This window comes from Hymenobacter montanus, assembly GCF_014699115.1.
Classification (GTDB): Bacteria; Bacteroidota; Bacteroidia; order Cytophagales; family Hymenobacteraceae; genus Hymenobacter; species Hymenobacter montanus.
This window is the reverse complement of record NZ_JACXAD010000018.1, coordinates 1-57,671: the sequence shown is the minus strand read 5'-3', so window position 1 is coordinate 57,671 and position 57,671 is coordinate 1. Positions and strand designations below refer to the sequence as shown.

The following is a 57,671-nucleotide window of genomic DNA, read 5'->3' as shown; positions in this document are numbered from 1 at the left end:
CAGATTTTTAATTCTTCATTTTTAATTTTTAATTCCTAAAAAACGGTATACGGACTTGAGAACCGCTCTAGCAACTCCTCACGGTACACCTTTCGGAGGCTTACGCTGTTTACCTCCGACCTTTGCTTGACTTATGGACCCTACTACTTCCGCTACTAAAACCGGCCAGGTGTTCGACTGGGCCGTATTGCGCCGGCTGCTGGCCTACGTGCGCCCTTACCGGCGCGTGTTCATTGGCCTGATTGTGCTTACGGTGGCTACCGCCGTGCTCGGCACGCTACGACCATTTCTTATTCAGCGCATGGTCGATGTAAGCATCGAACAGGGCGACGTGAGGGGCCTCAATACCATGTTTCTGCTGCTGCTGGTGCTGCTGGTGGGGCACGCCGGCGTGAGCTATTTGCAGACGTACTACGGCGGCTGGCTGGGCCAATACATCGTCCGCGATATCCGCACTGACCTCTACCGCCACCTACTGGGCCTCAAGCTGAGCTTCTTCGACCGCACGCCCATCGGGGTGCTGGTCACGCGGAATATTTCCGATGTCGAAACCTTGTCCGATGTATTCAGCGAAGGCCTGGCCGCCATGGCGGGTGATATCCTGCAGCTGCTCTTTATCATGGCGTTCATGTTTTACATCGACTGGCGGCTGACGCTGGTGAGCTTGTCGGTGATTCCGCCCCTGCTCTTCTCCACGTACGTGTTTAAGGAGAAGGTGAAAGCTTCGTTTCAAGACGTGCGCACCGCCGTGGCCAAGCTCAACTCCTTCGTGCAGGAGCACCTGACAGGGATGAACGTGGTTCAGATTTTCAACAACGAGGAGCGGGAGTTTCGCAAGTTCGAAGCCATCAACAAGGAACACACGGCGGCCAACATCCGCTCGGTGCTGTACTACAGCATTTATTTTCCGGTGGCCGAGGTGCTGGGGGCCATTGGGGTAGGTCTGCTGGTGTGGTACGCGGCCCAAGGGCAGATTGAAGGCACGATTTCCAAGGGGGCCCTGGTTGCGTTTATCATGTACAACGCGCTGTTTTTCCGCCCCATTCGCCAGATTGCCGACCGGTTTAACACCCTGCAGCTGGGCCTGGTAAGCACCGAGCGTCTGCTGAAGCTGCTTGACAACAGAGAGTTGGTAGCTACCACCGGCACCTACGCCCCCGCCGAGCTACGCGGCGACGTCGAGTTCAAGCACGTCAAATTTGCTTACAACGAGCCCGAGTGGGTGCTTAAGGATATCAGCTTCCACGTGCAGCCGGGCCAGACCATTGCCTTCGTGGGCGCTACTGGGGCGGGTAAAACCAGTATCATCAACTTGCTGAGCCGTTTCTACGACATCCAGGAAGGCAGCATCTGCATCGATGGCCGCGACCTGCGCGAGTACGACCTGAGCTTGCTGCGCCGCCAAATCGGTATCGTCCTGCAGGATGTGTTTCTCTTCGCCGGGTCCATCCGCGACAACATTACGCTCGGCAATAAAACCATCACCGACGACCAAATCTGGGCAGCGGCCGACCTCGTGGGCGCCCGGCGCTTCATCGAGCGCCTGCCGGGTGCTCTCAACTACCCCGTAATGGAACGGGGTGCCACCCTGTCGGTGGGCCAGCGCCAGCTTATCAGCTTCGTGCGGGCTATGGTGTACCAGCCCCGCGTTATCGTGCTCGACGAAGCCACCTCATCGGTCGACTCGGAAACCGAAGAGCTGATTCAGTCGGCTATTGAAAAGCTCATGCAAGGCCGCACCTCGCTCGTTATTGCCCACCGTCTGAGCACCATCCAGAAAGCCAACAAAATTATCGTTCTCGACCGGGGCGAAATCAAGGAAACCGGTACCCACGACGAGCTGCTGCGCATCGAAAACGGCTACTACGCCCAGCTTTATCGCATGCAGTACGTCACTGGTGAGCCCTCAGCCAGCGATGAGAAGCCGCTACCCATTGCCCAAGAGCAGCTGCCTGAAGCGTCCTAGCTTCCTACTTATTCTCCTCACCTTGATTGTTTGCCCTTAACAATCAGTTACCTACATGGTCCGTTACCTCTTCCTCGCTATTATCCTGCTCACCCTGGCCGCGGCGGGCACTTACGTATACCTCGGCGGTATGCGGGAGCCACGGGTGACGCTCGAAACCACGGCGGCTCCGGTTTATCTGGCCGGGCAGCCCTACCACGGCTCGGTGCGCAGCGAGGCCTTTGGGCAGTTGTTTCGCAAAGCCAAAGACGTGCAGACCCAGCAGCAGCTCCGTGGTGACTTGGCCAACCTCTACCTCAACGACTCCGAAGCCGCGCACGATACCATTACCGCCTTTATTGGCTTGGCCGTGGCCGACACTACCCAGTCCCTCCCCTCGGGCTTCCGCTATCGTTTGGTGCCGGCAGGCCAGCGCGTGGTAGTCGCCCGTCTCACTGACGTGAGCTACTTGCTGGCTCCCAATAAGCTTTATCCCGCCGCTTTGGCCGCCGTTAAAGCCAGAAAACTCACTCAGCGGGGCGACCTCTACCTGGAGCGGTTCGGTACCGACGGAGCCTCCGAGATGTGGCTAGGAGTGAAATAGCCTTACCTGCCCGAAACCGGGGTTACGAAAGGGGTAGGCAAATCAACTTGGGAACGTGATGCTGTTCCTAGTGCGGGTTATGCACTGAGAGCTTGCGCGTCGCCGAAAACCAGGTAAGAGGGTAAAGAAGCCAGCTCGGGCACTTGCTTCACTAGCGCAGATGCTTAATACGGCCAGGAAAAATGGTTGATTCAAAAACCGCCGCAGCTCCCTGCATAGTCCAGAACACGCGCTAGCGAAGAAGATCAGTCCGCAGCACTTCCCAACCATCTTCTCACTACTCTCAGGTTTAGGTTAGGAACTAGCCGCGTAGTGGCGACCGGTTGGTAGAAGGTAGCACAAAAAGGCAAAGTGGCTGATAGCCGCGTAGCGGTGACAGATTCATCTGGCGTCTATGCCGCACTGCAAGACTATTCTACCCGCAGGCTACTGCGCTGCCGACAACCTAGCACCTTTCGAATCTTTCTTCCGCTTGAGCTTGCAGGCAAGTTGATTCGCTCTAGTATTTATACTGATACCTATCAGGCTAACCTCAAGTATTAATACGTAATTACTATTCATTAAAACGGTTCCAGTAACTATAAAATAACCAGCTAAGTAGAGCTTATCAACAGTATGCTGCGCTTTTCCAGCTTTGAGGCCATTCTAACAGCCTTGAGAAAGTCGGCTAACCGTTAGAGGTCCTTTCCCACTAATCACTAAAGAGAATCCCTATGCTAGCTATGAATTTCCGGGGGCCGAAAAGGGTCCGCGCTAGTCAGAAACCCAAGCCCGAGATAGAGCATCCCGAGGATGCCATTGTGCGGGTCACCCGTTCCTGCATTTGCGGCTCGGACCTGCACCTATACAATGGCAACGTACCCGATACCCGCGTGGGCATGACCTTTGGCCACGAATTCACCGGCGTAGTAGAAGAAATTGGCTCGGCAGTAACCAAGCTGAAAGTGGGCGACCACGTGCTGGTCCCGTTTAATATTGCTTGCGGACGCTGCATCTTTTGCAAGCAGGGCCTTTTTGGTAACTGCCACGAATCGAACCCCCAAGCGACGGCCGTGGGGGGCATTTTTGGCTACTCCCACACCGCCGGCGGCCATAATGGAGGGCAGGCCGAATACGCCCGCGTGCCCTACGCCAACGTGGGGCCCACCGTGATCCCGCCCGGCATGGATCCCGACGACGCCGTGATGCTGACCGACGTGGTACCCACGGGCTACCAGGCAGCGGAAATGGCCGGCATTCAGCCCGGCGACACGGTGGTGGTTTTTGGGGCCGGCCCGGTGGGCATCATGGCCGCGCGGTGCGCTTGGCTGTTCGGCGCGGCTCGCGTCATCGTGATTGACCACGTTGAGTACCGGTTGGAGTTTGTGCGCAACTACGCCTCTTGCGAAGCCTACAATTTCCGGGAACTGGAAGACCCCGTGGTGTTTCTCAAGAAGACTACCGACTGGATAGGGGCCGACGTTTGCATCGACGCTGTGGGCGCCGAAGCTGCGGGCAACGCCTTACAAACCATTACCGGCCGGAAAATGCTCTTGCAAGCTGGCTCCGCCACGGCGCTGCACTGGGCCATTAACGCAGTCAGGAAAGGTGGGGTAGTTTCCATCGTAGGCGTGTACGGCCCTACCGACAACCTCGTGCCCATCGGCAACGTGGTAAACAAAGGCATTACCATCCGAGCCAACCAAGCTTCCGTTAAGCGGCTGCTGCCACGGCTGATCGACCACGTGCAAAATGGTGTGCTCAATCCTAAAGCACTGATTACGCACCGGCTGCCCCTGGAAGAAGTAGCCGATGGCTATCGGATCTTTTCCGCCAAGTTGGATAACTGTATTAAACCTGTTCTCATCCCCCCATCCGCCGGAATGTAAAGCCCCACGATTATGGAAACGACCACCACAGACCACAAAAAGATCAACGGCTGGGGCATTGATGCCGACCCCAAGAACGACCCCACGTACCCCATGAGGCAGCGCACTGCCGAAGACCATGCTGGGTACACTTGGGAGCGCCCCGTACAACAGCCCATCGACATTGAGGTGCTGCATTCCAACGAGCGGCCAAACATTCCGGCCGTTTTCGGTACCTCGGCTCCCCCCAGCGGGCTCAGCGGGATGATTCGCCGGTTCGCCTTCCGGTACAGCGAAAACAGCTATCTCCACTGGCTACCACTCCTTTTGGCCGATCGCGTCAACGTGGTAGAGGGAGTTCTGGATGACCTCGTACACGGCCACGTTCCCAATATCTTCGCCGAGAAAGGCTACCGGGCCCAGTGGAAATACGATAAGACCAGCCTGATTGTGAAGATGGCAACGGTGGTAGCCCTTGCGGGCGGCGCGGCAGTGCTGCTAAGCCGAGGCCGGGGCGGCAAGCGCCTGCCTTCGCGCACGGGCCGCTACCGCTAGCCACCCTTAGGCGTCGGGCAAGCAATGGGCACCTAACCAAAAAGCCCACTGGACTATTGTTCAGTGGGCTTTTTGGTTGGAAGCTTCCGGGGTCGGGGTGGCAGGATTCGAACCTACGGCCTCGTCGTCCCGAACGACGCGCGCTACCGGGCTGCGCTACACCCCGAAATCAGGCCGATGGGGCGACCTGTACTGTGTCCAATCCGCGGCCGAAAAAAGCCTCCGAACCCGGAAGTTCGGAGGCTTTTGAGAGCGGCTGCTCTACCGTCGGAGTGGCAGGATTCGAACCTACGACCTCCAGCACCCCATGCTGGCGCGATACCAGGCTACGCTACACCCCGATTGGCATTGGAGCGACAAAGGTAAGGGCTTTTTCGGATTTAGCGCAAGCTGACGTCAAATAAAGTTTTGGCGGCTGGCTCCGGCTCGGTCGTGCTGGCACGGCGCTTGTATCGCCTTAGGTAGTGGTTAGTTTCAAAATTTGCTAACTTTACACTTCAACAATTCTTAGCGCCACCATCTCGCATATCTATTATGAAAGAGTTATTCCTGCTATTGTTAGTCAGTTTTTCCCTCCCCGTAGTCGCTCAGGCACAAGATGCTATTTTGCCCAACGGCGTAGCCGCTCCCAAGCCCGCAGCCCCGGCTCCAGCCGCGCCTGCCCCCGGTGCCGCTCCCCTCATCGCGCCCGCTCCCGAGACCCCGGCTGCCAACCCTAATGCCATTAAAGTAAAGGCCGAGGTAGCCGCGGGCCGCCTCACCGTGAAAACCGATAACCCTGGCCCAACTCGCATAGAAGTAACCGACGTAGCTGGTCGCCCCGTGCTCACCTATACCATGATGAACGGCCAGACTCCCGCCTTGCTCAATGTAAAGCAACTCCCTGCCGGCTCCTACATCGTGCGCTGCTCGGCTTACGAGAAGAGTGGCATGCGCCGGGTGGTAATCGGCAAATAAGCCAAGTAGCGCCGCCCTACTTCATGGACCTCGTACCCCGAGCCTGCTATTTCAGCGGTTGCCAATTATCCTCTTTACTTGGTTCGGTGCTTGTCATCGTGCCATCGTTTGTGAGCTCAAGGGGCCACTATATATCCCGCGAAACTCCCCGTACCGAATAGCAGGGGCCAGCCACTGTCATAGCTATTGACTTCCCTCGGGCACGGCCTGTCGCAACGCTACAGGCAACAACGCGTGTTGACTTGCTTTATAGGCGATACGCAGATTGGCAGCCCGTATAAAATCAGCTTTTCGTTTGTGGAGAAAGCCGCCAGTTGGCTGGCCCCAGATAAAACCCTCCAATCAACCCAGTGAGTCGCTCTTACGCTTCTTCGGCTTGCAACTGTCGGTCGTACAGCGCCCGGTAGAGGCCGTCGGTATCAGCCATCAGGGCTTCGTGGGTGCCATGCTGGACAATTACACCGTCGTCGAGGACGAGGATTTCATCGGCCAGCTTCACCGAGCTCACCCGGTGCGAGATGATGAGGCTGGTGCGCTGGGCCATAATGCGCTGCAGACTGCCGAGAATGGCATTCTCAGTTTTGGTATCGACTGCGGAAAGGGAGTCGTCGAGAATCAGGATTTTGGGTTCCTTTACGAGGGCGCGGGCCATGCTCACGCGTTGCTTTTGCCCCCCGGAGAGCGTGATGCCCCGCTCGCCGACCTTGGTATCGAAACCTTCGGGAAAAGCCAGGATGTTTTCGTACACGTCGGCATCTTTGGCCGCCTGCAGCATTCGGGCCTCGTCGGGCTGGTCGAGGCCAAAGTTGATGTTGTTCCGAATAGTGTCCGAAAAGAGAAACACATCCTGCGGCACGTAGCCGATTTGGCCGCGCAGCGCCGTCAGGGCGTAGTCGCGAACGTCGATACCGTCTACCTTGATGGTGCCGGCCGACACGTCGTACAAGCGGCAGAGCAAGGCGGCTACCGTGCTTTTGCCGGAGCCAGTGTTGCCAATAACCGCCAGGGTTTGGCCGGGGAGCACCCGAAAGCTGACGTCTTTCAGCGCCTGGATCCCCGTGTCGGGGTAGGTGAAGGAAACGTGGTCGAACACAATGTCTCCCACCAGCTCGCGCTGCACGTTTTGGCGGGATATAATGTCAGTTTTCTGGTTGAGAAACTCGTTGATGCGGGCCTGGGAGGCCTCGGCCCGCTGCACCAGCGACGAGGTCCAGCCCAGGGCCGTTACCGGCCAGGTGAGCAGGTTCACGTAAATCAGGAACTCGGCAATGGTGCCCGTGGTGATGGTGCCCCGGATGACCTCCTGCCCGCCTACCCACACGGTGATGAGGGTGCTCAAGCCAATCAGAAACAGAATCAGCGGAAAGAACAGCGAGTTGACGAAGTTTAAGCTCAGTGATTTCTCCTTGTACTCGTTGCTGGCTTTCGTGAACTGGGCGTGCGAATCGGCTTCGCGCACGAACGATTTTAGCACCCGAATGCCCGAAAAAGCCTCCTGCACGAAGGTCGTCATGCCGGATAAGGCCTTCTGAATCTCGTCGGACTTGCGCTCAATCAAGTTATTGACGTAAAAGATGCTGACCGACAAGACGGGCAGCGGCAACAGCGTGTAGAGCGTCAGCTTCACGTTTACCAGCAGCATAAGCGGCACGATGAGCACGAACAGCAGCACCAGCTGCAGGAAATACATAATGGCCGGGCCGAGGTACATGCGCACGCGGCTCACGTCCTCGGAGATGCGCGACATTAAGTCGCCGGTGCTGTGGCGCCGGTAGAAGCTGAGGGGCAACGACTGGTAGTGCTGGTAAATCTGATTTTTCTGGTCGTTCTCGATGTGCCGCGACATTACAATCAGGGTCTGGCGCATGAAAAACAGGAAGATGCCGCGCAGCAGGGCCAGCCCGATAATAAGCAGCCCATACAGCAGCACGTTGCGGCCAAACAACTGGTACACACCGGCCTGAGCCTGCGTGCCGGCGTAGAGGTGATAGAGGTCGATGCCCTCATTCACCAGATCGAAGGCGTAGCGCACCAGTTGGGCGGGAAAGATGGCCAGCAACGTACTCAGGGCCACGAAAAGCACGCCCGCCAGGAAGTGCCATTTATAGCGGAAAATGAAGGGATTAACGGCGGATAGGGCGCGCACGGGCTGGATGAAAAAGAGGCCGGTATGGGAAAATAAGGGTACTTTTGCAGCTTGAATAGAGAATCTAAAACGTTATGCTTCGCGCTGCTTGGCATGACCTTTCAGCTTCTCCGTATAAGACCCAACAAAGTTACGCCGCTCTGTTCCCTACCCTCCTTTTTCAAATTCCCACCACCCTTATTTCATTCATCCCTATGATTGAAGCCCAAACCCTGGCTCCCGAGGCCATTTTTGGTCAGATTGCCGAACATCAGCACGAGCAGGTTGTGTTTTGCCACGACCACGAGACGGGCCTGAAGGCCATTATCGGCATCCACAATACGGTGCTGGGCCCCGCGCTGGGTGGCACCCGCATGTGGCACTACGCCAGCGACATGGAAGCCCTGAACGACGTGCTCCGACTGTCGCGCGGCATGACTTACAAGGCCGCCATCTCGGGCCTGAACCTGGGCGGGGGCAAGGCCGTCATCATTGGGGAGGCCAAGACGCTGAAGACCGAGGCGCTGCTCCGCAAGTTCGGCCGCTTCGTGAAGAACCTCAACGGCAAGTACATCACGGCCGAGGATGTGAATATGACCACCAAGGACATGGAGTACATCCGCATGGAAACCCAGCACGTGGCCGGCCTGCCTGAAAGCATGGGCGGCTCCGGCGACCCTTCCCCGGTAACGGCCTACGGTACCTACATGGGCATGAAAGCCGCCGCCAAAAGAGCCTTCGGCTCGGAGAGCCTGGCGGGCAAGCGCATTGGGGTGCAGGGCGTGGGCCACGTCGGCACTTACCTGCTCGAACACCTAAAGAAAGAAAGCGCCCAGCTCATCGTGACCGATTACTACGAGGACCGGGCGCTCGATGCCGCTAACCGCTTCGGGGCGCAGGCTGTGGGGCTGGAAGACATCTACGACCAGGACCTCGACATCTACTCGCCCTGCGCCCTGGGGGCCACGCTGAACGACGACACCATTCCGCGGCTGAAATGCCAGGTAGTGGCGGGCTGCGCCAACAACCAACTCAAAACCGAGAACATTCACGGTCCCGAGCTGGTACGACGCGGCATCGTGTACGCGCCTGACTTCCTCATCAACGCCGGTGGCCTCATCAACGTCTACTCCGAAGTAGTCGGCACCAGCCGCCAGGGAGCCCTAACCCAAACCGAAAAAATTTACGACTTCACCCTCCAGGTGCTGGCCAAAGCCGAAGAAGAAGGTACGCATCCGCAGGCCGCGGCCATCAAGCAAGCCAAGGAGCGGATTGCCAGCGTAGGCAAGGTGAAGTCGACCTACTAATTGTTACCCGGACGAAAAGAACGTCATGCCGAACACCGCGAAGTAGCTGGCCCGCTTGGCGGTACCCCCGGCCGGCGGAGCCAACGAGTAAGAGCACTCGCTGCTGCTTCGTTACACGCGGCATGACGTTCTTTTTTAGTTGGGCTGACAACCCACAACTCACAACTGATTCATAAAAATGCTGAACCGCCGCCTCCTTCGTATTAAAGTTATGCAGTCGCTCTACTCCTACCACCAAGCGGTAGGAGCTGATTTGCTGCTGGCGCAGGACCGTATCGCGGCTGCTTTTGAACCTGACCTAACCGCCAAAGAAGCGCCCGACCGCCGGCGGCTGGAAGGCCAGCGCAAGCTGGGTGAAGCCCAGCTGCGCGAGTGGTACCGCACCGGTACGGCGCCCGAAAAGACCGACGACCAGGCCGTGGACAAGGCACTGGCTGACGCCATCAGCTTCTTTGAGGCGCAGGTAAAAAAGGACGCTACCTTTTTCGGCGGGCAGCTGATGGTGGGAGCCGAGAGCATCCACGACCAATATCTGCACTTACTTAACCTGCCCGCCGCCCTGCTGGGCGTGATCGAGGAAGAGCAGAGCCGGGAGGAACGCCGCCGCCTCGGCCCGCGCGAAGACGCCCTGGACGCCAGCCGCCTGCATCAGAACGCGGCTATTACCAAGCTGATGGCCAACGAGCAGCTCCAGGACCTAACCATCCGGCGCAAGCTGGCCTGGGACGGAGCCGAAGAAACCGAAGCCCTGCGCGCCGCCTGGCAGGAAATGAAGGCCGACGAAGTCGTGCGTACCTACCTGACGGGCCAGCCCAGCGGGGCTGCCGAAGCCGACTACGACGCCGACCTGGAAATCCTGCGGCATCTGTACAAGGACTTCGTATTCAAAGGGGAAGCCCTACCACGCCAGCTTGAGGCCGACGATTTGAACTGGGAGGAAAACCGGCCCATCGTGCGCAACCTGGTGCTGAAGACGCTGAAGATGCTGCCCTTTGCCGCCGATGAGAAGCAGGAGCTGATGAACCTCTCGGCCAACTGGGCCGACGACCGCGAATTTGCCGAAACGCTCTATCGGCAGACGCTCCTCGAAGACGACAAGATGGAAAAGCTCATCGCCGGCTCGGTACAGAACTGGGACGTGGAGCGCGTGGCCCTGCTCGATAAAATCATCCTGAAGATGGCCCTCACCGAAATGCAGCTTTTTCGCGGTATTCCGGTCAAAGTGACTATCAACGAGTACATTGAAATCAGCAAGCTCTACAGCACCCCTAAGAGCAAGCAGTTTGTGAATGGCATTCTGGATAAGCTGGCGCAAGATTTGGCGGCTAGTGGCGACATTCGTAAATCGGGCCGCGGGTTATTGGATAACCAATAGCGCCCCTCGGGGTTACGGAGAAACCCGCCGCTGATAGTTCGATATTGAGTTGCCCCTGCCACCTTTGCATTAGCATCTGCGGCCGCGTTTTTTCGTACGTCTGCTTGAATCTTAATCATTCTACATTCCCTCCCTCAACTTCTATAACCATGGCCAGCAAAACCACCACCGGCATCTTGTGCTTCGCGGGCGGCGCCCTCACCGGCGCGGCCCTTGGCTTGCTCTATGCCCCCGAACCCGGCACCGAAACCCGCTCCTGGCTTAGTTACCAACTAGAAAAGTACCGCTCGGTGCTGGCCGACCTCACCGACAGCCTCGTGACCAGCCGCGAAGCCTCCGGCCAGTCTTCGGCCAAGAGCGAAGGCCAGCGCGTTATCTCCGACGCTAAGTCCAAAGCCGAGCAACTGCTCGGCGATGTTGACCAACTTATTAACCAAATCAATTCCCGCAAGGTGATTTAATCGGTGATGAGGCGATGAGGTAATGAGGCAGGGAGAAGCCCAGGCCCACGGCATTTGTTGTGGGCACTGCTCTCCTTCACCTTCCCGACCTCATCAGCCTACTATTATATTATCTCTTCATTACTTTCAAGTAGCATGCACGTAGTAACCCTTATTCCCGGCGACGGCATCGGCCCCGAGATTACCAAAGCCGTCACCGACATCTTTAGCGCGGCCCAGGTGCCGGTGCAATGGGACGAGCAGAATGCCGGTCAAACCACGTTCAACCAGTCGGGCGAGCTGATTCCGGCAGCCCTGCTCAAGTCGCTGGAAAAGAATAAGGTGGCATTGAAAGGCCCGATTACTACGCCGGTGGGCAAAGGTTTCCGCAGCATCAACGTGACGCTGCGTCAGAAGTACGACCTGTACCAGAACGTGCGGCCCAGCAAAACCACGCCGGGCGTCCACACCCGCTACGAAGGCATCGACTTGGTGCTGTTTCGGGAGAATACCGAGGGCCTGTACTCGGGCCTGGAAGTGTATGACGAACGCTTGGGCATTGCCGACTCCTTCAACCGGATCACGATGGACGGCTCGCGCAAAATCTGTCGCGCGGCCTTCGCCTTCGCCGCCAAGCACGGCCGTAAAAAGGTGACCCTGGCTCACAAAGCCAACATCTTAAAGATGGCCGGCACGCTCATGCTGAACGCCTGCAAAGAAGCCGCCACCGAGTTTCCGCAAATTGTGTTCGAGGATAAAATCATCGACAACATGTGCATGCAGCTCGTGAACAAGCCCGAGCAGTTCGACGTGGTGGTGACCACGAACCTGTTTGGCGATATCCTTTCGGACCTGTGCGCGGGCCTGGTGGGTGGCCTCGGGGTAGTGGCCGGCGCTAATATCGGCGACGAAATGGCCGTGTTCGAAGCCGTGCACGGGTCGGCTCCCGACATTGCCGGCCAGGGCAAGGCCAACCCCACGGCCCTGCTCCGCTCGGCTCTGATGCTGTTGCGTCACCTTGGCGAACACGCCAAGGCCAACCAAATCGAGCACGCCCTCGATGCCACTCTCCTGCGCCAGGAGGAATGCACCGGCGACCTCGGCGGCCAGGCCAGCACCAGCCAGTTTGCTCAACACATCATCGACAAGCTCTAGGAAGAAGGTCTACCGGAACCGGACGGCCAGCGCGTGTTGCCCGGGCCGGGCACGCTGTACGGCCGCCCAGCTCCGGTTATTCGATACACTTGTTATATGTTCGCTCAACGCCGGAATGCGCCGTTGCGCGCTTCCATCACTCCCATGAAATACCCGATTATCTTTGCCGCTGCCCTCCTGCTACTGGCCTGCAACCGCGATAAAACGGCCGAGGTAGGGACCGAGGGCATGAACGCCGCCGCCACTGCCGTAGCCGACGATACCAAGGCTAACCCCGTGGTGGATAACCCCAACGTGGTGAGCGAGAACGAGGCCCCGAACCCCAACGCGCCGGTCATGAAGTTCGCCGAGGCCGAATTCGACTTCGGCGACATTAAGCCCGACACTAAGGTGCGCCATACCTTCACATTCACCAACACGGGCAAATCGCCCCTGCTGATTGAAGATGCTACCGCCTCCTGTGGCTGCACCACGCCCAGCTGGACCAAAGCCCCCGTAGCGCCGGGCGCCCAGGGCAGCATCGAAGTGCAGTTCGATAGCCGCGGCAAGCGCGGTATCATCAGCAAGCAGGTAGCGGTACGGGCTAATACCCAACCCAGCATCACTACCATCCTCATCAAAGGCAACGTGCTCGATGCGGCCGGTAGCGCGGCTCCTTTGTAAGTCATTTATCTCAACTTCATGTTCCTGACCTTATTGTTGCAAGCTGCTGGTGGAGCAGACTTCACGCAATTGCTTTTTCCCGTAGCCATTGCCGTAGTAGTGTACTTCTTCATGATTCGCCCTCAGCAAAAGCGTTCGGCCGAGGCCAAGGCGTTCCGCCAGTCGCTGGCCAAGGGTGCCCGCATCGTAACGATTGGCGGATTGCATGGCCTGGTGGTTGACCTCACCGAGGAAACCGTGGTGGTGGAAGTAGACCGGGGCACCAAGTTGCGCTTCGACCGCTCCGCCATTGCCCGCGAAGTGGGCAGCAAAGCGAGTGCTGGCACCGACGGCATCACCCCGGCCTAGTCATGAATGGGCTGCTGAGCCGGGCGGGTGAGCTGCTGCGTTGGTTTGTGCGCCCTTTCGCCGGCAAAGAGCCCAGCTTCTACCGGGCCGTGACGGCGTGCTTGCTGGCGGCCGGTCTTTTCTGGCAGATGAATGCCCTGAATAAGACCTACACCACCCGTTTAAGTCTGCCCTTGGTGTGGCACTACGATTCGCTGCATTACGTGCCCCTGCGCCCTCTGCCCGAGGCTGTACCCGTTACGGTTACGGGACAGGGCTGGCGCCTACTACGAGCCAACCTGGGCTGGGGCATCCATCCCGCCGACTTACACCCCGTGCCCCTGCCCGGCACCCGCTACCTGCCCGCCAATGCCTGGCGGCGGGGCCTGCAGACGGCGCTGGAAGGTGTGCAGGTGAACGAATGGGCGGGCGACACCCTGCGGCTCACCTTTGACCGCTACGTTAGCCGTCAGCTAACACTGGTACCTGGTTCCGCGGGGCTTTTTTCGGTTCGCTTCCGGCCAGCAACGGTCACCTTCCAGGGCCCGGCCAGCGTGGTGAATAACCTGCCCGACCCCTACCCGGTGGCGTTGCCCCCGGACTTTGGGAACCGCCGCACCGGGGAAGTGGAAACGTCCCTGAAAACACCGCCGCGCGTGCGAGCTTCGGTGCGGAAAGTGCGCGTGCTCCCCGAACCCGACGCGGTGGACTTCCCGAAACCCCGACGCCCCTCACCTACTCGGTAGCCATCATATGTTACGCATTGGTATTACGGGCGGCATTGGGTCCGGCAAAAGCATCGCCAGCCGCCTATTCCACGCGCTGGGCGTGCCCACCTACGACGCCGATTCGCGGGCCCGCTGGCTGATGGAACATGATGAGAGCCTGCGGCAGCAGCTGAGCGCCACATTCGGCCCCGATATTTACGATGTCGCGGGGCGGCTGAATCGCCCCGCACTGGCTGCCACGGTCTTTCACAATCCGGAGCGACTGGCCCAGCTCAACGCCTTGGTTCACCCGTGCGTGGGAGTCGACTTCGAGCGCTGGGGGGCGGCGCAGGAGCAAGCAGGCCACCCCTACGTACTTAAGGAAGCCGCCTTGCTTTTCGAGGCTGGCGTCTACCGGCAGCTCGACGGCGTCATCACGGTGTTCGCTCCCCAGCCCGTGCGCGAAGCCCGCGTGCGGCGGCGCGACCCGCACCGCTCGGCCGCCGAGGTGCAAGCTATCATGGCCAAGCAACTCGACGAGGAAGCGAAAATGCAGCGGGCCGACTATGTGCTGATCAACGACGATGTGCGGCCGCTGCTGCCCCAGGTGTTAGCCCTGCACCAGGCATTCACCGCCGCTCGACCGACATAAAAAAGGCTGCTTCTCTCGAAACAGCCTCCTTCTGGTAGACCTTGAACGCTTAACTGCTACCGTACTATGGCTGCAACTATAGCTTACCGGAATAATCTTCTAAGGTGTCTATTACTTTAAGTAATTGGGGAACAGCCAGAGAATAATAAATTTTCGTGCCGATTTTGCTGGATTTCAGTACGCCACGGTCTTTAAGGGTGATAAGATGCTGCGAGGCAATAGCCTGGGGCAGGTCGAGAGCTTGGTAGATATCCGTCACAGACATTTGGCTGTCTTTGCCTTTGGTTTTGCCCAGCAAATCAACAATAGCCAACCGTTTCGGGTGGGAGAGAACCTTGAGCATAGCCGCGGCACGGTCCAACTGTTGCGCTTCTACACGCGAATGCAATGGTTTCATGAAATTTAATAAAAAGTTGAGAAAAATGGAAAAAATAGAGGTAGAATAAGCGCAATACAGTGTATCTGATTAGGTAGTTCCTAATTATGGCGCAAAATAGTATAAAAACGTCTAATTACAACTAAAATACTCAAGTATCTACGAGTTTTACCTCTAACCGGATTGCATTTTGGTCTTCAGTTGCTTTCCGAAGGGGGGCACCCACAATGGCGCTGCCACGGGTTCGAAGCAGCAGTAACGCTGCTACCCGGCGTTTATTTGATGACCAATAGTTCCGCCGTATCGCGGGCTACCCGGACTGGTTCTCGGATACTCTAAGGGCTCACCAGTACCTTTAGGGCCTTACTCTCATTGCAAAATCTTTTTTCCACTCATGCTTGATCTGTTAGCCAAATTTGAAAACAAACGCCCCGAAATTGTCTTCGAGTGGAAAGATTCAGAAACTGAAGCGGAAGGCTGGGTCGTAGTCAACTCCTTACGCGGCGGCGCGGCGGGGGGCGGCACGCGCATGCGTAAGGGGTTGGATAAGCGCGAAGTAGAAAGCCTGGCGAAAACCATGGAAGTGAAATTCACGGTATCGGGGCCCGCAATTGGGGGAGCGAAATCGGGCATCAACTTCGACCCGCAGGATCCACGCAAACGCGGCGTGCTGGAACGATGGTACCGGGCCGTTTTCCCTCTGCTGAAGAACTACTACGGCACGGGTGGCGACCTCAACGTAGATGAGATTCACGAGGTTATACCCATCACGGAGGAGTACGGCCTGTGGCATCCGCAGGAGGGCATTGTAAATGGCCACTACCACGCCACGGAACCCCAGAAAATTCAGAAGCTGGGACAGCTCCGCCAAGGGGTGGTGAAAGTAGTAGAAGACGCGGCCTTCTCCCCGAGCCTGGCTCGTAAATACACGGTGGCCGACCTTATTACCGGCTATGGAGTGGCCGAGGCCGTAAGCCACTACTACCGCCTCTGGGCCGGCACGGAAGTACGCGGGCAGCGCGCCATCATTCAGGGCTGGGGCAACGTAGGGGCGGCAGCGGCCTATTACCTGGCCGGGCAGGGGGTGCGCATCGTGGGCATCATCGACCGCGCCGGGGGCTTCCTAACCCCCGAAGGCTTTGGCTTGGAAGAGGTTCGGGCGCTGCTACTCGCCCGCCAAGGCAACTCCTTAACGGCCGACAACCTGCTCTCGTTCACGGAGGTGAACGAGCGAATCTGGTCTGTGGGCGCGGACATTTTCATTCCGGCGGCTTCGTCGCGACTGGTGACCCGGAGCCAAGTGGAACAATTGCTGGCGGGGGGCCTCAAGGTAATCAGCTGCGGCGCCAATGTGCCATTTGCTGACCCCGAGATATTCTTTGGTCCCACGGGTGAGTTCGCCGACCAACATACAGCGGTCATTCCCGATTTCATCGCGAACTGCGGCATGGCCCGCGTGTTTGCTTACCTTATGCAAACGGGCACCGAGATTACCGACCAAGCCATTTTTGCCGATACCTCGCGCATCATCGGAGCCGCGCTTGAGCGCACCCACCAGGAAAACCCGCAAGCCGTGGGCATCGCCCAGCGCTCGTTCGAAATGGCCTTACGGCAGCTCGTGTAATAGCGGAATTACCCTTGCAGTAGCGCCTCTTCCTGGCCCGTTTTCCCTCTGCGGGAAGAGAGCCTCCCGGCCCCCACCGCGGCAGTACGTAGGTGCGCCAAGCTCCCCTTCCATCGGACTCTGCGCCTAAAGCAGATGGGGGCCCGCTCCGTAGGCGTTGCGTAAGGTCCCCACGGCAACGGTCCCGGATATGCAGTAGGCAACCGGGCTAAGTCAGCCTTAGCCCGGTTGCCTACTGCATGGTAAACACTAGAATATCCCGAACAAAATGGCGGTTGTTTGGTAACAATTTGGTAACTTTGACGCCCTACTTTTGGTCGCCCCTTCACGGGGCGATTTTGTTTTAGAAGGAATTCCCATCGTACATATGTCTACTTTGAAAAAATCAAGAACCAGCCGAACCAAGATCGCGGATGAGCTGCTGAACGCCGGCAGCGGCAAAACCATCAAGCAGCCCAACATCAACGACGATAAGCTGACCTCCATTACCGAAATGCGCCAGCAAGCCGAAGGAGAGCCCGCCATGGCCCTTGAAGACGAGCAGCGCCTACGCAAGGCCTTGGTCGACAAGGACTGGAACGAAATAAAGATTGCCGATAGCTGGCAGATTTTTAAGGTGATGGCGGAGTTTGTGGAGGGCTTCGAGAAGATGTCCAGAATCGGACCCTGCGTCAGCATCTTTGGTTCGGCCCGCACCAAGCCGGATAACCCGTACTACCAGATGGCTGAGGAAATTGCCTCAAAGCTGGTACGCCACGGCTACGGCGTTATTACCGGCGGCGGCCCTGGCATTATGGAAGCGGGCAACAAAGGCGCCCGCGCCGAAGGCGGTAAGTCGGTGGGACTCAACATCGAATTGCCCTTCGAGCAGACTCATAACATCTACATCGACCAGGACAAGTGCATCAACTTCGACTATTTCTTCGTGCGGAAGGTGATGTTCGTGAAATACGCCCAGGCCTTCGTAGGCATGCCTGGCGGCTTCGGCACGCTGGATGAGCTGTTTGAAGCCATGACCCTAATTCAAACCAAAAAAATCAGCCGCTTTCCCATTGTGCTGGTGGGCTCCGCGTACTGGAATGGTTTGTTTGACTGGATTAAGAACGTGATGCTGGCCGAGGAACATAACATCTCACCCGAAGATCTAAACCTGGTGCAGATTGTGGACGACGCCAGTGAGGCGGTGAAAATCATTGACGACTTCTATCATAAATATTTGTTGTCGCCTAACTTCTAAATTGTTAGGGCTGATTTCAGGGTTGTTAACGAATTGAGAACCGCACTTTGGCAGTTCCTCCTTTTTAAAGGCTGCTTCTTACGAAGCAGCCTTTTGTTTGCCGAAGCTGGTTTTTACTTTACAGCGTGGTTGACTTTTGAAGGCTCGTTAGAACGTCCTGCTGAGCTGGTCGAAGCCCTATACCGTTGCGTTTGGCCTCGCTTAACAAAGCGGGAGAACTGCTTCGACCAGCGGACACCAGATAGAGCAGGACCAAAACCTAAATACCCGAACAGGCTCTTACAGCTTCATCAGCCATACTTTCGCTTATGACTTCGCCCACCACCACTGCCAGCATGGAGTATGACTACTTAATCGTAGGTGGAGGGGCAGCCGGCCTCAGCCTGGCGTATCACATTGCGCAAGAGCCGCGCCTGGCGGGCCAGAAGGTGCTTATGATCGAGCCCGAAGCCAAAGATCAGAATGACCGCACGTGGTCGTACTGGGCCGATGAGCCGATGGTATTTGACGGCATTGCCGCCCACGAGTGGCGGCAGCTAGCCTTTCGCACTCCTGGCTACGACAAGGTTATCGACCTGGGCAGTTATCGCTACCGCATGATTCGCGGGCTGGACTACTACCAGTTTGTGCGCCAGGCGCTGGCCGCCAGCCCTGGGTTTACCTTCGTGCGAGGTACGGTAGAAACCCTCGAAAACACACTGGCCGGCGTGCGGGCCCGTAGCAGCGCGGGCGTGTTTGCGGCCCGTTACGGGTTCGACGGCCGGCCGCCGGCTATTGAGCCTAATCTTGGTAAGCACCGTTATCTACTGCAGCATTTCGTGGGCTGGGAAGTGGAAACCGAAACCGATGCTTTCGACCCCACCGTGGTCGAGTTCATGGATTTCCGGGGGGAGCAGCACCAAGAGGCCCGGTTCATGTACGTATTGCCTTTTACGGCCCGCAAAGCCCTGGTTGAGTATACGCTATTTTCAACCAGGCCCTTGCCCAAAGCTGACTACGAGGTAGCAATTAGGCACTACCTAAGCACCACATTGGGCATAAAACACTACCATGTTGTGGCCGAGGAAGTGGGGGTTATTCCGATGACGGACCACCCGCTGCCCGTCCGCCAGGGAGCCCACATAATCAACATCGGCACGCGCGGTGGGCGCGCCAAACCCAGCACGGGCTATGCCTTCAAACGCATTCAGCAGCAGTCGGCGAGGCTGGTAACCGCATTGGCCAGCACCGGTCGCCCGCCCGCCGACCCGACGGGCGACAAGTGGCAGTTTCGCCTGTTTGATACCTTACTGCTGGACATCATGCAACGGCAGGGCGAAACCACGCGCGACATTTTCCGGGAGCTATTCGAGCGCAACCCGGTAGAACGTATTCTGCGCTTTCTGGACGAAACCACTTCCTGGGCCGATAACTTACGGGTGCTGAACTCGGTGACCCCGGGACCCTTTATGCGTTCCATTGCGCAAGTATTGCGCGGCAAGCCAGGGCGACGTCAGCTAGTGAAGAATGAGGACTGAAATGGATCAATGCGCTCGACGGTAAGTGTGCCCAAAGCAGGCCGACTCCCCCATTCGGTGAGTTCCTAGTACAACGAAGCTGGCGGGGGTAAGCACAAAAAAAGTTGCGGACCAGCACCCTGCCGGGGCCGCCCGCAACCATATACTCAATCTGAATAGACCGATTTGCTGAAGTACTGACGCAGCAGACTCTATTAGCCTCTAACAGATGCTAATTCGCCTACCTCAATAAGGTAACTTACTCAACCAAGCAGAGGATTAGTACTCATCCTCGTTGAACATAAAGTCCTCCTTGGTTGGGTAGTCGGGCCACACCTCCTCGATATTTTCGTAGGGCTGGCCGTCGTCTTCCAGGGCTTGCAGGTTCTCAACCACTTCCATGGGCGCACCCGAGCGGATAGAAAAGTCAATCAGTTCGTCTTTGGTGGCGGGCCAGGGAGCATCTTCCAGGTAGGAAGCAAGTTCGAGTGTCCAGTACATAATGAGGAGGATAAAAAAAGGTTGGCGAAGGTAAGGGTTTCCTTTCGGAACGCAAGCCCGCAATCGAGCTAAAACCGACAACGCAAAAGCTGAAGTAAAGTTAGCCGGCCAGTTGAGCCTGTTGGCTAAATAAGGCAATCAGGTCATTTTTCGTGCGAATCTTGCGTTCGAACGAACGAATTTTTGTTTGTAGCATTTGCCGGAAGGCATCATTGGCGGCACTAGGGCTGAGCTTGGCGAAGTTATCGCGCAACACCTCCAATTCCTGGTGGTCGTCTTTGAGCAGCTCGCGCAGCGTAGTGGCCCGGAAGCGGGCGCGCTCGGCCGCCGAGGAAGCGGCCGGCTCGCCGCCCAGGCGTTTACGCAGGTGGTATTCGAGCGCGCTGAGTTCAAATATTTTATCGCAAGCCACCATGAATCGCTGCCAAACGCGGTCCGACTCCTCGCCCCGCACCGTGCCCACCTGTTTCCACTCAGCCTGGAGGGCCTTGGCTTGATGAATGGCTTCCTGGGGAGCAATACTCATCAGGGCTTCGGCGCGCTCGGCGAGGGCGCGCTTCCGAGCCAGCAGCACGTCGGGCGGGGCCGGGGTGCCGGGGGCCCCGGCGGCTTGCTGGGCCGCAATATGGGCTTTCAGGCGCTCGAAGAAGTGGTTGTTGGCGGCCCGGAAGCGCGTCCACAACTCGGATGCCTGCTTTTTGGGCAAGGTGCCATTCACTTCGCGCCAAGCCTGCTGCAACTGCTTGAGCTGGCGCGAAGTAGTTTCGAACTGGTCGGAATTCTTCAGGTTCTCGGCTTGCTGAATGAGTTCGCGGTAGCGCGCCTGCACGCGCGAGTTCATGGCCTTTTTATCGGCCTGGAAGGCCTTGCGGCGGTTGAAAAAGGCCTGAATGGCCGTTTGAAAACGATCTTCCAGCTGCTCGGTCAAGGCTTTGTCGACGGGCCCGGTTTTCAGCCAGCCCTGGCGCAGGTCTTTCACCTTTTCGCTGGCCGATACCCACTCCACGCTTTGGCTGAGGGCCTCGGCTTCCTGAATAAAGCCGAGCTTCGTAGCCAGGTTTTTTTCGCGGTTCTGGGCCACGGTCACGGCAATGTCTTCCTCCGCTTCGGTAAGCAGGCGGTGCAGGTAGTCGAAGTCGCCGAGGCCCTCGTAGGTCAGCAGCTGCTCTTTGAGGTGCCGCGCCTTCATCAGAAAGGAACCCTTGTTTTCACTGGCGTCCATCCGATCCAGCAACGCGTCGACTTTGTCGTGCAGCGCTTCGAAGCGCAGCGCAAAGTAGCGCAGGGAGGCATCGTCCGATTCTTTGACCAGGCCTATCTGGCGGGCGGGCTGGCCTAGCACCGGGCGCAGCCATACACCGCCGGCTTCCACGTAGCCATAGTACTTGGCTTCGGCCAGCAAGGGGTCAGTTGGTTCCATACAATAGTTAAGCTCGTGGGTAGGCGTATAGATTAGTAGGTAGCGACTGGAAAGAGGATATGGAAAGAGCTACAAGTTTACGGTAAAAAGGTGATGAAAGGGCGAGGAGTGGTGCGCTCTTTCCGTGATGAGGCGGCGGGGAATGGGGTGCGGCGGTATTCGAGGGCCGAGCCAGCGGGGCAACGGAGATAATAAGGTGTGGTTTGCCAAGGTGCCCTTACCGTTCTTTGCGCCCCGACTTCCTTCGTCGACCAGGCAATTACTGCCCGGTAGGAGATAAGTTGGTAGGCTTCGTTTCTCTTCTACTAGCATCCTTTCATTACCTCATCACCCCAAGCCCCATGAGCGACCAGACCATCATCTTCAGCATGGCCGGCGTGAGTAAAATTTACCCACCCCAAAAGCAAGTTCTCAAGAATATTTACCTCTCGTTTTTTTATGGCGCTAAGATTGGCGTGCTCGGGCTCAACGGCTCGGGTAAGTCGAGCTTGCTGAAAATTATTGCCGGGGTCGATAAGCAGTTTCAAGGAGAAGTGGTGTTTTCGCCCGGCTATTCGGTAGGCTATCTGGAGCAGGAGCCCCAGCTTGACCCCGGCAAAACCGTGCGGGAAGTAGTGGAAGAAGGCGTGGCCGAAACCGTGGCCTTGCTGAAAGAGTTTGATGAAATTAACGAGGCCTTCGGAGCGGAAGATGCCGATTTCGACAAGCTGCTGGACCGCCAGGGCCAAGTGCAGGAACGCCTCGACCAACTTGATGCCTGGAACCTCGACAGCAAGCTGGAGCGCGCCATGGACGCCCTGCGCACGCCCCCGCAGGAAGCTATTATTGGGAACCTGTCGGGCGGCGAGAAGCGCCGCGTGGCCCTGTGCCGCCTGCTCCTGCAAGAGCCCGACGTGCTGCTGCTCGACGAGCCCACCAACCACCTCGACGCGGAGAGCGTGCTGTGGCTGGAGCAGCACTTGCAGCAATACAAGGGCACCGTCATCGCCGTAACCCACGACCGGTACTTCCTCGACAACGTGGCGGGCTGGATTTTGGAGTTGGACCGCGGCTCGGGCATTCCGTGGAAGGGCAACTACAGCTCCTGGCTCGAGCAGAAAACTGCCCGCCTGGCGCAGGAAGAGAACACCGAAAGCAAGCGCATGAAAACCTTGCAGCGCGAGCTGGACTGGGTTCGCATGTCGCCTAAAGCCCGGCAGTCGAAAGGCAAAGCCCGCCTGGCCAACTACGACAAGCTGGCCAGCGAGGAAGCCAAGGAAAAAGAGCAGAAGCTGGAGCTGTTCATCCCCGACGGCCCGCGCCTGGGCTCGCAAGTGATTGAGGCGGCCGGCATCACGAAAGCCTTCGGCGACAAGCTGCTGTTCGAAAACCTGAGCTTCGCCCTACCCCAGGGGGGCATTGTGGGCATCATCGGGCCCAACGGCGCCGGCAAGACCACGCTCTTCCGCCTCATCACCAACCAGCTACAGCCCGACGCGGGCACCTTTGAAGTGGGCCCCACGGTGCAAACGGCCTACATCGACCAGCAGCACGACACCCTGGACCCCGGCAAGTCGGTGTTCGACACCATCACGGGCGGCACCGAAACCATGCTGCTGGCGGGCCGGCCGGTAAACTCCCGGGCTTACGTGAGCAAGTTTAACTTCGGCGGCGGCGACCAGGAGAAGAAAGTAGCCATGCTGAGCGGCGGGGAGAAAAACCGCGTTCACCTGGCCATGACGCTCAAGCAGGGCGCTAACCTGCTACTGCTCGATGAGCCCACCAACGACCTCGACGTCAACGCCATCCGTGCCCTGGAAGACGCGCTGGAAAACTTCGCTGGGTGTGCCGTTATCATCAGCCACGACCGGTGGTTCCTCGACCGGCTGGCCACCCACATCCTGGCCTTTGAGGGCGACTCGGAAGTGGTGTGGTTCGAGGGCAACTTTACCGATTACGAGGAAGCCAAGCGCAAGCGCCTCGGCGACGTGGAGCCGAAGCGCGTACGGTATAAGAAGCTGGGGTAGCGATTAGGGCTTAGGGGAGAACAAGCCTTACTCAATCAGACGTATAGCCCTCTACTTAGAGCATGCGTTCCATACGTGCAAAATGGCGAACAAACAACGACTATTTCTCCCGGAGCAAGATGACCAGGGCTTAATAGAGCGGTTCTCAAGTCTGTGTACCGTTTTTTAGGAATTAAAAATTGACCAGCTGATTTTTAATTCTTTATTTCTAATTCCTTCCTATGCGAAAACTGCTCTAATCAGCTTTATTTTAACATCATAGAGTTAACAGGCAGGTGCTGGCTCGATGGTTGACAGCTCACTCATTGGTCCTATATCCAAACGCAAAAAAGCCACCGTTCGGTTCGAGAGGTGGCTTTTTTATGCTTGCTTATATATCCTCGCCGTTAATTCCGCCGGCTTCCACCCATAAAGATGCTGACGTAGTAGAGCAAGGTAGCCAGCGAGCTGATGGCTGCGACCACATACGTCATAGCGGCCCACCACAGTGCATCCTTCGCCATGGCATGCTCTTGGGTAGTTACCACCCCGCGCTTGTCCATCCAGGCCAGGGCTCGGTTGGAAGCATCGAACTCTACCGGCAGGGTAACAAAAGAGAACAGGGTAGTCAGCGAGAATAAGACAATGCCTACGCCGAGCGGAATCACACTACGGTTGATCATCACCACGCCCGCGAGCAGTATCCACGGCATCCAGGTAGAGACCGCACTCAGGGCCGGCACCATCGCCGAACGGAACTGCAGCATGGAGTAGGCGGTAGCGTGCTGCACGGCATGGCCACACTCGTGGGCGGCGATGGCGGCAGCGGCGGCACTGCGCTCGGCATACACCCCTTCGCTCAGGTTAACGGTTTTATCAGTGGGGTTGTAATGATCGGTCAGGCTCCCCTCCGTGCTGATGATGCGCACATTGGTGATGCCGTGGTCAGCCAGCATCAACTCGGCAACCTGGGCGCCCGTCAGGTTGGCTTTTAGGCCTACTTGAGAATATTCTTTGAACTTGCTGCGTAGTCGCCACTGAATGACGAAGCTGGCGAGCATGAGCAGAATGAGAATGGGATACATGACTGTGTGAAGGAAACTATGGGTTATTACTTTTTAGCTACTGGCTGGCTTCCGGTACTTAATTGACAGTGGCTACTCGAACGAGCACCCAGCGGCTAGAAACCAGAGACGCTCTTTATACGCTCAACGATGCGCGAAGTACTGTAGCCTGGTACCAAAGGCACCGTTAGTACCTGCCCACCCCGATTTAACACTAATTCGTGGCCTACAATTCCGTCAATTGCGTAATCGTCGCCCTTGACCAATACGTCGGGCTGTACCAGTTCGATGAGCGCTAATGGAGTTGGTTCTCCGAACAGCACTACCGCATCCACAAAGGCCAGCGAAGCCAGGATGCGGGCCCGGGCCGCCTCATCCTGGATGGGCCGACCAGGCTTAAGGCAGCTCACCGAGGCGTCGGTGTTAAGGCCCACCACCAAGGCGTCGCCCAGGTGGCGGGCGTGCTCCAAGTAATCGACATGGCCGAGGTGTAACAAGTCGAAACAGCCGTTGGTAAAAACCACTTTGCGGCCCTGCGCGCGCCAGTCCGCCAGCGTGACGGGCAGTTGCTGCCGGGTCATGATTTTATCTTTGGTCCACATAAGCAATAACTGGATTGGTGAGAGATGCGACATATGATGCCGACAGGAAGCAGCTAAGCAAACCGGCAGGAGACTAATGTCTGACTGATGACTGCTACAAGCAAAATACCAGCACTCTCCTCAGCTTGCACACTTGATGCTTCCTATCCGTATCGTTGATAGTCAGTATCAGGCCGTTTCTGTCGTCTTCCGCCCAATTACCAGATAGTGCCGGCCCAGCAAAGCGCTGAATGGAAACATTTGCCGGCGAAGAGATCCCGGGATACTGCTTTTGGTCCGGCGCAGGGATAGCCACTGAAAAGGGTACAGGATAATGGCCAACGGGGCAAACAGCCAGTCTTCTGCGTAGAAAGAAGTGTAGATGACTTTGGTGATTTCTACGCCGTTCCGGTTCATCTGCCGACATACTTCCTGCAGGGAAACCTGCTGCGAAATGGCTTCGTCGGTTTCGGGCAAGAGCTTGAAACGTCGGACCCGCCCGGTAAACAGAAACGACAGCCGGTCGCGCACGGTAAAAATATTGTCGTTGGTGATCACTAGGGTGCCGCCGATTTTGAGCTGCCGACAACAGTGCTGGATAAATGACTGGGTATTGCCGAACATCATAATCCCGCTGATCGAAGTTACCAAGTCAAAATTGCCGCCGAAGTCGAACGGCTGGGTTGCATCAGCCGCCAAGAACTGCACCCCTCCGGGCGGCGTTCCCGTTGCGAGATCGCTGCCTACCAACGAGGCTCGCGGAAAAAGCTGGTTTAACAGACCCAGCCATTCAAAGGCACCGCATGGCATGTCCAGCACCCGCAAGGGCTCAGAGCGGTCGTATGCCGACAGCAGGTAAGCCAGCAGGGCCTTGTTGACGTTTTTCTGGGTGTTTGCGCGGGGGATATCCAGCGAATCGAGGCCCGCAGGATAGCTCGGTAGACTTTGTTTCATACGTGCTTGAAGCCGGTCCGCAGGAGAATGATCCTACTGAACCCAAAGGAACCATATCGAAAAGCAATGTGCGTCGGTCTAGGTGTGATAACCGTAGTAGGATGGTTATCATACCCACAAGGTAGTTCTGCGGACAATGCGCCAGCCAGCAGGTGCGTAAGAACGGCAACGGCGAGCCAAATACCCGTGCGAAACGTGCAGAAGCGCGCCGACCAAAGTGACCGGCCCCCGCGGGTCTGGCTTGCTGCCCACCGGTAGAAGAGGATTGTTCGATTTCGATCACCTGCCGTATTGGGCCCCCCGGCTTCGCTCTCGCAGGCATACACTAGTCTTCGGTGCGCTCTAAATCGAAATTACTGATTCACTCACTGGTCAGGGGTTCGTCTACCAGTGCTTCGGCTTCGCTCAGGACGCTGCCTTTATCGGCGGCGGCTACGGCCACAAAGCTGATGCCGCCCATTAGCACCACCAGCAATGTTTGGGCCCCGTGCACAACCAGGGCGTAGGCAATACCCGCCTCCTTGCTCACGCCATACACCAGCAGCACGCCCTGCACCAGTACGTGAAACGGCCCGATGCCGCCCGCCACCGGGGCCGCCATACCAAATGCCCCAAAGGTGAGTACGGCCAAGCCCGCCCGCATATCAAGGTTGTACGTGTCGCGAAAGCAGAAGAATGCCAGGTAATCCATCAGGTAGTATACGGCCCAGGTAAATACGGTATGAAGCAGAAATACCCCTTTTCGCTCCATCTTCAGCACGCTGAAGGCTCCGGCCAGCAGCCCCTTTACGAAGAGAACTCCCTTGTTGAAAAAGGTATTTTGCCGCAGCCGCTCCAGGTTGCGAAACAGCGCGTACCCCGCCGTGAGCAGCAGCACCCCGCCAATGACGGCGGCAATGAGCAGCGGCGTTCGATTGCGGGCCACGGTATCGTAGCGTCCGCCCAGCACATTTTGGGTCACAAAATCCCAGAACGTGTTAAAATCCAGCAGCAGCACCGTGCTCAACAGGCTCAGCAGCACCAACACGTCGATGACCCGCTCGGTAACCACTGTACCCAGCCCCACCTGGACCGGCACGCCACTCGTGCGCCGCAACACCGAGCAACGGATGACCTCACCCATGCGGGGCAGCACCAGGTTGGCGAGGTAGCCCACCATCATGGCGTGGTACACTGGCCAATACGCGGCCGGGGTTTGCGAGGCATTGAGTTGCATCTGCCAGCGGTAGGCGCGGCTGAAGTAACCCAGTACCGACAGCGTAAGCGTTATAGCCAGCCAAAAATAATTGGCCGTAGCAATGTAGTGCCCAATGCTCGCCAGGTCCTGCCCGCGTACCGCGTACCACATCAGCGCCGCCGAAACGGTCAGCAACAGGGCGTATTTTACAATGGTGAAGAATCTCTTCAAGGCAATTGAAACAAAAAGGCTAGCCGTAAGAAGCGGCAAAGGTAACCCGCGCTCCCACCTTGGCGGGTCAGTCTTCTACCACCACGTTGTCGATTAGCCGCACGCCGCCCAGATGGGCCGCCAGGCAGAGCACCACGGCCCGGCCCGGCATGTACTCGCTCAGGGGCTGCAGGGTTTGCGCGTCGGCCACCTCTACGTACTCGAGCGTGATGAGCGGGTCGGGGCGCAAGGACTCCTCGGCCGCGGCGCGTACCTGGGCGGGGGCAACGCCCTGCCGCACTTGCCCGGCGGCGGCGGCCAGCACCTGGTGCAGGCGCGGCGCGGCCGCCCGGGCCGCGGGATCGAGCCGGCGATTACGGGAGGACATGGCAAGCCCATCGGCTTCGCGGATGGTGGGGCAGGCTACAATCTCCAGGTCGAATGATAAGTCGGCGGCCAACTGGCGAATTATAGCGACTTGCTGCCAATCTTTCTGGCCGAAATAAGCGTGATGAGGTCGCGCCAGATGGAAAAGTTTGCTCACCACGGTGGCCACGCCGTTGAAATGGCCGGGCCGGTGGGCCCCTTCCATCACGCGTTCCAAGGCCCCAAAGTCGAAGCGCAGCACGGTTGGCTGAGGGTACATTTCTTCTACCGAGGGCACGAAAAGGGCGGTGCACCCTGCCGGCCCCAGCATGGCCGCATCCGCGTCGGGCACGCGGGGGTAGAGACGAAAATCCTCGGCATTGTTGAACTGCGTGGGGTTGACGAAGATGCTCACTATCACCTCATCACACGCGGCTCGGGCGGCTTGCACCAGTTGCAGGTGCCCATCGTGCAAGGCTCCCATGGTCGGGACCAAGCCCACTCGTTTGCCAATTTGGCGGGCCTGTTCGGTGTACGCTTGCAACCTGGCGGCGGTCGGTAGTATCTGCATAATAAGAGGAAGGCAATCGGAATGGCCCTTGAAGTACTATTTTGTTGATTTTCCGCTCAAAATTGTTTAATTTTGTGCACCCATACCATGGCCTTGTTCCTTTCTCTTCAATAATTCCCTATGTCGAAGCTACGAATCCTCTACGCGGCCACCGAAATTGACCCGTTTTTGCAGACCACGAAGGTGGCGGAAATGCTGCGTCGGCTACCCGCCAGCATGCAGGAAATGGGCTACGAAATTCGCATCTTCGTACCCCGTTTTGGCATCATCAACGAGCGCAAGAACCGATTACACGAAGTGGTACGCCTATCGGGCATCAACATTGCCGTAGGGGACGACGAGAAGCCCTTGGTTATCAAGGTGGCTTCTATTCCGACGGCCAAGCTGCAAGTCTATTTTATTGATAACGAGGATTATTTCCACCGCAAGTCGGCCCTGGTCGACAAAAACGACAAATTCTACCCCGACAACGACGAGCGGGCCATCTTTTTCTGCAAAGGGGTCCTCGAGACGGTAAAGAAGCTCGGCTGGTCGCCCAACATCGTACATTGCTCCGACTGGATGACCGGACTGATTCCGCTGTACCTGAAAACGACTTACAAGAAAGACCCGGTGTTCAAGGATGCCAAGTCGGTATTCTCGATTTACAACAACGAGTTTGCCGACAAGTTTGAAGGCAACATCCTCGAAAAAGCTAAAATGCTGGACATCGACGACCAAATGCTGGCGTCGTTGAAGTCGGCCGATTTCAGTGGGTTCATCAAAATGGGCATGGAATATGCCGACACCGTCGTGCGGTCCGATGAGGACTTCAGCGACAACATGAACGGAATGTTCACCGAGTACGCCCTGCACAACCGGCTCAGCCAGGTAGCCACCGACGAAAACCTGCACTCCTCTTACCTAGCGCTTTACAATGAATTGGCTAACTAGCCGTTGTGCCCCCCTGCTGGCCCTGACCACCCTGGCCCTGACAAGCTGCGACAAAGGCACCGACCTGAACGTGGACCTGCCCGATACCACGGCCATCAGCACTGAATACCGGGACTTACCGTTGGATGTCGCTACCGTGCGCCTGACTCCGGTGCAAACCCTGAAAGCGGACTACTTCCTCATTGGCCGCCTGGCCGACAACGTAGCGGGCACCACCGAAGCCCGCGCCTATTTTAACGTCATAACCAACGCCGCGGCTGACTCGCTTCCTTCCAAGTTCACCCAGCCCGTGCTGGACTCGGTGGTTCTGGTACTGGGGTTCGACAAGGTGTACGGCAGCGCTACGACGCCGGCGCAGTTCAACGTATTCAAGCTGCGGGCCCCGCTCGATGAGCGGCAGACGTACAACGCCAGCTCGCAGGTAGACGTTGACGAGCCCCTGGGTCAAAACGTAACCAGCCGCCTCAACCGCACCCAACCAGCAACCACGACGACGCCGGCCGTGCCCGACCAGACGGTGCGCCTGCTGCTGCAGCGCCGCGCTTTTCCGCCCGTCGGGGACCAGCCGGCCATTCCGGCCATTCCCCTGCAGTTTGCTACTGATTTGTTTGACCAGCTTTCACGGCCCGGCTTCGGTCAGGCCCAGCTCGATGGCCTGCTAAAAGGCCTGGCTATTGCTCCCAGCGCCAGTCATAGCAGCAGCATCGTGAGTTTTACCCGGGCGGCCCCCCAGCGCATGGTCGTGTATTTTCACGGCAATGACCTGAAGCAACGCACTTACTCTATCTTCTTCGGTGCCGTATACAGCGGGGGGCTGGGCTTGCCCGCGGCCCGCGACCCTCGCTACTTTACCCGGATTACCAATGCCTTGCCTCCAGCACTAGCAGCGCTAGCCAACCAATCTGGTGCGGTATCGGCTAGTGCGCTAGGGGGTACCAGCTATGCGCAGGAAGGCACCGGCTTGGGCACACGGGTAACGTTTACGGGTCTTACGGAACTGATAAATGCCTCTGGACTAACCATTAACCGGGCAGAATTACGCATACCGGTGAAGCCGTTCAGTAATGCGCTGTTTCCCAACCCGGCCGCGCTATACGCGGTGGAAGTTGGGGCCAGCAACAACGTTTTGCAGCGGATCATAAATTTTGCTTCGTACGACCGGGTGGTGCAGGCCGATGGCTATCCGGTGCTAGGGCCACTGCCAACGGTTGGCGAGCGTCCCGCCACTGGTACCTTAGTTGATGCTTCCACCACCCAGCCTTACTACAGCATTCCCATCACCAACTATCTGCAGGCTTACCTAACTGGGGCACTCGATGGCAACCCCGCTGCGCTGGTGCTGACGCCCAATATTCGCTCCTCTTCCGCGTTGTCGCTAAACCGGGCGGCCCTCGACGCCAACCGCATCAGCTTGCGGGTGTACTACTCTAAACGCTAAGCCGTAGCGAAAGGCCCAATGAGTAACGAAGCGGCCAATATTTCTGATTTTTATTTTTTATCTAACTCCTTCTGCCATGTGTGGTATTGTTGCGTATCTGGGCCATCGCGAAGCCTGCCCTATCATTCTTAAAGGCTTGCACCGGCTGGAATACCGTGGCTACGACTCCGCTGGAGTCGCGTTGCTCAACGATGAGCTAAACGTTTACAAAAAAAAGGGGAAGGTTAGTGAGCTAGAAGCCTTTATCTCGGCCAAAAACACCAGCGCCCACGTGGGCATGGGCCACACCCGCTGGGCCACCCACGGCGAGCCCAACGACGAGAACGCCCACCCTCACTACTCTACTTCGGAGCGGATTGCCATCATTCACAATGGCATTATTGAAAACTACGCGGCCCTGAAACAGCACTTGCAGAAGCAAGGCCACTCCTTCCATTCCGATACGGATACGGAGGTGTTCGTCAATCTGATTGAAGAGATTCAGAAGCAGAATGCTTGCTCGCTGGAGGAGGCAGTACGCTTGGCCCTGCACGAAGTAGTAGGCGCTTATGCCATCGTCGTGCTGAGCAAGGACGCGCCTAACCAAATCATCGCGGCCCGCAAGGGCTCACCCATGGTTATCGGTATTGGGGAAGGTGAGTTCTTTATCGCCTCCGACGCCACGCCCATCATCGAATACACCAACGAGGTGGTGTACGTGAACGACTACGAGATTGTGGTTATCCGCGATGGGCAGCTCGAAATCCGCACTAAGGAGGACGTCAGCCAGACGCCGTACATCCAGCGGCTCGAAATGGAGCTGGACAGCATCGAAAAAGGTGGCTATGAGCACTTCATGCTGAAGGAGATTTTTGAGCAGCCGCGCTCCATCTTAGATTCGATGCGCGGCCGCCTGGAACTGGAAGCGAGCCACTTGAACATGGGCGGTATCCGGGCCTACGAGCAAAAGTTCGTGAATGCCCAGCGGATCATCATCGTGGCCTGCGGCACCTCCTGGCACGCCGGCCTGGTGGCCGAGTACCTGATTGAGGACCTGGCCCGCATTCCGGTGGAGGTAGAGTACGCCTCGGAATTCCGCTACCGCAACCCCATTATCACGGAGCGCGACATTGTAATCGCTATCTCCCAGAGTGGCGAAACGGCCGACACCCTGGCCGCCATTGAATTAGCCAAGGGCAAGGGCGCCACTATTTTCGGGGTGTGCAACGTGGTGGGCAGCAGCATTGCCCGGGCCACCGACGCCGGCGCCTACACCCACGCCGGCCCCGAAATTGGCGTGGCTTCCACCAAGGCTTTCACCGCGCAGGTAACCGTGCTGACCCTGCTGGCCATGATTATGGGCCAGAAACGCGGCACCATCACCGACACCAAACTGCGGGAACTGATGGTAGAGCTGGATACGATTCCGGCCAAAGTAGAAAAGGCCCTGGAGCTCGACACCGAGATTCAGGCCATAGCCGAAATCTTTAAGGATGCCAGCAACTTCCTGTACCTGGGCCGGGGCTATAACTTCCCCGTGGCCCTGGAGGGCGCGCTGAAACTCAAGGAAATCAGCTATATCCACGCCGAGGGGTATCCCGCTGCGGAGATGAAGCACGGCCCCATTGCCCTGATTGATGAGAACATGCCCGTGGTCGTTATTGCCACCCGCGACAGCTCTTACGAGAAGGTGGTGAGCAACATTCAGGAAGTGAAGGCCCGCAAAGGCCGCATCATCGCCGTGGTGAGCGAAGGCGATACGGTAATCCCAGCCATGGCGGAGTTTGTGATTGAAGTACCCCACACCAGCGAGGTGCTCATGCCGCTGGTTTCGGTGGTTCCGCTGCAATTGCTCTCGTACCACATCGCCGTAATGCGCGGCTGCAACGTGGACCAGCCCCGTAACCTGGCTAAATCGGTAACGGTGGAATAAGGATTAAATAGGCAATAGATTCAGGGGCAGGGTCAGCGGCAACGCGGCCCTGCCTCGCTATTTCAGGGCGCCAAGGAGCTTAGCTCAATTGGCAACCGTGTAATGTAACATGCACAAAAGCGGGGCGGAGGCTCACGGAGAGCCCATCCTTCCCTCTGCCGCTATTGGCAGTGGCTGCAACGCGATTGGGCCGGTTTACCGCAATTGGTTCAGCGCGGATGTGGGCCGATTCGATGGCACCGAGCCCGCGCCAAGTACCCTCACCAAGAAACCGTGCTAAGCGCTGAACAACTTTGGTCGGAGTCAATTCTACTGCTGGCAGGGGTTGGCCTGGCCCCATTGGTAATCACACCGCGAACGGCTGGCCGCGCAAGGCCTGGCGCTTGAGTAAGGGGCAGATTTTGTAGCGCTCGTCGTGGGTGTCGTTCCACAGAGCCTCGAGCACCGTGTACACGCGCTCGACCCCAAGGGCATTCGCCCAGACGAAGGGACCATGGGGGTAATTGGTGCCCAGCTTCATACCAAGGTCGACATCCTGTAGGCTGGCGGTGCCCTCCTGCACGGTGTAGCAGGCCTCGTTGATAATCTGGCAGATGACGCGGGGAGTAACTAAACCAACCCGGTTTTCCACCACCCGGTAGGCCGTGCCGAGCGCAGTGCAAACGTCGGCCAGCCGCTGACGGTCGACTTCCTGCTGGAGGCTGACTTCAAGCAGGGCGCGGTTGAGCAGGGTCGGCAGGCCGCAGAAACCGAAGAATGAGGTAGCCGGAGCGGCGGTTTCTATTTCATCCCCAAGGCTTTCCGGCAGCGCAGCGCAGGAAGCCTCTACGAAAACAGGCCGGCCTAAAGATGCGAATAGCCCCAATGCCTGAGTGGCTTTGCAGCAAAAGACCACATCGGCCGCTTGAGCCGCCGCTTGCATCTGCAGGAGCTGCTGGGCCGGCGTAACCGCGCTAGTAAAGTCCGTAGTGAAGAATGAGTACTGGTGTGTCAGCCCAAATTTCTGGCGGAGCTCGGCTTCGACGTGTTCGCCATCAATGACCAGAATATGCATGGTTTCGGTTGTTACTTTGGTGCCAAAGATACCCTAACCTTGCGTGCTTATGCCCCACCAGATTATCCTCACCGACCAGGCCCCCGCTCCCATCGGGCCTTACTCCCAGGCGGTAAAAGCCGGCAATACCCTGTACGTATCGGGGCAGATCCCGCTGGATGCCAGCGGCCAGTTAATCGCGGGCGACGTGGCCGCCCAAACCCATCAGGTGCTGCGGAACCTGACGGCCGTACTAGCCGCCGCCGGCCTCGCCTTAACCGATGTGGTGAAGTGCAGTATTTTTGTCAAAGACCTCGGCAATTTCGCGACCATTAACCAAGTGTACGGCTCTTACTTTGACGACACGACGGCGCCGGCCCGCGAAACGGTGGAAGTAAGCCGCTTGCCGCGCGACGTGGAAGTAGAAATATCCTGCATCGCCGTAGGTGCGCACTAACGCCTGCCCGCCTTAGCGGATGCCGGGCACTGTTCGCAATCAGCGGGCGTTACGAAAGGCCGCAAGCCGAAGCGGGCGCCACATTTCCTTCCCTCCCCCATGAAAGAACTTGGACTAGGCTTGCTCATTATTGGGCTCATTTCGCTGGTGCTGCCGCTCATCAATCCCAACGTGCACTACGTTTTTCTCAGTTGGATAAACAAATGGGGCCCCAGCGTTGCCTGGGGCATCCGGGGCGGGATTACGCTGCTGGGCCTGGTGCTCTGGTTGGGCTTTAAGAACCGCGACTAGCGCCTGCCGGCCAATCGCGCGTTCCTATTGCCGGCGGGCTGGGGCCGGCGGCGCCCTGCTTTTGTGATGAGCTGGTCTTGTGCGACTTCCCGAAGTGGGCGGGCCGGGGCAGGTGCGCGGGGCCGGCTCCAGAACCAAGCTCGGCCTAAACCAATTGCTGACCGAGGGCGTAGTCTGGGCAGGGCCTTCTGGATGCACCAGTGGGCCTGTTCACCCACCTGACCCCCGACTACCCGATGGAAAGCAAACCCACCACCCTGCCTCCCCAGCAGCAGAGCCAGCAGCCCGGCCTGGAGGAAGAGATGACCCCGCAACCGGAATACATCCGCCCTAACTACCGGGGCAGCGGCAAGCTGCAAGACAAAGTGGCCCTCATTACGGGCGGCGACTCCGGCATCGGCCGCGCCATCGCCGTGCACTTCGCGCGCGAGGGCGCCGACGTGGCCTTCACCTACCAGCCCGAGGAAGAGGAAGACGCCTACGCCACCCGCCAGCTGGTAGAAGCCGAAGGCCGCCGCTGTCTGACGATGGCGGGCGACCTGCGCGAGGCTGACTTCTGCGAGCAGATTGTGGAGCAGACGGTACAGGAGCTGGGCGGGCTCAACATCCTGGTCAGCAACGCGGCTGAGCAATTCGTCAGCACCGACGTAGCTGAGCTGCCCAATGAGCAGTTTGAGGACACCTTTCAGGTTAACTTCTTTGCCATGGTGCGGGTCGTGAAGGTAGCCCTGAAACACCTGCGGGAAGGCGACTCCATATATTGCCACGTCTTCCATCAACGCCTATCGGGGCAACCAACAGCTAGTAGATTATACCGCGACCAAAGGTGCCATTACGGCGTACATCCGCTCTATCGCGCAACAGCTGGCCGAGAAGAAAATCCGGGCCAACACGGTGGCCCCCGGACCCATCTGGACTCCGCTGATTCCGGCCAGCTTCCCGGCCGAGAAAGTAGCCAGCTTCGGTAAGGACACTACCATGAAGCGGCCCGGACAGCCCTCGGAGGTCGCGCCGGCTTTTGTATTCCTGGCTTCGGAAGATGCTTCCTACATCACTGGTCAAGCCATCCATCCCAACGGCGGCGAAGTCCTGAATACCTGATCATGAGTTGCAGACAAGCCAGCGGGCACCGGCCGGTTTGTCTGCAACCGATTGGGCTGGTCTTGGTTTACGCCCGGCCCACTCCCCTGCGCACCTTGACCCTCCGCTGACTCCTTGGCGAGGAGAAAATGCCGCACTGCCTACATTTCTGCGGTAAGTAGGCAGTGCGGTGGCACAAGCCTTTGCCTGACGTACCCATTCCATCGAGCGCCGCTTGGCGCGGGCGTGGCGCTTCTGACTACCTTTGCGGCGCGTTCCGAGCCCCGGGACGCGCTTTTTTATTGCCATGACTGAGAGAGAAGTTCGGGTGCGCTTCGCACCATCGCCCACTGGGCCGCTGCACATTGGGGGCGTCCGCACGGCACTTTACAACTATTTGCTGGCCCGTAAGCTCGGCGGCAAAATGCTGCTCCGCATCGAGGACACCGACCAGAACCGCTTCGTGCCTGGCGCCGAGGAGTACATCCTGGAAGCCCTGGCCTGGTGCGGCATTGTGATTGACGAAGGCGTGGGCGTGGGCGGCCCCCACGCGCCCTACAAGCAGAGCGAGCGCAAGCCCATGTACAAGCAGTACGCCGACCAGCTACTAGCCGATGGCCACGCCTACTACGCCTTCGACACCCCGGAGGAGCTGGACGCCATGCGCGCCCGCCTGCAAGCGGCCAAGGTGCCCAACCCGCAATACAACAGCATCACCCGCACGCAGATGCGCAACTCCCTCACTCTGCCCGAGGACGAGGTCAAGGGTTTGCTCGACAGCGGCATGCCGTACGTTATCCGCCTGAAAGTACCCCGCAAGGAGGAGGTCCGGTTTCAGGATCTGATTCGGGGCTGGGTGGTGGTGCACTCCTCGGCCATCGACGACAAGGTGCTGATGAAATCGGACGGTATGCCGACTTACCACCTGGCCAATATCGTGGACGACCACCTGATGGAAATCTCCCACGTCATTCGCGGTGAGGAGTGGCTGCCCTCCGCTCCGCTGCACGTGCTGCTGTACCGCTACCTGGGCTGGGAAAAGACCATGCCGCAGTTCGCGCACTTGCCGCTGCTGCTCAAGCCCGACGGCACGGGCAAGCTCAGCAAACGCGATGGCGACCGGCTGGGATTCCCCGTATTCCCGTTGGAGTGGCGGGGAATCGACGCCGAAACCGGCGAGCCTACCCTGAGCCGCGGCTACCGCGAAGACGGCTACCTGCCCGAGGCCCTGGTGAATTTCCTGGCTTTCCTGGGCTGGAACCCCGGCTCGCAGCAGGAGATTTTCTCGATGGATGAGCTCATTCAGGCTTTTAGCATTGAGCGGGTGAGCAAGTCGCCGGCCAAGTTCGACCAAAACAAGGTGAAGTGGTTCAACGAGCATTACCTGCGCGCCAAGCCCAACGCCGAGTTGGCGCCCTACTTGCTTAAGGCTCTGGAAGAGCAGAATATTCTCTGTTCCCCGGCCAGAGCTGAGCAAATTGTGAGCGTGATGAAGGAACGGGTGAGCTTCCCCCAGGATTTCTGGCAGGAGGCCCAGTACTTCTTTCAAGCCCCGGGCAGCTACGATGAGGCGGTGGTCAGCAAGAAGTGGAACCCGCAGGTGAGCGCCGCCCTCGCGGCCTACGCTGATGCTTTGCCCGGGACTTCCGAAATGACCGCCGAAGACCTCAAAGCGCGCTTCAGCCAGACAATGGAAGCCCAAGGCCTGAAGACCGGCCAAGTGCTGCAGTTGCTCCGCGTGGCCGTCACCGGCCGGGCGGCCGGGCCTGACTTGTTCGAAACGCTTGCCATTCTCGGCCCGACTGAGGTGGCGGCGCGCCTCCGCGTGGCCATCACTACGCTCGGCTAAGCACCAACCTCGTGGCAAAAGCCCCCTCGACCTTTCGGTCAAGGGGGCTTTTTTTGCCGCGCCGCGCCAGAAGATTTATTCCTGACTACCAGAGGTAAACCGAACCCATACTGCAGCCAGCGGGCAAACACCTGTTCGCTGACGTCCTCCGCGTTTCCAGCATAAGAACTATTTGGTAGTCAATCGACCTAAAGAAAATCTTAGCAATTTGACTTAATTTAAGTTCGATTCTTTCGTCACATTCGTATATTTGCCTTAGCTAGTCACAAATTTTATCCTACAGCCCACACTATAGCACAGTAGGGATACCCTTCTCTCATATCAATCATCCCGCACGATACTATTTGCTGGGCCTACTAGCAACCGAATCGAATTTACGCATTTTATCAACGCATATTCACATGACTTTCAGAACGATATTATATAACCATGCGTTAGACTTATACCATTGCAAGCAGTAGCTTCCCGTGGTTTCCTGGCCTGAAAACGACTCCTGAAGAGTTGCGGATCGAGTGCCGGTGCCTTATTTCTATCTCAGGCTTTCTACAATAAATCCCAATCAACCCCATCTACCATGAATAAACTTTTTACAGTACTTTTTGTACTAATCATGGCTATGCCATTCGTTGGCGTCGGACAAAACTGCTCCAACCAAATTACGGTCTCCTATTACGACGCGAATGGGACGCTGACAAGTCAATCGATCAACAATGGGCAGAGCGGTACGAGTGTCTCAATTTGTCCGACGGCGGGCGCGGTCTACTCGTTCGATGCTTCCTCCACCTCTGATGGCACGCTGACCTGGGCCCGGGTAATCACCAAGTCGGCGGTTAATCCAGCTCAGGACGTGGTGCAGGTACTCGCTACCGGCGTATTTGTCGCCCCCCAGACCCTGCGGTTGAACACCTCGTTTTCCACGGCCACCCAATTCCGGGTGTCGTCCGACCCCAATAAGTGCGGTGGGAACAAAATTGGTTACGCTTACCTAACCTTCACGCCAGCTCTTACCTTAACCTCCAACGCCCCCGTAACGGGTGTGTGCAGCGGCGGCGCGGTTACCCTTACCGCCAGTGGTTCCTCGTCCTACACCTGGTCGGCCAACGGAACACTTATTCCGAACCAGACCAGCGCCACCCTCACGGTGAGCCCGACCGTAACGACCACCTATACCGTTAGCGGGACAACCTCCTGCGGCACCAGCTCGCAGCAAATTACGGTCCTGGTGAAAGACGTCACTATCTCGCCCAGTGCTCCCGTTATTTGCGCCGGGCAAACCACCCGCCTCACCGCCAGCTATGGCGGTTCCAGTGCAACCTACATTTGGTCTATAAAAGGCCAAGCCTCACCGCTGTCTGCATCGGCCTCAGTTGACGTGTCCCCGACGACGACGACGACGTACCAGGTCGTGGCCAACACCGCGGACTGCGCCACCATCATCAAGGAGGTCACCGTCACGGTGGGTGCCCCCACCGTTAGCGTCACGCCCGGCACGGCCACGATCTGCGCCGGGAGCTCTACCACGCTCAGGGCCATTTCCAACAACCCGAACGCGACCTTCTCCTGGTCCCCCGCCACCGGCCTGAGCGCCACTTCAGGCGCCACCGTCACGGCCAGCCCCACCGTGAATACTACCTACACCGTCACCGCTACTACGCCTTGTGGCACGGTTTCCGCCTCGGTCCCCGTCACGGTGACCACCACCGCCACCTTCGCAGTCGATCCCACGGCCAGCACCACGTGCTCGGGCAGCTCGGCTACCTTCACCGCCAGCTCCAACATTTCGAATGCGACCTACGCCTGGTACCGGACGGCAAACCTGGGCACCATCATCTCCACGGCCCCGACCTTAACCGTGGCCCCCACCACGACCACCTCGTACCGGGTGATTACCACCACCTCCTGCGGGAATAATAGCCGGGATGTGACCGTCACGGTTAATCCGCTGCCCACCATCAACGTCACCCCCTCGTCCGCCACCATCAAACGAGGCGAATCGGTGATCCTGACGGCGAGCGGAGCATCCACCTACACCTGGTCACCCTCGACCGGGCTGAACACCACTTCAGGGGCCACGGTAGTTGCTTCGCCCACCACTACGACTACTTATTTCGTTATCGGCGCCACCTCAACGACGCCCGCCTGCTCCAACAGCACCCAGGTCACCATCACCGTGACCCAGCCCCTGCCCGTGCAACTGCTCGCCTTCGCCGCCCGCCGCACCGGCTCCAAGGCCCTGCTCACCTGGACCACCGCCAGCGAACTCAACAGCGCCTTCTTCGCCGTCGAACGCTCCAAGAACGGCGTCGACTTCGCCCCCCTGGCACAAGTGCCCGCCGCCGGCACCTCGGCCCAGACCATCGCCTACGCCTTCACCGACCTCGCCCCCCTGAAGGAACTGGCCTACTACCGCCTGCGGCAGGTCGACCGGGATGGCACCAGCACCTACTCGCCCCTGGCCGCGCTCGCCGCCCCGCCCGCGGCCGACTGGCTGCTGGCCACCGACGCGCCCCAGCAGTTCCTCATTCAGGCCCCGCTGGATGCGGCCAGCCGCCTGACCGTGCTCGACCTGCTCGGCCGGCCCCTGTTCAGCCAGGCCCTGAGCCCGGAGCAGCCCCAGGTCACGCTGCCCAACCTGCCCACCGGCGTCTATCTGTTCCGCCTGACCACCCAGCACGCGCGCCTGACCGTGCGCCAGGCCCTCTCCGCCGCGTACTAGGCCTCACTGGCCCAGAGAAGCTCGCTCCAAAGAGAAGCCCGCTCAAAACCGACCGGCCCGAGCTCCGGGAGCATTGGCGCGCAAAAAAGAGGCTGACGCATAGTCAGCCTCTTTTTTTGCCCCTACCGACTAGCCCACGACCACCAGATGGCCTTAAATCGCGTAGAACAGTTCAAGGTGGTTGAGACCAGTACCTACTACCTGCTCATCATGGCTAAAAAACCCGTCAAGCCCAAACAAAAACCCGATCCCGATAAGAAAGCCCGCGTCCATAAAGAGTTGGAAGGGTTTGAGATTGGGGTAAACCCGCTGGGTGAAATCACTTCCAATTACAGTATCGAGCAAATCAACCAGTTCCTGGGCCGCCACGTGCGCGACAAAAAACTGGTGGACCGCGCCGGTCAGTTCGGCGAAAAGCCCGGTCCTGACGAAGCCGAAGACGAGGCGTTCCCCGGCGTCGATGCCGAGTACACTCCCGAGCCCGAGGAAACCGACGAAGAATTCATGAAGCGCACCAGCCGGGAAGCCAAGCGCAAAAAAGCAGCCCTTGACCCAGACGCCGCCGCGGCCGAAACCCGCGCCGACCTGCCGGCCGAGGAGTAGCTACCAGCGGTCGGCGTCAGCGCAGCAGCATTGGTCGGCCTTTTCGCGGGTTTTCACCTTAGCCAACCGCCCGGCTTAGTGCTTTAAGCCCGGTTGGCTTTGTGCCGCCGTACGCGGCGGGTGGCGGCCTGTGCGCCGGGGAACCGTAGCTGCCGCACAGCTCATCGGTAGTGGCCGCGCATCCGTGTGCCGGCACGGCCGCTACTGTACGAACATGTAGGCGCCCTCCTGTGTTTAGGTGACTGTGCGCAAGCACTTGGCCTAAATTGCGCGCCCAACAACGGGTTCGAGCTCTTCAGCGCCAGTAACCTTATATTGCCTTGGTCGGCTTGTGAGCGAGTCGTGGAGTTTCAGTTTCCCGCTGCTCACGCCGGCCCGACTACCGCATTCGTCAACACCTTCCTATTGCCCATCTGAACTCCTACCAGAAAATCTTTGATAATTTGTCTTAATTTAAGTCTGACTCTCTCGATGCATTTAATATTTACATCAGACACTAATCTGTTTTGTCCTATATGATATGTAGTATTCAGGCCGTCCTGCACTTTTCTTTTACCAATCATCCTATAACGGCACATCCCCTTTAGCTAGCCAGAAATTTTATCCTATAGACTACCATGCACTTTTCTTTTGTCAATCATTATGTGCTTGTATATTTGCCTTAGTTAGTCAGCAGTTTTATCCTAATAGCCTATATTGTAGCATAGCAGCCGTGCACTTTTCTCTTATCGGGCTTTGTGCACTCGTATATTCGTTTTAGTTAGCCACAAGTTTTATCCAACCGTAGCCTAGCTACCGGGCGCTTTTATCTTATCAAGCTTTGAGTACTTATGCAGTTTGCCTTAGCTGGTCAGTATTTTCATCTTAATAGACTATATTGCAGCACGGTTGCCGTGCACTTTTCTTTTATCAATCGTTCGGCGCCGGTATATTTGCCTTAGCTAGTCAGAAGTTTTATCCTAATAGCCCATACGGTGGCGAAGCTGCCAGACCCTCTTCATTTATTAATCATTCTTTATCTATATGCTAACATTAACTAATCAGATTTTTTATCCTATAGGCTATACCCGGGCACAGTCCCGGTGCACTTTCTCTTATTAATATCCTGTTCGCGTACGATACTGCTTGCTGGGTCCGATAGTGACCAAGCAGGGTTTGATAATTTGTATAATAATAACTATTAATTAACACTCTCAATATCATTATATACTTGCTTATCAGGCTCTTGTGCTCAAGCCTGTAGCTTCCCGTCGCTTCTTGGTCTAAAAACACTCTCGCAACTCCGCTGATCGAGTATCAGCGCTTTACTTCTATCTCATGCTTTCTATCACCGACTCCAGCTACAATATAAATAAACCTCAATTAAATCTGTATGTGCCATGAATAAATTAATTACAGTACTTTTTGTACTTATCTCATCTATGCCACTAGTTGGCTTCGGGCAGAACTGCTCTAACCAAATCACGGTCTCCTATTACAACTCGAACGGAACGCTATCAAGCCAAACCATCAACAATGGGCAGAGCGGAACGAGTGTCTCGGTTTGTCCGACAGCGGGCGCGATTTACTCATTCGATGCCTACTCCACCTCCGATGGCACGCTGACCTGGGCCCGAGTCATCTCCAAGGCAGTTAATCCAGCTCAGGACGTGGTGCAGGTACTCGCTACCGGCGTATTCAATGCTCCTCAGGTCCTGCGCTTGAATACCTCGTTTACTACGGCCACTCAATTCCGGGTCTCGTCCGACCCCAATAAGTGTGGTAACAACAAAATTGGTTACGCCTACCTAACCTTCACGCCAGCTCTTACCTTAGCTTCCACGCCCGCAACCGGGGTGTGCGTCGGGGGCACGGCTACCCTCACTGCCGGGGGCTCTTCGTCCTACACCTGGTCGGCCAATGGAGTAGTCATTCCGAACCAGACCGGCAGCACCCTCACGGTGAACCCGACCGTGACAACGACCTACACCGTTAGTGGGACGACTTCCTGCGGCACCAGCTCGCAACAGATAACGGTCCCGGTGAAAGATGTCACGATCTCACCCAGTGCTCCCGTTATTTGCGCCGGGCAAACAACCCGCCTTACCGCCAGCTACAACGGCACCAGCGCAACGTACAGATGGTTCGTAAAGGGCCAGACGACCGTTCTATCTACATCGGCCTCAGTTGACGTAGCCCCGAGCAGCACCACTACGTACCAGGTCGTGGCTACGACCAGCGATTGTTCGACCATTACTAAGGAGGTCACCGTCACGGTGGGCGCCCCCACCGTTAGCATCACGCCCGGCACGGCCACGATCTGCGCCGGGAGCTCTACCACGCTCAGGGCCATTTCCAACAACCCGAACGCGACCTTCTCCTGGTCCCCCGCCACCGGCCTGAGCGCCACTTCAGGCGCCACCGTCACGGCCAGCCCCACCGTGAATACTACCTACACCGTCACCGCTACTACGCCTTGTGGCACGGTTTCCGCCTCGGTCCCCGTCACGGTGGCCACCATCGCCACCTTCGCGGTTAGCCCCACGGCCAGCACCACGTGCTCAGGCAGCTCGACTACCTTCACCGCCAGCTCCAACATTTCGGATGCGACCTACGCCTGGTACGCGACCTCGAACCTGGGTGTCATCCTCTCCACGGCTCCAACCTTAACTGTGGCCCCCACCACGACCACCTCGTACCGGGTGATTACCACCACCTCCTGCGGGAATAATAGCCGGGATGTGACCGTCACGGTTAATCCGCTGCCCACCATCAACGTCACCCCCTCGTCCGCCACCATCAAACGAGGGGGGTTTGTTAGCCTGACGGCCAGTGGAGCATCCACCTACACTTGGTCGCCCAGCACGGGACTGAACACCACTTCGGGAGCAACCGTCATCGCCTCGCCCACCACCACGACCACCTATTCCGTCGTCGGTACTACGTCAGGGACGCCCGCCTGCTCCAACAGCGCGCAGGTCACCATCACCGTGACCCAGCCCCTGCCCGTGCAACTGCTCGCCTTCGCCGCCCGCCGCACCGGCTCCAAGGCCCTGCTCACCTGGACCACCGCCAGCGAACTCAACAGCGCCTTCTTCGCCGTCGAACGCTCCAAGAACGGCGTCGACTTCGCCCCCCTGGCACAGGTGCCCGCCGCCGGCACCTCGGCCCAGATCATCGCCTACGCCTTCACCGACCTCGCCCCCCTGAAGGAACTGGCCTACTACCGCCTGCGGCAGGTCGACCGGGATGGCACCAGCACCTACTCGCCCCTGGCCGCGCTCGCCGCCCCGCCCGCGGCCGACTGGCTGCTGGCCACCGACGCGCCCCAGCAGTTCCTCATCCAGGCCCCGCTGGATGCGGCCAGCCGCCTGACCGTGCTCGACCTGCTCGGCCGGCCCCTGTTCAGCCAGGCTCTGAGCCCGGAGCAGACCCACGTGACGCTGCCCAACCTGCCCACCGGCGTCTATCTGTTCCGCCTGACCACCCAGCACGCGCGCCTGACCGTGCGCCAGGCCCTCTCCGCTACTTACTAGGCCTTACCGGCCGAGAGGACCTGTCTCTAAAGTACGTAAAAAAGAGGCTGACTACTCGTCAGCCTCTTTTTTTGTACCTACCAATAGGCCGCTGATCATCTGTAAGCGGCCCCTAAAAGCAGGCCAATTGCAAGTAGAGAAAGGCGTAATTTTCTCACCTTCAATTTGCCCTGATGAAAAAGAGTCGAATCAGCGGAGCCCAGTTGATTGCCATTTGCAGCAACAACCGAGTGCGCAAACCGTCGCGCAGATGGTGCGTGAACACGGTATCGGCGAGGCCACCTCTTACGTGTGGATGACAGAATACGATGATAGAATGGAGTTGCAGGTCAGCGAATCAATGTGCCTCAAGCAGCTGTAACCTGATAATAATTTCCTTATGAATAACGGCGAGACCTTTCAACCGCGAGACTATCGACATTCTGGGTCGGCTTTACCCTGCCCGCCGGGCGCTTAATGGCCCAACTGTTACGCAGCAAGACCGGCCAGGCTGCGTGCGGTGCGACAAGGACTCCGGGCTAAGGCATTATCTGGCCCTGGATGCAGCAGCCCGGAAAGCCGACCCGAAATGCCTACGCTGAACGGCTTAATGGCTCCGCGCAGGATACGGTCCCGATTCATTTACTAGCTTGCGGCAAGTCCGACAACTGCTCACCGAGTGGAAGAACAACTAGAACATTTTACGACCACCCCAGGCACTCATTTTTTGAGGCTGCTCGACTTCAAACACGCCGGCTAACCCTCGTTTTTACGCCGATTTTTACGGCAAGCTTACACCTGATAATTTTTACCTTTGTCCCTACCCTTTGCATCCCAACCGTTATGACTTCTCACGACGTTGACTACCGCATTCTCGGCTCCGATATTCAGGTTCTGGAAATTGAGCTCGACCCCAACGAAACTGTGATTGCCGAGGCCGGGGCCATGGTGTATATGGAGGAAGGCATCGCCTTCGAAACCAAGATGGGTGACGGCTCCGAGCCCGACAAGGGGTTAATGAGCAAACTATTTTCGGCCGGCACTCGCCTGATTACGGGTGAGTCGCTGTTCCTTACCCACTTCACCCACCGGGGTGGCTACGGCAAAAGCCGGGTGGCTTTCTCAGCTCCTTACCCCGGCACGATTATTCCCATCAACTTGGGCGACACACCTGCCGGCCTCATCGTGCAGAAAGACGGCTTCCTGGCGGCCGCCCGGGGTACTAAAATCAGCCTGCATTTCAATCAGAAGCTTGGCGCGGGCCTGTTTGGAGGCGAGGGCTTCATTTTGCAAAAGCTTACCGGTGATGGCAAAGCTTTCGTACATGCTGGCGGCACCATCGTCGAGAAGAAACTAAACAACGAGCTTTTGCGGGTCGACACCGGCTGCGTCGTTGCCTTCGAGCCCAGCCTTGATTTCAGCGTGGCCCGCGCCGGCGGCTTGAAATCAATGATTTTTGGAGGTGAGGGCCTGCTGCTAGCCACCCTGCGCGGCACCGGGCGCGTGTGGATACAGTCGATGCCCGTCAAGAAGCTCATTCAGGCACTGGCCCCGGGTGGAGGCAATACCCAAAAAGAGAGCGGCAGCGTCCTGGGCGGACTGCTGAGCAATATCATGGACGAATAGGACCGCGGTGCGCCCACCAACCCTATCGGGAGACCTCTGTTAGCTGGCCGGAAGGGTCATCCTTGTCCATTACCCCTTTGGCCGCGATGCCCAAGGCTATCATCAGCACGAGAGCAACCGCACTGGCAACTCGCATTAAAAACTTGCGATCTTTCGCCTCCTGGCGCTTGCGACGGCTTTCGTCACGGTGTTCGCTGCGGGATTCGCTACGGGACTTGTAAGGGCGCTTATAAGCTAAAGTCTTGTTCACAGTATTGGCGCTTATTATAATATTTATGGGAATAGTACGGTAATATTAACAAACCTTTCTCAATAAAGCTCCTTCTGACCCGCAGATAGCTGCCGGGCTAGCTAAACAGTTGGTTTTCCCAGTCGAACTCCCTGTTTCACTAGTTAACCATAAAGGCACTTTGAGGCGGCCAGCCTGGGTGGCACTGTATCGAACTTCCTGTTTCACTACTTAACCGAGCATTGATTCGTTCCACCGTTGAGGGTCGCGGCGGCCGTTAAAACAGCTTCCAGCACGTGGCGCGAGTTAAGCAGACGGGGAATTTTATGCTGCCCCCCCAGCTTGCCTTGGCTAGCCAGCCACGCGTCGAACGTACCCACGGGTACGGCCCGTAGCCGGGGCGGGGCCAGAGCGAGGCTGCGGTGGCGCTTAGCGGCATAATCAGAATTCAGTTCACACAGCGTAGCATCGAGTACCGCCCCGAATTGGTCGAGATCCGGAATGGTGGCCGCGGCGGCGAATTCGACCACCCACTCGTGGCCACCGCGCGAGGAGGCGCTATTCGCCGTAAACCAGACGGGAGCCGCTGTAAAGTCGCGCACGGTCGCTCCGGTAGCGCGACTGGCAGCAGTGACGGCAGCTTCGGCGTTTTCGATAACGACTTCTTCGCCGAAAGCATTGAGAAAATGCTTGGTGCGCCCCGTAACCCGCACCCGGTACGGGGCCAGGGAAGTGAAGCGCACGGTGTCGCCAACTACGTAGCGCCACAATCCGGCATTAGTGCTGATCACCAAAGCGTAGGGCCGATGCAACTCCACTTCGGCCAGCGGGATGGGATGCGGGTCGGAGGTGGCCCACTGGTCGGAGGGCAGGAATTCGTAGTAGATCCCGTGCTCGAGCAGTAGCAGCAGGTCTTCGCTGTCGGGCTGGTCTTGTACGGCGAAGTACCCTTCTGAAGCGCTGTAAATCTCCAGGTACCGCATCCGGTCGTCGGGGATAAGCTGGCGAAACAGCTCGCGGTAGGGCCCAAAGGCTACCGCCCCGTGCAGAAAAAGCCGTAAGTGCGGCCACACCTGGGTGAGGTCGGTCACGCCAGCCAAGGCCACTACTCGCCGCAAGAGCACCACCATCCAGGTGGGCACTCCGGCCAGTGTGCGGACATCCTGGGTGAGAACATGAGCCGCAATGCGCTCGATCTTCGCTTCCCACTCGTCCAGCAGGGCCAGGTGAAGGGGCGGCGTCCGCATTCGTTCGGCCCACCACGGTAACTGCTGCATGATGACGGCCGACACGTCGCCGGTGCGGGAAGTGGGTTCCTGCGGCCGAAACGGGTTGGCGGCGTGGGTGCCGCCCAGCGAGAGGGTTTTACCAGCCAGCAGCCGCTCCTGCGGATAAAAGGAAGTGCTCAGGGCCAGCATGTCGCGGCCTGCGCGGTAGTGGCAGTCTCGCAGGGCCTCGGCCGTGACGGGGATGTACTTGCTGCGGGCATTGGTGGTGCCGCTGCTTTTGGCAAACCAGCGCGGGCGACCGGGCCACAGCACATCGGACTGCCCGCGGAGCACCTTTTCCAGCTCCGGGTAAAGCTGCTCGTAGGTGCTCACCGGCACGCGCCGGGCGAATTCGGCGGCGTTCAGGCGCTCCCGAAAGCCGTAGCGCCGGCCCCATTCGGTGGCTTGGGCCCGGGCCAGCAGGTACCGCAACAGCCGCGCCTGCACCTCGTGCGGACGCTGCCGGACGCGGGACAACCGAGGCCAGCTGCTCCACTGAACGGCCCTGGCGAGTAGCTGGTCGAGCATGAGTTGACAGATTGGTTTTGGGAGGGTGCAAGCTAAATACACAGCTTTACCACCAATGGTATAGGTCCAAGGCCGGGCGAAAAAAGGAGCCGAGAAGGCCACTTTCTGCCCACCGCAGCTAGGTCGTATTCTTACTGCTGGTCATTCGAAGGCACCCCATCGACTGAACTGGCTTTTACCCCATTAAAACGTCCTTTTCAATTCGAAGTTTTTACCCAGGTACACCCGGCGTACGGTTTCGTCGCTGGCAAGATCTTCGGCGGTACCGGCTTTGAGCAGCTTGCCTTCGAAAAGCAGGTAGGCCCGGTCTACAATGTTGAGGGTAGCGTTCACATCGTGGTCGGTAATGAGCACCCCAATGTTGCGGTGCTTGAGCTTGGATACAATGCCTTGAATTTCTTCGGTGGCGATGGGGTCAACCCCGGCGAAGGGCTCGTCGAGCAGCACGAACTTGGGATCAACGGCCAGGGCCCGGGCGATTTCGGTGCGGCGCCGCTCGCCCCCGCTCAGCACCTTGCCCAGATTTTTGCGCACGTGGGTCAGGCTGAACTCCTGGAGCAGTTCCTCTACTTTGGCGCGGCGAGCCTCTTTTTTCATGCTGGTCATTTCGAGCACGGCCATGATGTTTTCCTCCACGCTCAGGTCGCGGAACACGCTGGCTTCCTGAGCCAGGTACCCTACGCCCAGCCGCGCCCGCTGGTAGATGGGCATGGTCGTTATCTCGGTGCTATCGAGAAAGATGCGGCCGGCATTGGGCTTCACCATACCCACCATCATGTAGAAGCAGGTGGTTTTGCCGGCGCCATTGGGCCCGAGCAGCCCGACGATTTCGCCCTGCTCCACCGTAACCGACATATCGTTAACTACGGTGCGGGATTTGTACTTTTTAATCAGATGGTCGGCGCGAAGAATCATAAGGGCAAAGGTACGGCTTGGTGTTCCGCGAGATAGAACGCGCAACCAGCGCAGCGATGATAGTGGACCGGCTTATTCGGCGGGCCAAAGAATTGACTTGAAAAATTCCGTTACTTTTAACCCTACATCCTCACTACCCTAAAAATTTTCTATTGTATGAAGGTAAAAACACTACTCTTCGCGGGCGGAGCAGTCCTGATGGGCGCGTCGAGCGCTAGCGCGGGCGGCTTTCAGGTCTACCTACCTAGCCAGCAGAGCATCGGCATGGGCGGAGTGGGCGTGGGCCTCTCCATGGAACAGGCCGCGCAGTTTCTGAACCCCGGCGCCATGGCCATGCTACGCCAAAACGGCGTGCAGGTGGGCGTGAGCGCAACTTTCGCCCGCCTGGCCTTTCAGCCGACCACGGGCGGGGAGCAGCGGAAGCTGCAAAATACCACGGTAACGCCGTTTAACGTGTATGCCAGCTTCGGGCCTAAAGAGGGCAAGTTCCGCGCGGGTATTGCCGTGTACACGCCCTACGGCTCGTCGCTGAAGTATGAGAATGGCTGGGAAGGCCGGTTTTCGCTCAAAGAAATCGCGCTACGCGCCGTTTACCTGCAGCCAACCGTTAGCTACGCCATCACCGACCAGTTGAGCGTGGGGGCCGGCCTGATGATTCTGGCTTCGGGCTCAGTAAACCTGCAGCGGGCGGTTGCGCTGCCGTCGGCCGAGGGCTCAATTGAGCTGGATGGCAAAACCAAAGCCGGCTTCGGGGTGAATGCGGGCATTTTCTTTAAGCCATCGACCAAGCTCAGCCTGGGCATCAGCTATCGCTCCAAGATTGACGCGAAAGTAGAAGGTGGCGACGTGACCATAGTCAACTCGATTCCAGCCTTGCAGGGGCGCTTTGTGGGCAACAAGTTTAGCGCCACGCTGCCGCTGCCGGCCACTGTCAATATCGGCATTGGCCTTATGCCCACCGACAAGCTCACCATTGGCGCTGACGTAAACTTCACGCAGTGGAGCGCGTACCGTTCCTTGCGCTTCGACTTCAGCAAAGATGGGGCCCCCGCACAAGTTGGCCTGGATACCTTCTCGGAGTCGAAACGCTCGTACGATGATGGGCTGACCTTCCGCCTCGGCGGTCAGTACCAACTGAACGACAAGTTGGCGCTACGCGTGGGTGGTGCCTACGATATATCGCCGGTAAAAGATGGCTACGTGACGCCCGAGACGCCTGATAACGACCGCATTATTGGCACGGCTGGCGTCGGTTACAACATCACCGAGAACTTTGGCGTGGATGCGTCCTTCATGTTTCAGGCCATCCTGAAGCGCACGCAAACCGAAGCCGACCTGCTCGACAACGGCACCACCGACCGGGTAGCCGGCACCTACCGCACCAACATCAGCATCCCCGGCGTGGGGCTGCGGTATAGCTTTTAATCCTTCCCACCCGACTTACGATTCTTACTTATGAAACTGTTTATCAAGCGTACGGCGCCCGCATTGGGCCTGCTGGGGTTGGGGTTAGCCGGCTGTCAGCCGGATATTAATGCGCCCTCAGCAACGGCGGGCTCGGTTGATTTTTCCAGCTACGTGGCCGTGGGGAACTCCCTCACGGCTGGGTTTGCTGATGGCGGCCTTTACAATGAGGCCCAAGCTACTTCGTACCCGGCCATTCTGGCGCAGCAATTTGCTAAAACCGGCAAAGGCCCGGCAAACTTCTTACAGCCAAGCTTTTCGGCGGAGCGGCAGGATGGATCCGGCTATGTGAAATTACTATTGGTGAGTAATATGCTCACGCCCGTACAGCCTGCGCCAGGACCACCCCCCGGTGGCAATAACTTCCTGGGCGAACGCGTGGCTTACACGGGCAACCGCCTCCCCCTTCCTCCCGCAGGCTCCGGAGCACTCGAGCTAGAGCCTTACACCGGACCGCAACCCGACAACCTGGGGGTACCGGGTATTTCAGTACTCAGCGCTGACCAGACCGCGGCATCAACAGGGTCGTCGGCCGCTGATGCTTTAATTCGGGGAGCAGCGCGTATCTATAGCAACCTAAACCCGTACTACCAGCGCATTTTGCCCGCTGCTGACCGGGGCACCAAAGACTACGTGACCTATATCAGGCAGAAGAATGCCACGTTCTTCACCTGCTGGATGGGTAACAACGACGTATTGACCTACGCTACTAACGGTGGTGTAGCAGACGCGACGAACCCCTTCAGCGGCATGACCGACTCCACTAGCTTTGGACGCGGCTACCGTAATATTGTTAGTACGATGTCTAGAAACGGTACCGTGCCCGGTATGCTAGCTAACATCCCAAACGTAGCCAATATTCCGTATTTCAACACCGTGACCGTGGCAGGCGTACTGGACGCTTATAAGGCTGTAAACCCCGCTATTGCAAATATTTACGTAACGGCGCGCACCTCAGCCACCTCTATGGCCACCGTTACCCGGGCCGCTACTGCCGCCGATTTGCTGACCTTAACAGCCCGAGCCTATATCGCCGCTAACCCCGGCCTGGGTGCCTCACCGCTCGCCCCGATTCCCAGCCAGTACGTGCTTGACCCGATTGAGCAAACCGAGGTGGTAAACCGTACCAATCAGCTCAACGGCATTATTGCCAAGACTGCTCGCCAGAATAAAGTGGCCCTGGCGGATATGAATGCGTTTTTCACTGCCATCGTTCAGCGAGGCGTGGTGGCCAACGCGGTTAGTAACTCAGCTGCTTTTGCTTCCGGCAACTTGTTTGGCCTCGATGGCGTGCACCCTACCCCCCGTGGCTACGCCGTGATAGCAAATGAGTTCATCCGTATTATTAATGCAACCTACGGCGCTTCCATTCCTACTGTAGACCCGAACAGCTACCGTGGAGTACAGTTTCCGCAGTAATCTTATCAAGGGATTCGAAAAAAAGCGCCTTCCCCACTTGGGGAAGGCGCTTTTTGCGTTCTTGCAGCATTAACTGCTGGACAAATCAGTCTATCTGCCGCTGCAGAGCCTAAGACCGCTGCTCTGCCAAGTGGGCCGCAATCAGCTGGGCGTGGTGGCGGCCGTTCTCGATAAACCAGCGGCTGGTGGCCCGCCCGCCGCACACGGTGCCGGCCACGAACAGGCCAGGGCGGGTGGTTTCCTGGGTGGCGGGGTCGAAGAGGGGGGCGCGGGCCTCGTCGGCGGGGTCGGGCTCAACGCCGAGGCGGCCGAGCAGGTCCTCGTCGGGATGGTAACCGGTGAGGGCGTACACGAAATCGGCGGGCAGCATGCGCGGCCCATCGGGCGTGAGAACTTCCACAGCCCCAGGGCGAATGGCGGTGACGGTAGTACTGAGATAGGCAGTGATGCGGCCCTCGGTAATGCGGTTGACGAGGTCGGGGCGAATCCAGTACTTCACGGAATCGCTCAGGGCGGGGCCGCGCACGATGAGGGTAACCCGGGCGCCGGCGCGGGTAAGCTGCAGGGCAGCTTTGGCGGCGGAGTTCTTAGCACCGATAACGACGACCTGCTGGGTGGCGTGCTGGTAGGGCTCTTTGTAGTAGTGGCTGACGTGGGGCAGGTCTTCGCCGGGCACGTTGAGCGGGTTGGGCAGGTCGTAGAATCCGGTGGCGACGATGACGTTGCGGGTCCGGATTTCTCCTTTGTCGGTCGTGACGGTGAAATTGCCCTGCTCACCGGTTAGCGACAGGACCTTTTCGTGCAGACGCAGGGTCAGCTTTTCGGAGGTGGCCACGCGCAGGTAGTAATCCAGCGCGTCTTCGCGCAGGGGCTTGTAGTGATTGGTAGGGAAAGGGTAGCCGCCAATTTCGAGTAGCTCGGGCGTGGAGAAAAACTCCATGTTGGTCGGATAGCCGACAATAGAATTAACCAAAGCACCTTTTTCGACCACGGCCGCGCGCAGGCCGCGGCGCTGGATTTCGAGGGCGCAGGCCAGCCCCACCGGGCCGGCCCCAATGATGAGAACGTCGAGCATAGTGTAGTAGAGTAGCCCCAAGCGCCTGCTTCGGGCAGGGTGCAATGATAACAGCAGCCGGGCGAGCCAGGTTACCGGCGCGGCCGTAGCGCGCACCAGGAGCACCGGGCTACTTTACCTTTGCGCCATGCGTACCTGCGACCTGTGCGGCAGCACTGACTTTAAGAAGCTGCCTTTTTACTACGAATTTGAAGGCCAGAAGCTACAGGGCACCCAGTGCCGCCGCTGCGACCTGATGTTTGTCGATCCCCAGCCTACTCCCGCCCAGCTGGAGCGGCTCTACGGCAAAGACTATTTCACCGAGCGTCCTAACTACGACCGAACCCAGCAGGAGGTTGTTTTCATCGACGAAGGGCAGAAGCAGGAGGCCCTAAGCCGGCTCCGGCCCGACAAGTTCACCGACTACATCCTGGCCAAGTATCCGGGGCGCAAGTTCCGCTACCTGGAGGTGGGCTGCGGCCCGGGCTACACCCTCAAAAGCCTCGAAGCCCTCGGTTGGGAAAGCCACGGCCTGGAGATATCCGAGCACGCGGCCGACTTCGCCCGGCGCGAGCTACACCTGCTCGTGGTAACGGGCAACATCGAAACCACCGAAGACTTCCACGAAAACCAGTTCGATCTCGCCTACATGGGCGACGTGCTGGAGCACCTGCTGTCACCGGCGGCCACGCTGGCCAAGTTCCACCGCATTCTCGCCGCGGAGGGCTTGTTGGTGCTGGCCCTGCCCTCGGTGCTGAACCTGCCCACAATGCGGCTGGGTTTTGCCGCGTATGGGGCACTGGGCAAGGAGCGCAAGATGGATCTGCCTCCTTACCACTTGTTTGAGTTCACCCCGGCCACCATCACCAAGATGCTATGGAAACAAGGGTTTGAGGTAGTGGAGCTGCTCAACCCCGTGAAGCCGCCTAAGAACATCCGCTTGGGAGGCAGCGTCCTGGAGAAGGTGGGCAAGCTGGCGGGGCAATACCCCACGTACTACCTGAATAAGCTGACCGGGCGGTTCGGGGATAGAATGTTCGTGGTAGCCAAGAATGTGAAGTAGCCTTGGCAGGTGATAATGAAACACCAGTGGCGCGCAGAATCTGCTGCGCGCCACTGGTGTTTCATTATCAATTCCTTACAGCTTAATGGTTTTCTTGGAGACCACTTGGCCGTTAATGATTACGGAGGCTATGTAAATACCCGTTTTCAAGCGGCTGCCATCCACGGCTACGGCGTGAGTCCCCAGGCCGTAGTTTTTGTCGGCTACCACCGTTTGCACTTTTTGACCTAGCTGGTTGAACAGCTCCACTGTGACGGCTCCGGGGCTGGTCACGGTGAAGGACACCTTGAATTGGTCCTCGAATGGCACGGGGCTCAGCAGCACGTTGCTCTCTGCCTTCGTGGCCCCAGGGCCGCGCAGGCCCAGGGTGCTGCCGAAGTCCGTCAGCCGCAAGAAATCGGCCATGATGGGGGTAATAGCGGTATTGTCGAGCAGGCCCCGGCCGGTGATTTGCTGGGCGTGAGTAGCAGTGTTGTCTTCGGCTCCCACCCAGATGTCCTGCGGGGTGTGGTTGCCGGGCGTGGCGCCCTGGTTGCTGCCCACTCCGGTGCTGGCGCGGGTGCCGTTGCCGTTGGTGAGGGGGTTTGAGCCGTAGGCCACCACGATGCGCTTGCCCGTGGCCGAGGCCGGCTGCGGGTAGTCTTTGCCCTGAAAATTATTCATCACGTAGTCGGGGAACCACCCACCAGTGCCGCCGTCGCCGCGCACCAGGTTGGTTGGGGTAGCGTAGCCCGCTTCGGCCGCCACCGACTTGGTGATTTGACCCGAATAGGTGCGGATTTTGGTGCCATTGCGCTGGGCGTCGGCTTCGTCGTGCAGGCCGGTTACGGCGAAGCCGCCGCACTCGTGGTCCGAAGTACTGAAGATGAGCGTCCGGCCATTACTGGGCGCAGCCAGCAGGGCGCGGCCCTCGGCGACGGCGTAATCGAAAGCCATCACCTCCTTAATCATGTAGTCGGAAGCGTACACGTTGGTAGTGCGGGCGGTGGTGGGCGTAGCCACGTAGTTGGCTTCGCCTCCCCCTACGTAAGCGGGCTTGTCGGTATCGATGATGTACTGGTTGCCCCCGGCGGGGTTGGCCACCACGGTGAGGCCGCCGGTATTGGCGTGCTCTAAGTGGTCGATCCGGCCGGCTTCCACCATCAGGAAAAAGCCTTTGCCGTTGCTTTTGGCTTGCAGCACCTTGATGGCCGCCGCCGTCATTTCAGCCAGGGAGGGCTCCCAGGGAGCACTGGTTTGCCGGTCCTGTTCGTAGTTGACGTGCGAAGCGTTGAATAAGCCCAGCAGCTTCTTGCCCCCGGGCCCAAACTGGGCCAGGTCGATGTTGTTGAGGGCATCGCGGCTGTTCACGAAGGCGTAATTACGCTCCGTCACGGCGTAGCGCACCAAGTCGACGTCATCGGCGCGACGCCCCCGGGTGAGGGTGGCCGGGGCGCTGGTGGCGGGGTCGATGATGGGGGCACCGGTCCGGTCGACGATGGTTTCGTAGGAGCTGGCCACGTTGCGGGGCAGAAAGTGGCGCGAGCCGCCACCAAGTACCACATCCAGCTCCACGCCTACTTTGGGCGCGGGCAGCACCCAGTCGCGGTTCGCCTGGTACTTGAAGGCCGCCGTTGGGCTGGCGTCAAAAATGGCCTGGTACTGGGTCTGGGTCGAGGCAATGTACTGGGCCGCGATGTAGTCTTCCAGATCGCGGTACCAGATGTGGCTGGCAAAGGCCGCCGGCGTGGCGTGCGTGATGCGGGCCGTGCTCACTATGCCCACCGCATAGCCCTGCTTCTTAGCGGCCTCCAGGATTGTTTCGATGGGCGCACCGGAAGCTGGGTTCAGCGACAGCACTTCGTTATCCTGCTTGCCGGCTTTGCCGCAGGCGTACACCGAAGCCCCGGGAGCCGAGTCGGTAATCCACGAATTGAGCGAGTGGGTTGTGACGGTGGCGTTGTACTTCAGCTTATCAAGGGCGAGCACCTGAAAGCCGGGGTCCGAAGCGAAGCGCTTACCCGCGGTACCCTGCCCCATGGCCATGCGAGCCGCGGTTTTGGGCGCCAGACCGAAGCCGTCGCCAATGTAGATGATGACGTTGTTGTTCGTCGCGGCAGCCTGCGCGCTCACTTCCTGGCGGGCCGCCGTGGCGAGCACCAGGCTGCCCAGGAGTAAATGTTTAGTTCTCATGAAATCCGGAACGGTGTTGATGACGGGATGATTGGTGACGGGATAATTGACCCGCCGCAAAATTCCCCCGCCCCTGTGAGACCTGGGTTACTTCTTTGTCACGGCTTCATTAAAAAACGGGGGCTGATATCATCCTTTGGTAACCATAACATAACCAAACAGCTAGGAGCCCTGGCTATACCTTTGCGAGGACATTCTCCTGCCGCAACCCATGCTCTCTCTTCGGATAATTTCCTTCATTGGCCGTTTCCTCCCGGCTTTTTTCCTGAGCCTGACGCTACTGGGACTGAGCATGAGCGGACACGCCCGGCCCCGACCATCCTACGCCGTGGCCGGCAATGAAAAGCCCGTGGCCTTGCTTCACGTTGGCAAGGCGACCTACCTGGTTACTCAGCACAGCGTTTTTCGCCTTGAAGGCCAGCAGTTCGTCCGCCACTACCAGGGCGAGGCCCCCGTTCAGTGCGCCGCGGTAGCCGACACCGTTCTCTGGCTGGGCACCCGGCAAGGCCTCGTGCGCCTGAACTACCAAGGCTTCCGGCCGCACAAGCAGCCCCTGCCGGGTGTCGAGCCCTTCCCCAGCATAACGGCGCTGTTTCGGGATGCGCGCGGCACCATGTGGGTAGGCGCCTACGGCCAGGGTGTGTTTCATGAAAAGAAGGGTGCCTTCACCCAAGAGCTGAACACGCCCGCCATCAACGGCGGCGCGGCCACGGCCGACAGCTCCGTGTGGATAGCCACCAACATCGGCCTGAGCCGCAAGCAGCACCAGGACTGGACCCGCTACAACGAGGAAGGCGTGGCTAACCAGGAAATTCCCGACAACATCGTGGAAAAGCTGCTGCCCGACAACGTTGGCAACCTCTGGGTTATCATGTCCGATGCCATTTGTGTGTTCGAAGGCCAGGCCCAACGCTCGGCAGCCGAGGCCGAGCTGCCCACCGTGAAGTTCCTGGGCCGGCCGGGCAATGAAGTGCACAGCGTCGCCTACCTCAAAGGCGAGGGCCGCCTGTTTGCCACGGCAATGGGCCTGTTGCTGCTGCCCCAGGAACCCGCCAACCACCTGCCCAGCTTTACCCCTTCTACCGATAAAATCGAGCAGAAGCAGCTCCTGGTGCCCCTGCCGGCGCCGGCAGGGGCCGGCAACCCATTTTTGCTTGAGGTTGATAAACAGCAGCGGCTGTGGTTGGTAAGCGAAGGCAAAGTCACGGTGCTGACGGCAAAGGAGTTTCACCAATTAGTGCACTCCAGGAATGGAGCTCAAGGAGTAGCAGGGCGATACTGATTTATAGTGTACAATAAAAGCCTCGCTGGCGAGCGAGGCTTTTTTGGGAGGGACACCAGCTTGACTGCGTCAGGCAGTTGGCGGTGATAAGTGGTGGAGCCCGGCCTTTGCTGCTATGAGCTAGCTAAGCTGGTGCCGCTCCGCCAAGTCTTTAAAACCCCTACCCTGCGCAACGTGATCCTAACGGTCCCCTACATGCACAACGGCCAATACCGTACCCTGGAAGAAGGAATTGACTTTTATAACTAGAGCGGCGACTTGGGCCTAAGCATCCCGCTCGAAAATCAAACCTTACCTTCCGACAAGCTTAACCTGACGCGAGTTTCTGCTTAGCCTAACCGATATGATCAGCCAATAATAGGCAGCTACTACTTCAGTGGGGTCTAATTGTATACTCCCAAGTGAATTGGGTGTGTAAGGCCCCCAACTGCTATTTGCCGAACGCACTCAGCTTCGAAGATGGGCATGTATTTCTTGTGGGCGGTGATCAGCCCACTAGTATTCTGTTCTACGTAGATAATCGAAGTTAATACTTCAAGCTGCCTGGCCTAGGGTGTGTGGACAGTGTAGGGTTAATTTTGGGCTATGCGTCGCCATGAATTAAGTGACCTGGAATGGAAGTTA

At 58.3% G+C, this 57,671-nt stretch carries 48 protein-coding genes, 2 tRNA genes and 1 pseudogene; 34 read left to right on the top strand and 17 right to left on the bottom strand.

Annotated features, from left to right (window positions below; translation table 11 throughout):
- The first annotated feature begins 133 nt into the window (after positions 1–133).
- The 4 genes from IC235_RS15485 (at position 134) to IC235_RS15470 (ending at position 4,951) form a co-directional block, all read left to right on the top strand.
- Positions 134–1,966, top strand: coding sequence for an ABC transporter ATP-binding protein (locus IC235_RS15485; protein ID WP_191006101.1), 1,833 nt, complete (start codon positions 134–136; stop codon positions 1,964–1,966).
- A 55-nt stretch (positions 1,967–2,021) separates the two neighbouring features.
- Positions 2,022–2,549, top strand: a complete 528-nt coding sequence (locus IC235_RS15480) for a hypothetical protein (protein WP_191006100.1) — start codon at positions 2,022–2,024, stop codon at positions 2,547–2,549.
- 713 nt (positions 2,550–3,262) lie between these two features.
- On the top strand, positions 3,263–4,417 hold the full coding sequence (locus tag IC235_RS15475; protein WP_191006099.1) for a zinc-dependent alcohol dehydrogenase: 1,155 nt from the start codon (positions 3,263–3,265) through the stop codon (positions 4,415–4,417).
- 12 nt (positions 4,418–4,429) lie between these two features.
- Positions 4,430–4,951 carry a hypothetical protein gene (locus IC235_RS15470; RefSeq protein ID WP_191006098.1) on the top strand — a complete coding sequence of 174 codons (522 nt, stop codon included), beginning with the start codon at positions 4,430–4,432 and terminating at the stop codon, positions 4,949–4,951.
- A gap of 92 nt (positions 4,952–5,043) precedes the next feature.
- Here the strand turns inward: IC235_RS15470 and IC235_RS15465 are convergent.
- Positions 5,044–5,117, bottom strand: a tRNA-Pro gene (locus IC235_RS15465).
- 101 nt (positions 5,118–5,218) lie between these two features.
- Positions 5,219–5,292, bottom strand: a tRNA-Pro gene (locus IC235_RS15460).
- A 193-nt stretch (positions 5,293–5,485) separates the two neighbouring features.
- On the opposite strand from IC235_RS15460, the gene IC235_RS15455 reads away from it, so the two are divergent.
- Positions 5,486–5,908: a T9SS type A sorting domain-containing protein gene (locus tag IC235_RS15455; RefSeq protein WP_191006097.1), complete on the top strand. Its 423-nt coding sequence runs from the start codon at positions 5,486–5,488 to the stop codon at positions 5,906–5,908.
- A gap of 361 nt (positions 5,909–6,269) precedes the next feature.
- Here the strand turns inward: IC235_RS15455 and IC235_RS15450 are convergent, their stop codons facing one another.
- The gene (locus IC235_RS15450) at positions 6,270–8,054 is read right to left on the bottom strand and encodes an ABC transporter ATP-binding protein (RefSeq protein WP_191006096.1); all 1,785 of its coding nucleotides are present in this window, start codon (positions 8,052–8,054) and stop codon (positions 6,270–6,272) included.
- 194 nt (positions 8,055–8,248) lie between these two features.
- Between IC235_RS15450 and IC235_RS15445 the strand changes: the two genes are divergently transcribed.
- From IC235_RS15445 to coaE, 8 genes are all read left to right on the top strand, one after another.
- Positions 8,249–9,340 (top strand): Glu/Leu/Phe/Val dehydrogenase, encoded by a 1,092-nt coding sequence (locus tag IC235_RS15445; RefSeq protein ID WP_191006095.1) that lies wholly within the window; start codon positions 8,249–8,251, stop codon positions 9,338–9,340.
- A gap of 211 nt (positions 9,341–9,551) precedes the next feature.
- On the top strand, positions 9,552–10,715 hold the full coding sequence (gene nusB, locus IC235_RS15440; protein ID WP_223847337.1) for a transcription antitermination factor NusB: 1,164 nt from the start codon (positions 9,552–9,554) through the stop codon (positions 10,713–10,715).
- A gap of 149 nt (positions 10,716–10,864) precedes the next feature.
- Positions 10,865–11,176 carry a YtxH domain-containing protein gene (locus tag IC235_RS15435; RefSeq protein WP_191006093.1) on the top strand — a complete coding sequence of 104 codons (312 nt, stop codon included), beginning with the start codon at positions 10,865–10,867 and terminating at the stop codon, positions 11,174–11,176.
- A 135-nt stretch (positions 11,177–11,311) separates the two neighbouring features.
- On the top strand, positions 11,312–12,310 hold the full coding sequence (locus tag IC235_RS15430) for an isocitrate/isopropylmalate dehydrogenase family protein (protein ID WP_191006092.1): 999 nt from the start codon (positions 11,312–11,314) through the stop codon (positions 12,308–12,310).
- A 144-nt stretch (positions 12,311–12,454) separates the two neighbouring features.
- Positions 12,455–12,973, top strand: coding sequence for a DUF1573 domain-containing protein (locus tag IC235_RS15425; RefSeq protein ID WP_191006091.1), 519 nt, complete (start codon positions 12,455–12,457; stop codon positions 12,971–12,973).
- Positions 12,974–12,991: 18 nt separating this feature from the next.
- Positions 12,992–13,321, top strand: a complete 330-nt coding sequence (yajC, locus tag IC235_RS15420; protein WP_191006090.1) for a preprotein translocase subunit YajC — start codon at positions 12,992–12,994, stop codon at positions 13,319–13,321.
- A 2-nt stretch (positions 13,322–13,323) separates the two neighbouring features.
- Positions 13,324–14,046 (top strand): YbbR-like domain-containing protein, encoded by a 723-nt coding sequence (locus IC235_RS15415; protein ID WP_191006089.1) that lies wholly within the window; start codon positions 13,324–13,326, stop codon positions 14,044–14,046.
- A gap of 7 nt (positions 14,047–14,053) precedes the next feature.
- On the top strand, positions 14,054–14,659 hold the full coding sequence (gene coaE, locus IC235_RS15410; RefSeq protein WP_191006088.1) for a dephospho-CoA kinase: 606 nt from the start codon (positions 14,054–14,056) through the stop codon (positions 14,657–14,659).
- 76 nt (positions 14,660–14,735) lie between these two features.
- On the opposite strand, the gene IC235_RS15405 is transcribed toward coaE, so the two are convergent.
- On the bottom strand, positions 14,736–15,056 hold the full coding sequence (locus tag IC235_RS15405) for an ArsR/SmtB family transcription factor (RefSeq protein ID WP_046244304.1): 321 nt from the start codon (positions 15,054–15,056) through the stop codon (positions 14,736–14,738).
- Positions 15,057–15,429: 373 nt separating this feature from the next.
- Here IC235_RS15405 and IC235_RS15400 point away from each other — a divergent pair, with 373 nt between their 5' ends.
- From IC235_RS15400 to IC235_RS15390, 3 genes are all read left to right on the top strand, one after another.
- Positions 15,430–16,659, top strand: a complete 1,230-nt coding sequence (locus IC235_RS15400; protein WP_191006087.1) for a Glu/Leu/Phe/Val dehydrogenase dimerization domain-containing protein — start codon at positions 15,430–15,432, stop codon at positions 16,657–16,659.
- 523 nt (positions 16,660–17,182) lie between these two features.
- A complete protein-coding gene (locus tag IC235_RS15395; protein WP_394355273.1) occupies positions 17,183–17,896 on the top strand; it encodes an LOG family protein in 714 nt (237 codons plus the stop codon).
- Positions 17,897–18,204: 308 nt separating this feature from the next.
- Positions 18,205–19,413: a lycopene cyclase family protein gene (locus tag IC235_RS15390; RefSeq protein WP_191006085.1), complete on the top strand. Its 1,209-nt coding sequence runs from the start codon at positions 18,205–18,207 to the stop codon at positions 19,411–19,413.
- A gap of 258 nt (positions 19,414–19,671) precedes the next feature.
- Here the strand turns inward: IC235_RS15390 and IC235_RS15385 are convergent, their stop codons facing one another.
- Together IC235_RS15385 and IC235_RS15380 are read right to left on the bottom strand one after the other, a co-directional pair.
- Positions 19,672–19,893: a DUF2795 domain-containing protein gene (locus IC235_RS15385; RefSeq protein ID WP_035561220.1), complete on the bottom strand. Its 222-nt coding sequence runs from the start codon at positions 19,891–19,893 to the stop codon at positions 19,672–19,674.
- Between the two features lie 100 nt (positions 19,894–19,993).
- Positions 19,994–21,313, bottom strand: coding sequence for a DUF349 domain-containing protein (locus tag IC235_RS15380; RefSeq protein ID WP_191006084.1), 1,320 nt, complete (start codon positions 21,311–21,313; stop codon positions 19,994–19,996).
- Positions 21,314–21,654: 341 nt separating this feature from the next.
- On the opposite strand from IC235_RS15380, the gene ettA reads away from it, so the two are divergent.
- Complete coding sequence (ettA, locus tag IC235_RS15375) at positions 21,655–23,319, top strand: energy-dependent translational throttle protein EttA (protein WP_191006083.1); 1,665 nt, start codon at positions 21,655–21,657, stop codon at positions 23,317–23,319.
- A 386-nt stretch (positions 23,320–23,705) separates the two neighbouring features.
- On the opposite strand, the gene IC235_RS15370 is transcribed toward ettA, so the two are convergent.
- The 5 genes from IC235_RS15370 to panC all read right to left on the bottom strand — a co-directional run bounded on the left by IC235_RS15370 (position 23,706) and on the right by panC (position 28,221).
- The gene (locus tag IC235_RS15370; RefSeq protein WP_191006082.1) at positions 23,706–24,383 is read right to left on the bottom strand and encodes a zinc metallopeptidase; all 678 of its coding nucleotides are present in this window, start codon (positions 24,381–24,383) and stop codon (positions 23,706–23,708) included.
- A 95-nt stretch (positions 24,384–24,478) separates the two neighbouring features.
- The gene (gene rfaE2, locus IC235_RS15365; RefSeq protein WP_191006081.1) at positions 24,479–24,964 is read right to left on the bottom strand and encodes a D-glycero-beta-D-manno-heptose 1-phosphate adenylyltransferase; all 486 of its coding nucleotides are present in this window, start codon (positions 24,962–24,964) and stop codon (positions 24,479–24,481) included.
- Between the two features lie 168 nt (positions 24,965–25,132).
- Positions 25,133–25,897, bottom strand: a complete 765-nt coding sequence (locus IC235_RS15360; RefSeq protein WP_191006080.1) for a class I SAM-dependent methyltransferase — start codon at positions 25,895–25,897, stop codon at positions 25,133–25,135.
- 361 nt (positions 25,898–26,258) lie between these two features.
- Positions 26,259–27,305, bottom strand: coding sequence for a lysylphosphatidylglycerol synthase transmembrane domain-containing protein (locus IC235_RS15355; protein WP_191006079.1), 1,047 nt, complete (start codon positions 27,303–27,305; stop codon positions 26,259–26,261).
- 67 nt (positions 27,306–27,372) lie between these two features.
- Positions 27,373–28,221: a pantoate--beta-alanine ligase gene (panC, locus tag IC235_RS15350; RefSeq protein ID WP_191006078.1), complete on the bottom strand. Its 849-nt coding sequence runs from the start codon at positions 28,219–28,221 to the stop codon at positions 27,373–27,375.
- Between the two features lie 120 nt (positions 28,222–28,341).
- Between panC and IC235_RS15345 the strand changes: the two genes are divergently transcribed.
- The 3 genes from IC235_RS15345 to glmS all read left to right on the top strand — a co-directional run bounded on the left by IC235_RS15345 (position 28,342) and on the right by glmS (position 32,504).
- Positions 28,342–29,154, top strand: coding sequence for a glycogen/starch synthase (locus IC235_RS15345; RefSeq protein WP_191006077.1), 813 nt, complete (start codon positions 28,342–28,344; stop codon positions 29,152–29,154).
- Positions 29,138–30,592 (top strand): DUF4270 family protein, encoded by a 1,455-nt coding sequence (locus IC235_RS15340; RefSeq protein ID WP_191006076.1) that lies wholly within the window; start codon positions 29,138–29,140, stop codon positions 30,590–30,592. The genes IC235_RS15345 and IC235_RS15340 overlap by 17 nt, the downstream gene beginning before the upstream one ends.
- Positions 30,593–30,668: 76 nt before the next feature.
- Complete coding sequence (glmS, locus tag IC235_RS15335) at positions 30,669–32,504, top strand: glutamine--fructose-6-phosphate transaminase (isomerizing) (protein WP_191006075.1); 1,836 nt, start codon at positions 30,669–30,671, stop codon at positions 32,502–32,504.
- A 346-nt stretch (positions 32,505–32,850) separates the two neighbouring features.
- On the opposite strand, the gene IC235_RS15330 is transcribed toward glmS, so the two are convergent.
- Positions 32,851–33,558 (bottom strand): 3-hydroxyacyl-CoA dehydrogenase family protein, encoded by a 708-nt coding sequence (locus IC235_RS15330; RefSeq protein ID WP_191006074.1) that lies wholly within the window; start codon positions 33,556–33,558, stop codon positions 32,851–32,853.
- 49 nt (positions 33,559–33,607) lie between these two features.
- On the opposite strand from IC235_RS15330, the gene IC235_RS15325 reads away from it, so the two are divergent.
- The 10 genes and pseudogenes from IC235_RS15325 (at position 33,608) to IC235_RS15285 (ending at position 45,653) form a co-directional block, all read left to right on the top strand.
- Positions 33,608–33,994 (top strand): Rid family detoxifying hydrolase, encoded by a 387-nt coding sequence (locus tag IC235_RS15325; RefSeq protein ID WP_191006073.1) that lies wholly within the window; start codon positions 33,608–33,610, stop codon positions 33,992–33,994.
- A 99-nt stretch (positions 33,995–34,093) separates the two neighbouring features.
- A complete protein-coding gene (locus IC235_RS15320; protein ID WP_191006072.1) occupies positions 34,094–34,285 on the top strand; it encodes a hypothetical protein in 192 nt (63 codons plus the stop codon).
- A gap of 236 nt (positions 34,286–34,521) precedes the next feature.
- Positions 34,522–34,995: pseudogene (locus tag IC235_RS22670) on the top strand (SDR family NAD(P)-dependent oxidoreductase); the annotation flags it as partial.
- 49 nt (positions 34,996–35,044) lie between these two features.
- Positions 35,045–35,386: an SDR family oxidoreductase gene (locus tag IC235_RS22665; protein ID WP_317173594.1), complete on the top strand. Its 342-nt coding sequence runs from the start codon at positions 35,045–35,047 to the stop codon at positions 35,384–35,386.
- A gap of 286 nt (positions 35,387–35,672) precedes the next feature.
- Positions 35,673–37,214 carry a glutamate--tRNA ligase gene (gene gltX, locus IC235_RS15310; protein ID WP_191006071.1) on the top strand — a complete coding sequence of 514 codons (1,542 nt, stop codon included), beginning with the start codon at positions 35,673–35,675 and terminating at the stop codon, positions 37,212–37,214.
- Positions 37,215–37,824: 610 nt separating this feature from the next.
- The gene (locus IC235_RS15305) at positions 37,825–39,930 is read left to right on the top strand and encodes a T9SS type A sorting domain-containing protein (protein ID WP_191006070.1); all 2,106 of its coding nucleotides are present in this window, start codon (positions 37,825–37,827) and stop codon (positions 39,928–39,930) included.
- A 147-nt stretch (positions 39,931–40,077) separates the two neighbouring features.
- The gene (locus IC235_RS15300; protein WP_223847336.1) at positions 40,078–40,533 is read left to right on the top strand and encodes a hypothetical protein; all 456 of its coding nucleotides are present in this window, start codon (positions 40,078–40,080) and stop codon (positions 40,531–40,533) included.
- A 1,421-nt stretch (positions 40,534–41,954) separates the two neighbouring features.
- Positions 41,955–44,048, top strand: a complete 2,094-nt coding sequence (locus IC235_RS15295) for a T9SS type A sorting domain-containing protein (protein WP_191006069.1) — start codon at positions 41,955–41,957, stop codon at positions 44,046–44,048.
- 127 nt (positions 44,049–44,175) lie between these two features.
- Positions 44,176–44,409 (top strand): hypothetical protein, encoded by a 234-nt coding sequence (locus IC235_RS15290; RefSeq protein ID WP_191006068.1) that lies wholly within the window; start codon positions 44,176–44,178, stop codon positions 44,407–44,409.
- Between the two features lie 461 nt (positions 44,410–44,870).
- Complete coding sequence (locus tag IC235_RS15285) at positions 44,871–45,653, top strand: TIGR00266 family protein (RefSeq protein WP_191006067.1); 783 nt, start codon at positions 44,871–44,873, stop codon at positions 45,651–45,653.
- Between the two features lie 22 nt (positions 45,654–45,675).
- Here IC235_RS15285 and IC235_RS15280 read toward each other — a convergent pair whose 3' ends face one another.
- From IC235_RS15280 to lptB, 3 genes are all read right to left on the bottom strand, one after another.
- Positions 45,676–45,903, bottom strand: a complete 228-nt coding sequence (locus IC235_RS15280) for a hypothetical protein (RefSeq protein WP_191006066.1) — start codon at positions 45,901–45,903, stop codon at positions 45,676–45,678.
- Between the two features lie 206 nt (positions 45,904–46,109).
- Entirely contained in the window at positions 46,110–47,678 is a 1,569-nt protein-coding gene (locus IC235_RS15275) for a GH3 auxin-responsive promoter family protein (protein WP_191006065.1), read from the bottom strand.
- A gap of 183 nt (positions 47,679–47,861) precedes the next feature.
- Entirely contained in the window at positions 47,862–48,593 is a 732-nt protein-coding gene (gene lptB / locus IC235_RS15270; protein WP_191006064.1) for an LPS export ABC transporter ATP-binding protein, read from the bottom strand.
- A gap of 156 nt (positions 48,594–48,749) precedes the next feature.
- On the opposite strand from lptB, the gene IC235_RS15265 reads away from it, so the two are divergent.
- Entirely contained in the window at positions 48,750–50,018 is a 1,269-nt protein-coding gene (locus tag IC235_RS15265) for an OmpP1/FadL family transporter (RefSeq protein WP_191006063.1), read from the top strand.
- Between the two features lie 30 nt (positions 50,019–50,048).
- Positions 50,049–51,476: an SGNH/GDSL hydrolase family protein gene (locus IC235_RS15260; protein WP_191006062.1), complete on the top strand. Its 1,428-nt coding sequence runs from the start codon at positions 50,049–50,051 to the stop codon at positions 51,474–51,476.
- 109 nt (positions 51,477–51,585) lie between these two features.
- Here the strand turns inward: IC235_RS15260 and IC235_RS15255 are convergent, their stop codons facing one another.
- Complete coding sequence (locus IC235_RS15255) at positions 51,586–52,551, bottom strand: YpdA family putative bacillithiol disulfide reductase (RefSeq protein ID WP_191006061.1); 966 nt, start codon at positions 52,549–52,551, stop codon at positions 51,586–51,588.
- A 127-nt stretch (positions 52,552–52,678) separates the two neighbouring features.
- Between IC235_RS15255 and IC235_RS15250 the strand changes: the two genes are divergently transcribed.
- Positions 52,679–53,593 (top strand): class I SAM-dependent methyltransferase, encoded by a 915-nt coding sequence (locus IC235_RS15250; RefSeq protein WP_191006060.1) that lies wholly within the window; start codon positions 52,679–52,681, stop codon positions 53,591–53,593.
- Positions 53,594–53,668: 75 nt separating this feature from the next.
- Here the strand turns inward: IC235_RS15250 and IC235_RS22660 are convergent, their stop codons facing one another.
- The gene (locus tag IC235_RS22660; protein WP_191006059.1) at positions 53,669–55,765 is read right to left on the bottom strand and encodes an alkaline phosphatase; all 2,097 of its coding nucleotides are present in this window, start codon (positions 55,763–55,765) and stop codon (positions 53,669–53,671) included.
- Between the two features lie 211 nt (positions 55,766–55,976).
- Between IC235_RS22660 and IC235_RS15240 the strand changes: the two genes are divergently transcribed.
- Complete coding sequence (locus IC235_RS15240; protein WP_191006058.1) at positions 55,977–57,047, top strand: two-component regulator propeller domain-containing protein; 1,071 nt, start codon at positions 55,977–55,979, stop codon at positions 57,045–57,047.
- The last annotated feature ends 624 nt before the right edge of the window (positions 57,048–57,671 follow it).

Coding starts and splice junctions, on each gene's coding strand:
- IC235_RS15425 (WP_191006091.1), top strand. CDS start 12,455: ATGAAATACCCGATTATCTTTGCCGCTGCCCTCCTGCTACTGGCCTGC.
- lptB (WP_191006064.1), bottom strand. CDS start 48,593: ATGATTCTTCGCGCCGACCATCTGATTAAAAAGTACAAATCCCGCACC.
- coaE (WP_191006088.1), top strand. CDS start 14,054: ATGTTACGCATTGGTATTACGGGCGGCATTGGGTCCGGCAAAAGCATC.
- nusB (WP_223847337.1), top strand. CDS start 9,552: ATGCAGTCGCTCTACTCCTACCACCAAGCGGTAGGAGCTGATTTGCTG.
- IC235_RS15380 (WP_191006084.1), bottom strand. CDS start 21,313: ATGGAACCAACTGACCCCTTGCTGGCCGAAGCCAAGTACTATGGCTAC.
- IC235_RS15445 (WP_191006095.1), top strand. CDS start 8,249: ATGATTGAAGCCCAAACCCTGGCTCCCGAGGCCATTTTTGGTCAGATT.
- IC235_RS15385 (WP_035561220.1), bottom strand. CDS start 19,893: ATGTACTGGACACTCGAACTTGCTTCCTACCTGGAAGATGCTCCCTGG.
- IC235_RS15485 (WP_191006101.1), top strand. CDS start 134: ATGGACCCTACTACTTCCGCTACTAAAACCGGCCAGGTGTTCGACTGG.
- IC235_RS15370 (WP_191006082.1), bottom strand. CDS start 24,383: ATGTATCCCATTCTCATTCTGCTCATGCTCGCCAGCTTCGTCATTCAG.
- IC235_RS15455 (WP_191006097.1), top strand. CDS start 5,486: ATGAAAGAGTTATTCCTGCTATTGTTAGTCAGTTTTTCCCTCCCCGTA.
- IC235_RS15300 (WP_223847336.1), top strand. CDS start 40,078: ATGGCCTTAAATCGCGTAGAACAGTTCAAGGTGGTTGAGACCAGTACC.
- IC235_RS15285 (WP_191006067.1), top strand. CDS start 44,871: ATGACTTCTCACGACGTTGACTACCGCATTCTCGGCTCCGATATTCAG.
- IC235_RS15400 (WP_191006087.1), top strand. CDS start 15,430: ATGCTTGATCTGTTAGCCAAATTTGAAAACAAACGCCCCGAAATTGTC.
- IC235_RS15255 (WP_191006061.1), bottom strand. CDS start 52,551: ATGCTCGACGTTCTCATCATTGGGGCCGGCCCGGTGGGGCTGGCCTGC.
- rfaE2 (WP_191006081.1), bottom strand. CDS start 24,964: ATGTGGACCAAAGATAAAATCATGACCCGGCAGCAACTGCCCGTCACG.
- IC235_RS15415 (WP_191006089.1), top strand. CDS start 13,324: ATGAATGGGCTGCTGAGCCGGGCGGGTGAGCTGCTGCGTTGGTTTGTG.
- IC235_RS22660 (WP_191006059.1), bottom strand. CDS start 55,765: ATGAGAACTAAACATTTACTCCTGGGCAGCCTGGTGCTCGCCACGGCG.
- IC235_RS15265 (WP_191006063.1), top strand. CDS start 48,750: ATGAAGGTAAAAACACTACTCTTCGCGGGCGGAGCAGTCCTGATGGGC.
- IC235_RS15480 (WP_191006100.1), top strand. CDS start 2,022: ATGGTCCGTTACCTCTTCCTCGCTATTATCCTGCTCACCCTGGCCGCG.
- IC235_RS15240 (WP_191006058.1), top strand. CDS start 55,977: ATGCTCTCTCTTCGGATAATTTCCTTCATTGGCCGTTTCCTCCCGGCT.
- IC235_RS15430 (WP_191006092.1), top strand. CDS start 11,312: ATGCACGTAGTAACCCTTATTCCCGGCGACGGCATCGGCCCCGAGATT.
- IC235_RS15395 (WP_394355273.1), top strand. CDS start 17,183: ATGGCCCTTGAAGACGAGCAGCGCCTACGCAAGGCCTTGGTCGACAAG.
- IC235_RS15250 (WP_191006060.1), top strand. CDS start 52,679: ATGCGTACCTGCGACCTGTGCGGCAGCACTGACTTTAAGAAGCTGCCT.
- yajC (WP_191006090.1), top strand. CDS start 12,992: ATGTTCCTGACCTTATTGTTGCAAGCTGCTGGTGGAGCAGACTTCACG.
- IC235_RS15275 (WP_191006065.1), bottom strand. CDS start 47,678: ATGCTCGACCAGCTACTCGCCAGGGCCGTTCAGTGGAGCAGCTGGCCT.
- IC235_RS15325 (WP_191006073.1), top strand. CDS start 33,608: ATGCCCCACCAGATTATCCTCACCGACCAGGCCCCCGCTCCCATCGGG.
- IC235_RS15435 (WP_191006093.1), top strand. CDS start 10,865: ATGGCCAGCAAAACCACCACCGGCATCTTGTGCTTCGCGGGCGGCGCC.
- gltX (WP_191006071.1), top strand. CDS start 35,673: ATGACTGAGAGAGAAGTTCGGGTGCGCTTCGCACCATCGCCCACTGGG.
- glmS (WP_191006075.1), top strand. CDS start 30,669: ATGTGTGGTATTGTTGCGTATCTGGGCCATCGCGAAGCCTGCCCTATC.
- IC235_RS15405 (WP_046244304.1), bottom strand. CDS start 15,056: ATGAAACCATTGCATTCGCGTGTAGAAGCGCAACAGTTGGACCGTGCC.
- IC235_RS15305 (WP_191006070.1), top strand. CDS start 37,825: ATGGCTATGCCATTCGTTGGCGTCGGACAAAACTGCTCCAACCAAATT.
- IC235_RS15360 (WP_191006080.1), bottom strand. CDS start 25,897: ATGAAACAAAGTCTACCGAGCTATCCTGCGGGCCTCGATTCGCTGGAT.
- IC235_RS15475 (WP_191006099.1), top strand. CDS start 3,263: ATGCTAGCTATGAATTTCCGGGGGCCGAAAAGGGTCCGCGCTAGTCAG.
- IC235_RS15345 (WP_191006077.1), top strand. CDS start 28,342: ATGTCGAAGCTACGAATCCTCTACGCGGCCACCGAAATTGACCCGTTT.
- IC235_RS15260 (WP_191006062.1), top strand. CDS start 50,049: ATGAAACTGTTTATCAAGCGTACGGCGCCCGCATTGGGCCTGCTGGGG.
- IC235_RS15470 (WP_191006098.1), top strand. CDS start 4,430: ATGGAAACGACCACCACAGACCACAAAAAGATCAACGGCTGGGGCATT.
- ettA (WP_191006083.1), top strand. CDS start 21,655: ATGAGCGACCAGACCATCATCTTCAGCATGGCCGGCGTGAGTAAAATT.
- IC235_RS15340 (WP_191006076.1), top strand. CDS start 29,138: ATGAATTGGCTAACTAGCCGTTGTGCCCCCCTGCTGGCCCTGACCACC.
- IC235_RS15390 (WP_191006085.1), top strand. CDS start 18,205: ATGACTTCGCCCACCACCACTGCCAGCATGGAGTATGACTACTTAATC.
- panC (WP_191006078.1), bottom strand. CDS start 28,221: ATGCAGATACTACCGACCGCCGCCAGGTTGCAAGCGTACACCGAACAG.
- IC235_RS15330 (WP_191006074.1), bottom strand. CDS start 33,558: ATGCATATTCTGGTCATTGATGGCGAACACGTCGAAGCCGAGCTCCGC.
- IC235_RS15320 (WP_191006072.1), top strand. CDS start 34,094: ATGAAAGAACTTGGACTAGGCTTGCTCATTATTGGGCTCATTTCGCTG.
- IC235_RS15295 (WP_191006069.1), top strand. CDS start 41,955: ATGCCACTAGTTGGCTTCGGGCAGAACTGCTCTAACCAAATCACGGTC.